The 56,650-nt window shown below is 74.0% G+C and carries 55 protein-coding genes and 1 riboswitch (1 of these 56 cut by a window edge); of the genes, 22 read left to right on the forward strand and 33 right to left on the reverse strand.

The features are described from left to right. Together CLT75_RS20320 and CLT75_RS33385 are read left to right on the forward strand one after the other, a co-directional pair. Positions 1-411 carry the 3' portion of a hypothetical protein gene (locus tag CLT75_RS20320; RefSeq protein ID WP_486485226.1) on the forward strand. The gene continues 9 nt to the left of window position 1, outside the view, so the window shows 411 of its 420 coding nt (coding positions 10-420); its start codon lies off the left edge, out of view; the stop codon is at positions 409-411. Between the two features lie 26 nt (positions 412-437). Further along, a complete protein-coding gene (locus CLT75_RS33385) occupies positions 438-608 on the forward strand; it encodes a hypothetical protein (protein WP_486485227.1) in 171 nt (56 codons plus the stop codon). Here the strand turns inward: CLT75_RS33385 and ung are convergent. Then, on the reverse strand, positions 597-1,295 hold the full coding sequence (ung, locus tag CLT75_RS20325; RefSeq protein WP_135242035.1) for a uracil-DNA glycosylase: 699 nt from the start codon (positions 1,293-1,295) through the stop codon (positions 597-599). The genes CLT75_RS33385 and ung overlap by 12 nt on opposite strands. Positions 1,296-1,476: 181 nt before the next feature. Between ung and CLT75_RS20330 the strand changes: the two genes are divergently transcribed. Then, positions 1,477-2,859: a lipase family protein gene (locus tag CLT75_RS20330; protein ID WP_209310359.1), complete on the forward strand. Its 1,383-nt coding sequence runs from the start codon at positions 1,477-1,479 to the stop codon at positions 2,857-2,859. Here CLT75_RS20330 and tsaE read toward each other — a convergent pair. From tsaE to CLT75_RS20350, 4 genes are all read right to left on the reverse strand, one after another. Next, a complete protein-coding gene (gene tsaE, locus CLT75_RS20335) occupies positions 2,856-3,338 on the reverse strand; it encodes a tRNA (adenosine(37)-N6)-threonylcarbamoyltransferase complex ATPase subunit type 1 TsaE (protein ID WP_135242036.1) in 483 nt (160 codons plus the stop codon). The genes CLT75_RS20330 and tsaE overlap by 4 nt on opposite strands. Continuing rightward, positions 3,335-4,420, reverse strand: coding sequence for an alpha/beta fold hydrolase (locus CLT75_RS20340; protein WP_135242037.1), 1,086 nt, complete (start codon positions 4,418-4,420; stop codon positions 3,335-3,337). Before CLT75_RS20340 ends, tsaE begins: the two co-directional genes overlap by 4 nt. Then, positions 4,417-5,535 (reverse strand): alanine racemase, encoded by a 1,119-nt coding sequence (gene alr, locus CLT75_RS20345; RefSeq protein WP_135242038.1) that lies wholly within the window; start codon positions 5,533-5,535, stop codon positions 4,417-4,419. The genes CLT75_RS20340 and alr overlap by 4 nt, the downstream gene beginning before the upstream one ends. Before the next feature lie 85 nt (positions 5,536-5,620). Next, positions 5,621-7,090, reverse strand: a complete 1,470-nt coding sequence (locus tag CLT75_RS20350; protein ID WP_135242039.1) for an NAD(P)H-hydrate dehydratase — start codon at positions 7,088-7,090, stop codon at positions 5,621-5,623. Between the two features lie 216 nt (positions 7,091-7,306). On the opposite strand from CLT75_RS20350, the gene CLT75_RS20355 reads away from it, so the two are divergent. Beyond that, positions 7,307-7,609 carry a type VII secretion target gene (locus CLT75_RS20355; RefSeq protein ID WP_135242040.1) on the forward strand — a complete coding sequence of 101 codons (303 nt, stop codon included), beginning with the start codon at positions 7,307-7,309 and terminating at the stop codon, positions 7,607-7,609. Continuing rightward, complete coding sequence (locus CLT75_RS20360) at positions 7,606-9,225, forward strand: alpha/beta hydrolase (protein ID WP_135242041.1); 1,620 nt, start codon at positions 7,606-7,608, stop codon at positions 9,223-9,225. Before CLT75_RS20355 ends, CLT75_RS20360 begins: the two co-directional genes overlap by 4 nt. 139 nt (positions 9,226-9,364) lie before the next feature. Here CLT75_RS20360 and glmS read toward each other — a convergent pair whose 3' ends face one another. Beyond that, on the reverse strand, positions 9,365-11,278 hold the full coding sequence (gene glmS / locus CLT75_RS20365) for a glutamine--fructose-6-phosphate transaminase (isomerizing) (RefSeq protein ID WP_135242042.1): 1,914 nt from the start codon (positions 11,276-11,278) through the stop codon (positions 9,365-9,367). Positions 11,279-11,550: 272 nt separating this feature from the next. Here glmS and CLT75_RS20370 point away from each other — a divergent pair, with 272 nt between their 5' ends. The 4 genes from CLT75_RS20370 (at position 11,551) to CLT75_RS33395 (ending at position 14,636) form a co-directional block, all read left to right on the forward strand. Further along, entirely contained in the window at positions 11,551-12,525 is a 975-nt protein-coding gene (locus CLT75_RS20370; RefSeq protein WP_135242043.1) for an MmpS family transport accessory protein, read from the forward strand. A gap of 31 nt (positions 12,526-12,556) precedes the next feature. Further along, positions 12,557-13,744 (forward strand): pyridoxal phosphate-dependent aminotransferase, encoded by a 1,188-nt coding sequence (locus CLT75_RS20375; protein WP_135242044.1) that lies wholly within the window; start codon positions 12,557-12,559, stop codon positions 13,742-13,744. Next, complete coding sequence (locus CLT75_RS33390) at positions 13,741-14,217, forward strand: PLP-dependent aminotransferase family protein (RefSeq protein ID WP_486485228.1); 477 nt, start codon at positions 13,741-13,743, stop codon at positions 14,215-14,217. The genes CLT75_RS20375 and CLT75_RS33390 overlap by 4 nt, the downstream gene beginning before the upstream one ends. A gap of 116 nt (positions 14,218-14,333) precedes the next feature. Then, on the forward strand, positions 14,334-14,636 hold the full coding sequence (locus CLT75_RS33395) for a hypothetical protein (RefSeq protein WP_486485229.1): 303 nt from the start codon (positions 14,334-14,336) through the stop codon (positions 14,634-14,636). A 35-nt stretch (positions 14,637-14,671) separates the two neighbouring features. Here CLT75_RS33395 and glmM read toward each other — a convergent pair whose 3' ends face one another. The 7 genes from glmM to CLT75_RS20415 form a co-directional block, all read right to left on the reverse strand. Further along, positions 14,672-16,027, reverse strand: coding sequence for a phosphoglucosamine mutase (gene glmM / locus CLT75_RS20385; protein ID WP_013473666.1), 1,356 nt, complete (start codon positions 16,025-16,027; stop codon positions 14,672-14,674). Between the two features lie 116 nt (positions 16,028-16,143). Beyond that, positions 16,144-16,608 (reverse strand): 30S ribosomal protein S9, encoded by a 465-nt coding sequence (rpsI, locus tag CLT75_RS20390; protein ID WP_018784602.1) that lies wholly within the window; start codon positions 16,606-16,608, stop codon positions 16,144-16,146. A 20-nt stretch (positions 16,609-16,628) separates the two neighbouring features. Beyond that, positions 16,629-17,072 carry a 50S ribosomal protein L13 gene (rplM, locus tag CLT75_RS20395; RefSeq protein ID WP_018784601.1) on the reverse strand — a complete coding sequence of 148 codons (444 nt, stop codon included), beginning with the start codon at positions 17,070-17,072 and terminating at the stop codon, positions 16,629-16,631. Between the two features lie 209 nt (positions 17,073-17,281). Then, entirely contained in the window at positions 17,282-18,649 is a 1,368-nt protein-coding gene (locus tag CLT75_RS20400; RefSeq protein WP_135242045.1) for an MFS transporter, read from the reverse strand. Positions 18,650-18,771: 122 nt separating this feature from the next. Next, positions 18,772-19,065, reverse strand: coding sequence for a type II toxin-antitoxin system PemK/MazF family toxin (locus tag CLT75_RS20405; RefSeq protein ID WP_135242046.1), 294 nt, complete (start codon positions 19,063-19,065; stop codon positions 18,772-18,774). Next, a complete protein-coding gene (locus CLT75_RS20410) occupies positions 19,055-19,312 on the reverse strand; it encodes a DUF6364 family protein (RefSeq protein WP_135242047.1) in 258 nt (85 codons plus the stop codon). The genes CLT75_RS20405 and CLT75_RS20410 overlap by 11 nt, the downstream gene beginning before the upstream one ends. Positions 19,313-19,385: 73 nt before the next feature. Next, positions 19,386-20,081 carry a class I SAM-dependent methyltransferase gene (locus CLT75_RS20415; protein WP_135242048.1) on the reverse strand — a complete coding sequence of 232 codons (696 nt, stop codon included), beginning with the start codon at positions 20,079-20,081 and terminating at the stop codon, positions 19,386-19,388. A 146-nt stretch (positions 20,082-20,227) separates the two neighbouring features. Here CLT75_RS20415 and CLT75_RS20420 point away from each other — a divergent pair, with 146 nt between their 5' ends. From CLT75_RS20420 to CLT75_RS20440, 5 genes are read left to right on the forward strand one after another with little or no spacing between them, the layout of a single operon-like run. Continuing rightward, positions 20,228-22,339 (forward strand): molybdopterin oxidoreductase family protein, encoded by a 2,112-nt coding sequence (locus tag CLT75_RS20420; RefSeq protein WP_135242049.1) that lies wholly within the window; start codon positions 20,228-20,230, stop codon positions 22,337-22,339. Beyond that, complete coding sequence (locus tag CLT75_RS20425; RefSeq protein WP_135242050.1) at positions 22,336-23,808, forward strand: FAD-dependent oxidoreductase; 1,473 nt, start codon at positions 22,336-22,338, stop codon at positions 23,806-23,808. The genes CLT75_RS20420 and CLT75_RS20425 overlap by 4 nt, the downstream gene beginning before the upstream one ends. Continuing rightward, complete coding sequence (gene nirB, locus CLT75_RS20430) at positions 23,805-26,336, forward strand: nitrite reductase large subunit NirB (RefSeq protein WP_135242051.1); 2,532 nt, start codon at positions 23,805-23,807, stop codon at positions 26,334-26,336. Before CLT75_RS20425 ends, nirB begins: the two co-directional genes overlap by 4 nt. Beyond that, a complete protein-coding gene (gene nirD / locus CLT75_RS20435; RefSeq protein WP_135242052.1) occupies positions 26,333-26,680 on the forward strand; it encodes a nitrite reductase small subunit NirD in 348 nt (115 codons plus the stop codon). Before nirB ends, nirD begins: the two co-directional genes overlap by 4 nt. Then, on the forward strand, positions 26,680-27,768 hold the full coding sequence (locus CLT75_RS20440) for a uroporphyrinogen-III synthase (RefSeq protein ID WP_135242053.1): 1,089 nt from the start codon (positions 26,680-26,682) through the stop codon (positions 27,766-27,768). Before nirD ends, CLT75_RS20440 begins: the two co-directional genes overlap by 1 nt. A gap of 11 nt (positions 27,769-27,779) precedes the next feature. On the opposite strand, the gene CLT75_RS20445 is transcribed toward CLT75_RS20440, so the two are convergent. The 4 genes from CLT75_RS20445 to CLT75_RS20460 form a co-directional block, all read right to left on the reverse strand. Beyond that, positions 27,780-28,397, reverse strand: a complete 618-nt coding sequence (locus tag CLT75_RS20445) for a GTP-binding protein (RefSeq protein WP_013288586.1) — start codon at positions 28,395-28,397, stop codon at positions 27,780-27,782. Then, complete coding sequence (locus tag CLT75_RS20450) at positions 28,378-28,740, reverse strand: DUF742 domain-containing protein (protein ID WP_013288587.1); 363 nt, start codon at positions 28,738-28,740, stop codon at positions 28,378-28,380. Before CLT75_RS20450 ends, CLT75_RS20445 begins: the two co-directional genes overlap by 20 nt. A gap of 62 nt (positions 28,741-28,802) precedes the next feature. Continuing rightward, positions 28,803-29,210, reverse strand: a complete 408-nt coding sequence (locus tag CLT75_RS20455; protein WP_013288588.1) for a roadblock/LC7 domain-containing protein — start codon at positions 29,208-29,210, stop codon at positions 28,803-28,805. Then, positions 29,207-32,260 (reverse strand): nitrate- and nitrite sensing domain-containing protein, encoded by a 3,054-nt coding sequence (locus CLT75_RS20460; RefSeq protein WP_135242054.1) that lies wholly within the window; start codon positions 32,258-32,260, stop codon positions 29,207-29,209. Before CLT75_RS20460 ends, CLT75_RS20455 begins: the two co-directional genes overlap by 4 nt. 447 nt (positions 32,261-32,707) lie before the next feature. Between CLT75_RS20460 and CLT75_RS20465 the strand changes: the two genes are divergently transcribed. Continuing rightward, positions 32,708-33,889, forward strand: a complete 1,182-nt coding sequence (locus tag CLT75_RS20465) for an ABC transporter substrate-binding protein (RefSeq protein ID WP_135242055.1) — start codon at positions 32,708-32,710, stop codon at positions 33,887-33,889. 152 nt (positions 33,890-34,041) lie between these two features. Here the strand turns inward: CLT75_RS20465 and CLT75_RS20470 are convergent, their stop codons facing one another. Continuing rightward, positions 34,042-34,839, reverse strand: coding sequence for an ABC transporter permease (locus CLT75_RS20470; protein WP_486485357.1), 798 nt, complete (start codon positions 34,837-34,839; stop codon positions 34,042-34,044). A gap of 136 nt (positions 34,840-34,975) precedes the next feature. Further along, a complete protein-coding gene (locus tag CLT75_RS20475) occupies positions 34,976-36,004 on the reverse strand; it encodes an ABC transporter substrate-binding protein (protein ID WP_135242057.1) in 1,029 nt (342 codons plus the stop codon). Between the two features lie 284 nt (positions 36,005-36,288). Between CLT75_RS20475 and CLT75_RS20480 the strand changes: the two genes are divergently transcribed. From CLT75_RS20480 to CLT75_RS20495, 4 genes are all read left to right on the forward strand, one after another. Continuing rightward, positions 36,289-37,071 (forward strand): ABC transporter ATP-binding protein, encoded by a 783-nt coding sequence (locus CLT75_RS20480; protein WP_013288593.1) that lies wholly within the window; start codon positions 36,289-36,291, stop codon positions 37,069-37,071. 2 nt (positions 37,072-37,073) lie between these two features. After that, on the forward strand, positions 37,074-38,024 hold the full coding sequence (locus tag CLT75_RS20485) for an LLM class F420-dependent oxidoreductase (RefSeq protein ID WP_135242058.1): 951 nt from the start codon (positions 37,074-37,076) through the stop codon (positions 38,022-38,024). Then, positions 38,021-38,329, forward strand: a complete 309-nt coding sequence (locus CLT75_RS20490; RefSeq protein ID WP_013288595.1) for a cupin domain-containing protein — start codon at positions 38,021-38,023, stop codon at positions 38,327-38,329. Before CLT75_RS20485 ends, CLT75_RS20490 begins: the two co-directional genes overlap by 4 nt. Before the next feature lie 74 nt (positions 38,330-38,403). Then, the gene (locus tag CLT75_RS20495) at positions 38,404-41,160 is read left to right on the forward strand and encodes a hypothetical protein (protein ID WP_135242059.1); all 2,757 of its coding nucleotides are present in this window, start codon (positions 38,404-38,406) and stop codon (positions 41,158-41,160) included. A 47-nt stretch (positions 41,161-41,207) separates the two neighbouring features. On the opposite strand, the gene thiC is transcribed toward CLT75_RS20495, so the two are convergent. The 7 genes from thiC to thiE all read right to left on the reverse strand — a co-directional run bounded on the left by thiC (position 41,208) and on the right by thiE (position 47,088). Then, entirely contained in the window at positions 41,208-42,800 is a 1,593-nt protein-coding gene (gene thiC, locus CLT75_RS20500; protein ID WP_135242060.1) for a phosphomethylpyrimidine synthase ThiC, read from the reverse strand. Between the two features lie 17 nt (positions 42,801-42,817). Then, entirely contained in the window at positions 42,818-43,606 is a 789-nt protein-coding gene (gene thiD / locus CLT75_RS20505) for a bifunctional hydroxymethylpyrimidine kinase/phosphomethylpyrimidine kinase (RefSeq protein WP_135242061.1), read from the reverse strand. A gap of 79 nt (positions 43,607-43,685) precedes the next feature. After that, positions 43,686-44,351 carry a thiamine phosphate synthase gene (locus CLT75_RS20510; protein WP_135244074.1) on the reverse strand — a complete coding sequence of 222 codons (666 nt, stop codon included), beginning with the start codon at positions 44,349-44,351 and terminating at the stop codon, positions 43,686-43,688. Positions 44,352-44,413: 62 nt separating this feature from the next. After that, on the reverse strand, positions 44,414-45,187 hold the full coding sequence (locus CLT75_RS20515) for a thiazole synthase (RefSeq protein WP_135242062.1): 774 nt from the start codon (positions 45,185-45,187) through the stop codon (positions 44,414-44,416). A 4-nt stretch (positions 45,188-45,191) separates the two neighbouring features. Next, entirely contained in the window at positions 45,192-45,392 is a 201-nt protein-coding gene (gene thiS / locus CLT75_RS20520) for a sulfur carrier protein ThiS (RefSeq protein ID WP_013288601.1), read from the reverse strand. Beyond that, positions 45,383-46,468, reverse strand: coding sequence for a glycine oxidase ThiO (gene thiO, locus CLT75_RS20525; protein WP_135242063.1), 1,086 nt, complete (start codon positions 46,466-46,468; stop codon positions 45,383-45,385). The genes thiS and thiO overlap by 10 nt, the downstream gene beginning before the upstream one ends. Then, a complete protein-coding gene (thiE, locus tag CLT75_RS20530; RefSeq protein WP_486485358.1) occupies positions 46,465-47,088 on the reverse strand; it encodes a thiamine phosphate synthase in 624 nt (207 codons plus the stop codon). The genes thiO and thiE overlap by 4 nt, the downstream gene beginning before the upstream one ends. After that, a riboswitch (TPP riboswitch) is annotated at positions 47,086-47,197 on the reverse strand. Its footprint overlaps the gene before it by 3 nt. A 118-nt stretch (positions 47,198-47,315) precedes the next feature. Here thiE and CLT75_RS20535 point away from each other — a divergent pair. Beyond that, complete coding sequence (locus CLT75_RS20535; protein WP_486485230.1) at positions 47,316-48,095, forward strand: DUF559 domain-containing protein; 780 nt, start codon at positions 47,316-47,318, stop codon at positions 48,093-48,095. Then, entirely contained in the window at positions 47,999-48,226 is a 228-nt protein-coding gene (locus CLT75_RS33400) for an endonuclease domain-containing protein (protein WP_486485231.1), read from the forward strand. Before CLT75_RS20535 ends, CLT75_RS33400 begins: the two co-directional genes overlap by 97 nt. A gap of 428 nt (positions 48,227-48,654) precedes the next feature. Here the strand turns inward: CLT75_RS33400 and CLT75_RS20540 are convergent, their stop codons facing one another. Genes CLT75_RS20540 through CLT75_RS20555 form a run of 4 tightly spaced genes read right to left on the reverse strand, consistent with a single transcriptional unit; the run spans position 48,655 to position 52,768 of the window. Further along, the gene (locus tag CLT75_RS20540) at positions 48,655-49,617 is read right to left on the reverse strand and encodes an aldo/keto reductase (RefSeq protein ID WP_209310360.1); all 963 of its coding nucleotides are present in this window, start codon (positions 49,615-49,617) and stop codon (positions 48,655-48,657) included. A gap of 21 nt (positions 49,618-49,638) precedes the next feature. Further along, on the reverse strand, positions 49,639-50,445 hold the full coding sequence (locus CLT75_RS20545) for a nucleotidyltransferase domain-containing protein (RefSeq protein ID WP_135242065.1): 807 nt from the start codon (positions 50,443-50,445) through the stop codon (positions 49,639-49,641). Continuing rightward, positions 50,442-52,121 (reverse strand): ATP-binding cassette domain-containing protein, encoded by a 1,680-nt coding sequence (locus CLT75_RS20550; protein ID WP_135242066.1) that lies wholly within the window; start codon positions 52,119-52,121, stop codon positions 50,442-50,444. Before CLT75_RS20550 ends, CLT75_RS20545 begins: the two co-directional genes overlap by 4 nt. A 41-nt stretch (positions 52,122-52,162) precedes the next feature. After that, positions 52,163-52,768 carry a methyltransferase gene (locus CLT75_RS20555; protein ID WP_135242067.1) on the reverse strand — a complete coding sequence of 202 codons (606 nt, stop codon included), beginning with the start codon at positions 52,766-52,768 and terminating at the stop codon, positions 52,163-52,165. A 125-nt stretch (positions 52,769-52,893) separates the two neighbouring features. Between CLT75_RS20555 and CLT75_RS20560 the strand changes: the two genes are divergently transcribed. Next, a complete protein-coding gene (locus CLT75_RS20560) occupies positions 52,894-54,099 on the forward strand; it encodes a hypothetical protein (RefSeq protein WP_486485232.1) in 1,206 nt (401 codons plus the stop codon). Between the two features lie 7 nt (positions 54,100-54,106). On the opposite strand, the gene truA is transcribed toward CLT75_RS20560, so the two are convergent. The 3 genes from truA to CLT75_RS20575 form a co-directional block, all read right to left on the reverse strand. Beyond that, on the reverse strand, positions 54,107-54,940 hold the full coding sequence (gene truA, locus CLT75_RS20565; protein WP_135242068.1) for a tRNA pseudouridine(38-40) synthase TruA: 834 nt from the start codon (positions 54,938-54,940) through the stop codon (positions 54,107-54,109). A 70-nt stretch (positions 54,941-55,010) separates the two neighbouring features. Next, positions 55,011-55,571 carry a 50S ribosomal protein L17 gene (rplQ, locus tag CLT75_RS20570; protein WP_013288611.1) on the reverse strand — a complete coding sequence of 187 codons (561 nt, stop codon included), beginning with the start codon at positions 55,569-55,571 and terminating at the stop codon, positions 55,011-55,013. Positions 55,572-55,605: 34 nt separating this feature from the next. Continuing rightward, positions 55,606-56,628: a DNA-directed RNA polymerase subunit alpha gene (locus CLT75_RS20575; RefSeq protein WP_007073009.1), complete on the reverse strand. Its 1,023-nt coding sequence runs from the start codon at positions 56,626-56,628 to the stop codon at positions 55,606-55,608. Positions 56,629-56,650 lie beyond the last annotated feature (22 nt).

Raw genomic sequence — 56,650 nt, forward strand, 5'->3', positions numbered from 1 at the left:
GCCCGGATCGAACGCGGCGACCGGCTGCCGAGCCTGACCTCCGCGGAACGCCTGCTCGCCGCGCTCGGCCGGCAACTGCGGATCGAGGTCGAGCCGCTGGACAGCCACCTCGACGCCGCACTGGACGAGATGGCCGGGACGGTGCTTGCCGAGCGGATCGAAGTCCTCCGGCTGGACCGGATCATGGATTCCCTGGGCGACCTGCCGTACGTGCTGTCGGGCGGCACGGCGGCACTGTTGCAGGGCGCGCCGCTGCCGGTGGACGCGGTCGAGATCGCGGTGCGCTGGCGGGACTCGCCGCAGTTCAGCGCGCTCCTCGATCGGATCTACGCGCAACGCCGGGACGCCCGATGGCAGGTGTGGGGCGGCATCCACACGGAGCCCGAGGAGCCGGCGAGCACCGTTGGCTGACCCGCTACGGCGAGCTGCGGGCCCGGATGTGCGAGGAACTGCCCGAGCCCGTCGAGGTCCGCCTCGGTGAACGTACGTACCCGGTCGAGCCGCCGGTCGAGGTGGAGGTGACCGACCGGCGCACGGCCGAACTGCTCTCCCGGTACCGCCGGCGCCTCGCCGGGGCGGGCGAGGCGCCGGGCGGGTCAGCCGGCTGAACGCTCCCAGTCGACGGTGGGCAGCCCCGCGTCGGCAAGCGCCTTGTTGGCCGCGCTGAACGGGCGGCTGCCGAGGAAGCCGCGCGGGTTCATCGGGCTCGGGTGCCCGGCCTCCAGCACGACGTGCTGCGGGTTGGTCACGAGCGCCGCCTTCTTGCGCGCGTAGCCGCCCCAGAGCAGGAAGACCACGCGCTGGTCGAGCGCGTCGAGCGCCCGGATGGTGGCGTCGGTGAACTCCTCCCAGCCCTTGTTGGCGTGCGAACCGGGGGTGGCCTGCCGGACCGTCAGCACCGAGTTGAGCAGCAGGACACCCTGCGCGGCCCAGCCGTCGAGGTTGCCGCTGCGCGGCTTCGGCACGCCCAGGTCCTCGCCCAGCTCCTTGAAGACGTTGCGCAGCGACGGTGGCACCGCCACCCCCTCGCGCACGCTGAAGCTCAGCCCGTGCGCCTGGCCCGCCTTGTGGTACGGGTCCTGCCCGAGGATCAGCACCCGGGTGTCGGCCGGCCCGCACAGCCGGTAGGCGGAGAAGAGGTCCTCCAGCGGCGGGAAGACCGTGGCGGTCGCGTACTCCCGGGTGACGAACTCGGCCAGCGCCGCGGTGCGGGCCGGGTCCAGGTGGGGGGTGAGCACGGCACGCCAGGCCTCCGGCAGCAGCGCCGGCAGGTCCAGGGTGGGGGCGTCGGGCATCGGCAACCTCTCCTCGTCGGTCGCCACCTTCTTACCAGCCGCGACCGACACTCCCGGTCGGCGGCGGGGCCGGGTACTGGACGAGAAAAGTTACCGGAGCGTAACCTACTGGCAAGTTACTTACGCCACACCGCCACTGCTAGCTTGCATCCACCATCATCGATGCTCGCTAGGAGTGCCCGTGAGCAGGAGAAACACCCGTCCCCGCACGCCCTCCGCCGCCGTCTCCCCCCGCCGCGCGCTCGGCCTCCGGATGCTGGCCGTCGCCGCGGCGGCAGCCACCTACCTGGCCGGATCCGGCCCAGCCGCAGCCGCCGACGGCACCACGCCGGTGGTCTCCCGCGGCGTGACGATCCCCGCCTTCTACCACCCGCCCGCCGACCTGCCCGCCACCAACGGCACGCTGATCCGCACCGAGCCGCTGCCGCTCGGGCTCAGCATCCCCGGGCTCGACGGCCGCCCGATGCCCGGCACCGCCACCCGCCTGATGTACCGGTCCACCGACTCCAACGGCCGGGCCGTCGGCGTGACCGGCGCCTACATCGAACCGTCGGCGGCGTGGCGGGGCACCGGCCCGCGCCCGCTGGTCGCCGTCGCCTCCGGCACCATGGGGCAGGGCGACCAGTGCGCGCCCTCGTTCGCCCTGCAACACCCGCTCACCCTCACCGGCGACACCCTGTCCGTCGGCTACGAGGCCCTGGCGATCTACCGCCTCCTCGCCACCGGCGCCGCGGTCGTCGTCACCGACTACGTCGGGCTGGGCGCGACCGACCGGCTGCACACGTACGTCAACCGCCTCGACGAGGGGCGCGCCCTGCTCGACGCGGCCCGCGCCGCCCGCGCGGTGCCGGGAGCATCGGTGACCGCACAGTCCCGAGTCGGCCTGTACGGCTACAGCCAGGGTGGCGGCGCCAGCGCCGCGGCAGCCGAACTCCAGCCCACCTACGCGCCGGACGTGCCGCTCGCCGGCACCTACGTCGGCGCGCCGCCGGCCGACCTGACCGCCGTGATCGGCGGCATCGACGGCAGCGCGCTGGCCGGGGCGCTGGGCTGGTCGCTCAACGGCTTCGCCCAGTCCGACCCGGCGGTGCGGGACGTCATCGAGGCGAACATCAACGACGCCGGACGGGCGGCGCTCGCCGACACGTCGACCATGTGCGTCGGTGACGCGATCCTCCGGTACGCGTTCACCAAGAGCAGCAGGTGGATCACCGGCGGCCGGTCCCTCACCACTGTCATCGCCGCCTCGCCCGAGGCGGCCGCCGTCCTCGACCGGCAGCGCATCGGCACGCTCAAGCCCGCCGGCCCGGTACGCGTGGCGACCGGCGTCCAGGACGACATCGTCCCGCACCGGCAGGCCCGTCAACTGGCGGTCGACTGGTGCCGCAAAGGCGCCAATGTGACCTACCAGGCCGTCAGCCTGCCCAACCTCGGTGACAAGCTCCTCACCAACCACCTGGCGCCGCTCATCACCGATCAGGGCGACGCGGTGGCCTGGCTGACCGACCGGCTCGCCGGGCGCACCGCCTACTCCAACTGCTGGACGATGCCCCTTCAGCCCTAGGACAGTTCGGCGACCCGGGCGGCCCAGTCGCCGCCGACCGGCTCCAGCGTGACCGCCCGGGTGTCGTCGTCGCGGCGGTCGATGCGTACCCGCAGGTGCGCGTCGACCAGCTGCTCGACCATCCCCTCACCCCACTCCACCACGGTGACCGCCTCGTCCACCGAGGCGTCCAGGTCGAGGTCGTCGATCTCCGCGCGCGGGTCGGCGGCCTCACCCAGGCGGTACGCGTCGGCGTGCACGAGCGTCACCCGGCCGCCCCGCGCCGGGTCGGGCCGGTGCACCCGGGCGATGACGAAGGTGGGCGAGGTGATCTCCCCGCGTACGCCGAGGCCGGCGCCGATGCCCTGGGTCAGAGCGGTCTTGCCGGCGCCGAGCGGGCCGCTGAGCAGCAGCAGGTCACCGGCGCGCAGCACACCTGCCAGCCGCCGCCCGAACTCGTGGGTGTCGTCGACGGTCTTCAGTTCCACGACCACTGTCATAGCGAATCCAGGAACCTCTCCAGCGCCGCGTTCACCTCGTCGGCGTGCTCCAGCATCACCACGTGCCCGCTGTCGTCGATCTTCACGAACTCGGCGTGCGGCAGCCGCCGGACGATCTCCTCGGAGTGCGTCACCGGCGTGATCATGTCCTTGTCCCCCACGATCACCAGCACCGGCGTGCCGGCCAGCGCCGCCAGCGCCGGGAACCGGGAGTGGGTGGCGATCGTGCGCAGGTAGCGGGTGACCGTGTCGGCCGAGGTACGCGAGTTCATCATCTCGACGTACGACACCAGGGCCGGGCTCGGCTTCGACGTGCCGAAGCCGTACTTGCGGGTGAGCAGCCAGGCCACGTTCGCTGTCGACCGGCGTGCCCGGTCGATCACCGTCCCGCCGTACCGGGTGGCGTTGCTCATCATGTAGAGCACCGGCGAGCCGACGCGGCCGAGCAGCGCGGGCGCCACCAGCTTGGTCTCCGCCGCCAGGCCGCCCGACGTAGCCATCAGCACGGTGCCGACCACCCGGTCACCGAACATCTCCGGGTACAGCTCGGCCAGCGCCATGATTGTCATGCCGCCCATCGAGTGCCCGACCAGCACCAGCGGGCCCTCCGGGGCCACCTCGTCGAGCACCCGGCGCAGCGTGTGGCCCAGCGCGGTCAGGTCGTACTCGCCGCTCTCCAGCCGGCCGGAACGGCCGTGCCCCGGCTGGTCGTACGCGACCACCCGGTAGTCGCCGCGCTCGGCGAGCCGCTTGCGCTGGAAGTGGAACGTGCCCATGTCCAGGCAGAACCCGTGCACCAGCACCACCGTCGGGTGCCCGGCGACCGGGCGGGTCGGCTCGACCACCTCCACGTGGATGTCGGTGCCGTCCGGCATCTCCAGCCGGTACGCCTCGTCGTAACGCTGCTCGCCGAAGACCTCGTCGGCGTACCTGTCGGTGGGGTCGTTCTTGAGCCGGCGGACCAGTACCCGCTCGCTGACCACGCCCGCCGCGAGCCCGGCGGCGGCCACACCGACGGCGGCGCCGACCAGCCCGGCGACCTTGCCGGCGGCGGTACGCGGTCGCGGCAACCGGACACTCATGCGCGCTCGCCGTCGTAGACGCGGGGCACGCGCACGCCGCCGAAGCGGGTCACGATCTCGTAGTTGATGGTGCCGACCGCCTCGGCCCAGTCGTCGGCGGTGGGCTCGCCGTCCGCGCCGCTGCCGAACAACGTCACCACGTCACCGGCGGCCACCTCGTCGTCGCCGCAGTCGACCACGAACTGGTCCATGCAGACCCGCCCGGAGATGGTCCGGCGCTTGCCGGCGAGGTGCACCGGGCCGGTGCTGGAGGCGTGCCGGGGCACCCCGTCGGCGTAGCCGAGCGGCACCACAGCGAGGTTGGCCTCCTGCTCGGTCAGGTAGGTGTGCCCGTACGAGACACCGGTGCCGGCCGCGACGCGCTTGGTGAGCATCACCCGGGCGCGGGCGGTCATGGCGGGACGCAGGCCGAACTGCTCGCCCGCGACCGGCGACAGCCCGTAGACGGCGATGCCGGGCCGGACCAGGTCGAAGTGGGTGTCCGGCCGGGTCAGCGTGGCGGCCGAGTTGGCCAGGTGCCGGTAGCGCGGACGCAGCCCGGCGCGCGTCACCATCTCCAGCCCTTCGTGGAACACGGCGAGCTGACGATCGGTGGTCGGGTGGCCGGGCGAGTCCGCGTACACGAAGTGGCTCCACACGCCGACCACCTCGACCAGTCCGTCGGCCTGGGCCTTCGCGGCGGCCTCCAGCAGCGCCGGCCAGTCGGCGACGGTGGCGCCGCCCCGGGCCAGCCCGGTATCGATCTTGAGGTGCAGCCGGGCCGCGCGGTCCGCCCGCCGGCTCGCCTCGATCATCTCGTCGAGCTGGGTGAGACTGGCGCAGCCGAGGTCGACGCCGACGGTGATCCCGTCGTGCAGCGGCAGGCCGGGGTCGAGCAGCCAGGCCAGCACCGGCGCGGTGATGCCCGCCTCACGCAGCCGCAACGCCTCGTCCAGCGTGCAGACGCCGAGCTGGTCCGCCCCCGCGTCGAGCGCCGCCCGGGCCGCGGGCACCATGCCGTGGCCGTAGCCGTCGCCCTTGACCACCGCCATCAGCTCGGCGCTGGTACCGGCCTTGAGCCGGGTCACGTTCTCCCGGATCGCGTCCAGGTCGACGCGCACCTCCGACTGCCACATGTCCTCAGCCTACTTCCGTCAGTGATCATCAGCGCCGTGAGCCGTGCGGGCGGTGCCCGTCGCCACCCGGACGTCGCCGCCCGGATCAGCCCAGCCGGGCCAGTACCGGACGCAACGCCGCCGCCACGTCGGGCGCGGTCACCGGACCGCCGCGCGCCGCCTCCCGGCCGGCCAGCCCGTGCAGGTACGCTGCCGCGGCCGCCGCCCGCTCCGGCGCGAGCCCGGCGGCGAGCAGCGAGCCGAGCAGCCCGGCCAGCACGTCGCCGGTGCCACCGGTGGCGAGCACCGGGGTGCCGGTCGGGTTCACGTACGCGCGGCCGTCCGGCGTGCCGACGACCGTGCGGTCCCCCTTGAGCAGCACCACCGCGTTCATCCAGGCGGCCAGCCGCAGCGCGGCGGCGACCCGGTCCTCCCCCGGCATCTCGCCGCAGAGCCGGGCGTACTCCCGGTCGTGCGGCGTCACCACGATCGGCGCGTCCCGGCCGCGCAGCCGGTCGGCCAGCTTGCCGTCCACGAGCAGCGTCAGCGCGTCCGCGTCGAGCACCACCGGCACCGGCGCGGCCAGCACCGCGCGCAGCTCGGCGGCGGAGTCCTCGCCGGTGCCGAGCCCGGAGCCGCAGACCCACGCCTGCACCCGGCCCGCATCGGCGACCCGGCCGGTGGCGATCACCGACGGGTGCTGGTGCAGCACCTCACCCTTGGCGCTCCCGGCGTAGCGGACCAGGCCGGTGGGGCCGGCGAGCGCCCCGGCCACAGAGAGCACCGCGGCGCCGGGGTACGTGGCCGAACCGGTGGCCACGCCTACCACGCCCCTGGTGTACTTCTCCGACGACGCGCCCAGCGCCGGCCACCAGTCGGCCACGTCCGACTGCTCGATCACCTGGAGCGCCGGTGTGCCGCGCAGCCACGGCGTCAGCCCGATGTCGACCAGCTCGACCTCGCCGGCCAGCTCGGCGGCCGGGCCGACGACCAGTGCGGGCTTGAGCGCGCCGAAGGCCACGGTCACGTCGGCGCGGACCGCCCGGGGCCGCCCGGCGTCGGTGAGCGGGACGTGACCGGTGTCGACAGCGACGCCGCTCGGCACGTCGACCGCGACCACGGTGGCGGGCGTGCCGTCGCGCCCGCGCTGCCCGGTCAGGCTCGCGGCCAGCTGCTCGGCCGTCTCGCGGAGCCCGCCGGTGCCGCCGATGCCCACGATGCCGTCGAGCACCAGGTCGACCACCGCGGGCGGCCGGTCGGCCACGCGCCCGCCGGCGGCGCGCAGGGCGGACAGGCCCTCGGCGTGCGCCCGGCCCGGCGTGAGGAGCAGCGCTGTCACCGCCGCGCCCCGGCGGGCCAGGTGCGCGCCCGCGAAGAGGGCGTCGCCGCCGTTGTCGCCGGACCCGGCGAGCACCAGCACCCGGGCGCCGTAGACGCCGCCCCGGTCGGCGAGCAGCAACGCGCAGCGGCGGGCCAGCCCGGCCGCGGCCCGCTGCATCAGCGCACCGGGCGGGAGGGTGCCCATCAGGCCCGCCTCCGCCGCGCGAACGTCCGCGACCCGCCACACCTGTCTCATGCCACCCCGCCCCGCTCGTCGCGCCGGCTCAGCTTCCGCTCGCGGCTCCCCCGATCACGGCCTCACCCTACCGGCGGTACGCGCCCCGGACCGGCCGGCGGACAAGCCCTGTGGATAACCCGGACCGTTGTCCACAGGGGTCGGCGACCACTTCCTGGTGCCGCCTAGCGTCCCGGTGTCCGGAGCCGGCCGGTGGCGCCGGGCGAGGGAGGGCACGTGGTGGAGAAACCGTTCGACGTCGATCCGGAGCTGCTGCGATCGGTGGCGCGCGAGCTGGCCGACGACGCGTACCGGCTGGCCCGCGGGCCGGGCGCGGCACCGGAGTCGTTGCTGGTGGCGGCGCCGGACGGCTGGCGATCCGCGGTGGCGCTGACCGAATTGGAGTCGGCCGTGCGGCGCTGGTCCGGCGCGCTCGGCGCCCGGGTGGCCGACACCGCTCAGGCGTTGCGCCACGGCGCGGACGGCTACGAGGCGGTCGACGAACGCGCCGCCCGCCGCCTCACCGGGGTGCTCCGGTGAGCGGCGGATCCGCCGACGCCGCCGCGCCGGTCGGCTACGCGCAGCTCTGGCGGGCCGACCCGGGCGCCTGGTCCACCGCCGGGGCGGCGTGGCGGGGCCTCACCACGCCGGTACGGCAGCGCGCCGACGCGCTGACCGCCCGGATCGGCACGCTCCGCCCCGGGTGGTCGGGTGCCGCCGCGACGGCGGCGCAACGGCGGATCGGGGACCTGCGCACCGACCTCACCGACGTGCTGCCCGCCCTGGTCGAGGTCGACCAGGTGCTCGCCGAGTTCGGCGCCCGGCTGGGCGCGGCGAAGGCCCGGCTCGGCGCCGAGGTGGCCCGCGCCGAGTCGGGTGGCCTGCTCGTCGACCGCACCGGCGCGGTCCGGCCCGACCCGGCGCGGCCGGTGGCGCAGGCCGGACCGGCGGTGGTCCACGCGCGGGCCGGGATCCGGGGCGCGCTGGCACTCGCCGGTGCCGCCGACCGGGAGGCGGCCGGCCGGCTGGCGGACCTGACCACCGCCGCGGTACGCGGCTGGGTCAGCGTCCCGCCCGCGTGGCGACCCGGGCCCGGTGCCGGGCCGGCCGAGGTGAGCCGCTGGTGGGCCGGTCTGAGCGCGGCCGAGCGGCGCTGGCTGGTGGGGCGGGAACCGGGCCGGATCGGGCGCCTCGACGGCGTACCGGCAGCCGCCCGGGACCAGGCCAACCGGCTGCTGCTCGATGACCGGCGGGAGCGGTTGCTCGTACGGCGGCTCGCGCTGCTGCACCCGCTTCCGGCCGGGCCGTTGGATGCGTCCCGCCGGGTCCGGCTCGCCGCTGTCGAGGCGGCGCTGCGCGGGCTGGACGGGCTCACCGAGCGGCTGGCCGCGGGCGGGGCGCCCCGGGCGTACCTGCTGGGGCTCGACCCGGCCGGCGACGGCCGCGCGGTGGTGGCGCTCGGCAACCCGGACCGCGCCGCCTCGGTGCTCACGTACGTCCCGGGCATGACCTCGGATCTCGCCGACGCGCCGGCCGAGCTGGGCCGCGCGGCCCGGGTGTTGCAGCGATGCGCGGCGCTCGGGCCGGGCGAGGAGGCGGCGGCGGTGCTCTGGCTGGACTACGACGCGCCGGACTTCCTCACCGAGGCGGCGGGCACCCGGCAGGCCGAGGACGCCGGCCCGGCGCTGCACCGGTTCCAGGACGGGCTGCGGGCCGCGCACGAGGGCCCGCCGGCCCGGCAGACGGTGCTCGGGCACAGCTACGGCTCGCTCGTGGTCGGCGCCGCCGCCCGCGACCACGGGTTGAGCGCCGACGCGCTGGTCTTCGTCGGTTCGCCGGGGGTCGGCGTGGACCACGCCGCCGACCTGCGGATGCCCGCCGGTCAGGTCTGGTCGTCGACCGCGCCGGACGACGTGATCCGGCTGGCCCGCCCGCCGGACGAGCTGGCCCGCCGCGCGCTGCTCGCGGGTACGCCACTCGGCCCGGCGCTCGCCGTGCTCGACGGGCCCGGCGAGCGGCTCTGGTTCGGCGCCGACCCGAGCGCGCCGGGCTTCGGCGGCCGGCGCTTCCCGAGCGCCCCGCGCGGCCACACCGGCTACTGGGACCCGGACAACCCGGCGCTGGACGGGATGGCCCGGATCGTGCTGGGCCGATGACCACCCGCGGCCCCTCGGGCGACCGCCTGCGGCCCTCCGGCGGCCGTCCCCGCCCTTCGGCGACCGCCCGCGAGGCTGGCCGGAGACGATGCGGTCCCTCCACCCGTGGTGCGGGCGGAGGGACCGTGGACGAGATCGGCTACTCGACAGTGACCGACTTGGCCAGGTTCCGGGGCTGGTCGACGTCGTGCCCGCGGGCGGCGGCGATCTCGGCGGCCAGCACCTGCAACGGCACCGTGGTCACCAGCGGCGCCAGCAGCGTCGGCGTACGCGGCACGTAGATCAGGTGGTCGGCGTAGCGGACCACCGCCTGGTCGCCCTCCTCCGCGATCACGATGGTGCGGGCGCCGCGCGCGCGTACCTCCTGGATGTTGGAGACGACCTTGTCGTGCAGCATGCCCCGGCCCACCGGCGACGGCACGATGCAGATCACCGGCGTGCCCTGGTCGATCAGCGAGATCGGGCCGTGCTTCAGCTCGCCGGCGGCGAAGCCCTCGGCGTGCATGTACGCCAGCTCCTTGAGCTTCAGCGCGCCCTCCAGCGCCACCGGGTAGCCCACGTGCCGGCCGATGAACAGCACCGTCGGCTCGGACTTCAACTCGCGCCCCAGCTCGCGGACCGGCTCGATCCGGTCCAGCAGCTCCCGCAGCTTGCCCGGCATCTCCTGGAGCTGGGCCACCACCGCGCCCACCTCGTCGGCGAACTTGATGCCGCGCACCTGGGCCAGGTGCAGGCCGATCAGGTAGCAGGCGACGACCTGGGTGAGGAACGCCTTGGTGGAGGCGACAGCGATCTCCGGACCGCCGTGGGTGTAGAGCACCGCGTCGGACTCGCGCGGGATGGTCGAGCCGTTGGTGTTGCAGATCGCCAGCACGCGGGCCTTCTGCTCCTTGGCGTGGCGCAGCGCCATCAGCGTGTCCATCGTCTCGCCGGACTGCGAGATCACCACGATCAGCGTGGAGCGGTCCAGCACCGGGTCGCGGTAGCGGAACTCGCTGGCCAGCTCCACCTCGCAGGGGATGCGGGTCCAGTGCTCGATGGCGTACTTGGCGACCAGGCCGGCGTGGTATGAGGTGCCGCACGCGACGATGAAGATCTTGTCGACGTCGCGCAGGTCCTGCTCGCTGAGGCGGACCTCGTCGAGGGCGATCTCGCCGGTCTCGGTGAGCCGGCCCAGCAGCGTGTCGGCGATGGCCTGCGGCTGCTCCTCGATCTCCTTGAGCATGAACCAGTCGTAGCCGCCCTTCTCGGCGGCCGACGAGTCCCAGTCGATGTGGAAGTCGGTGCCGCTGGCCGGCTGGCCGTGGAAGTCGGTGATGTCGATGCTGTCCGGGGTGATCAGGACGATCTGGTCCTGGCCCAGCTCGACCGCGTCCCGGGTGTGCTCGATGAACGCGGCGACGTCGCTGGCCAGGTAGTTCTCGCCGTCGCCCCGGCCGACCACGAGCGGCGAGTTGCGCCGGGCGCCGACCACCGCGCCGGGGATCCCGGCGTCGACGGCGAGCAGCGTGAACGCGCCCTCCAGGCGCCCGCAGACCACGCGCATGGCGGCGGCGAGGAGCTGCGGGCTGTCTGTCTCACCGGCCGAGCGCAGGTCGGCCAGCGCGCGGGCGATCAGGTGCGCGGCGCACTCGGTGTCGGTGTCGCTGGCGAACTCGACACCCTCGTCCTCCAGCTCGGCGCGGAGCTTCGCGAAGTTCTCGATGATGCCGTTGTGGATCACCGCGACGCGGCCGTCCGGGGAGAGGTGCGGGTGGGCGTTGCGGTCGGTCGGGCCGCCGTGTGTGGCCCAGCGGGTGTGGCCGATGCCGGTGGTGCCGTCGCCGATGCCGATCGGGCTGGCGGCGCAGTCCTCGGGGTTGTCGGCCGCGCGCTCGGAGAGGACCTTCTCCAGGTTCGCGAGCTTGCCGGCCTTCTTCTCGGTCAGCAGCTCGTCCTCGCAGACCACGGCGACACCGGCCGAGTCGTAGCCGCGGTATTCGAGACGCCGCAGTCCGTCAAGCACGATGCCGAGCGCCGGGCGCGCACCGGCGTAACCCACGATTCCACACATGGTCCGCAGCCTAACCGAGTTTCGCTCATCGTGCGTGCTCGGAAAGGCGGTTAACGATCACTGAATTTGAGCGAACCGAGCGTCGAGGATGCGATTACCGGACAAAGCACCATGCAGGTCGTTCCGCCCGTCCGGACCGGTTCGGTACGCGGGGCGCGGACCGCCGGCCGGGACCGCACGCCTGGTCGCCACCGCCTACATTGAGGCCGGGCGCCGTCCCCCGGCCCCACCGTTCCGCGGTCGTCCGCGCCGTACCCCTGTGAGCTGAGCCCATGTCCGAGACGACCCCCTCCCCCGAACCGGCCCCCGGACCGGCCGACCCGACCGCCGCGCCGGCCACGCCGCAGCCCTCCTCCTGGACGCCGCCGGACCCGCTGGCCGCCCCGCAGCCGTGGACGCCGCCCGAGCCCTGGTCGCCGCCGCCGGCTCCGAGCCCCTGGGCGGCCACCGGCCCGGAAAGCGCGTCCGCCGGAACCGGCCCGGCCATGCCACCGAGCGGTACGGGACGGCCGGTGGGCGAACCGGGGTGGGCGGCTCCGGCCGACCCGGCCGCCACGCCGCGCCCGCCGGTCCCACCGGCCTCCGGCGACCCGCACGTCCCCGGTACGCCCGGGTGGCCGTCCCAGCCCGGCGTCCCGGACTTCCCGGCACAGCCGGCCTGGACACCGGCCGCCTACCCGCCCAGCCCCTACAAAGCCGGGTCCTACCCACCCGGCCCCTACCCGCCGCCGTACGCGTATCCGGGCATGCCGCCGCGCCGCGGTGGCGGCGGTGGCTGGGTGGCCGGCCTGGTGATCGGCCTCGTCACCGTCCTGGCGATCATCGTCTGCGGCTGCGTCGGGCTGTCCTTCCTCGGCCGGGGCCTGGACGACGGAACGGCCTCCGGCGACCGGTACGACGGGCCGCTGTACGGCGAGCCCGACGGGTGGGCCGACGAGCCCACCGGTCCCCCGGCCCGGCCGGCCACCACCCCGTCCGGCGGGCCCGGCAGGTTCACGGTGCTGTACGAGGTGACAGCCACCGACGGCGAGGCCGAGGTGCAGTTCTACGACGCGGACGCGAACTTCCACCAGCCCGGTGCCGTGGACACGCCCTGGCGGCTGAGCTTCACGGCGAACGACCGCGAGCGGGTGCAGATCATCGCCAGCCCGGTCGCGTCCGGCGACGTGACCTGCCGGATCACCGTCAACGGCAAGGTCGTCTCCAAGGACTCGGGCGAGTACGGCGCGACCTGCTTCGGCTGGTGAGCACTCGGCGGCGGGCCGTAGGCTGGCCGCCGTGACGACGACCGATCCCCTGGTGGCCCGGATGCGGCCGTTCGGCACCACCGTCTTCGCCGAGATGTCCGCGCTCGCAGTGCGTACCGGCGCGGTCAACCTCGGGCAGGGCTTCCCGGACACCGACGGCCCGCCGGAGATGCTCGCCGCCGCGGCCGAGGCGCTGCGTACCGGCCACAACCAGTACCCGCCCGGCCCGGGCATCCCCGCGCTGCGCGCCGCCGTCGCCGAGCACCAGCGCCGGTTCTGGGGCCTGGAGTACGACCCGGACGGCGAGATCGTGGTGACCGCCGGGGCGACCGAGGCGATCGCGGCGAGCATCCTCGCGTTGTGCGAGCCGGGTGACGAGGTGATCTGCTTCGAGCCGTACTACGACTCGTACGCCGCCTCGATCGCGCTGGCCGGGGCGGTCCGCCGCCCGGTGACGCTACGGCCCGGCCCCGACGGCAGGTACGCGTTCGACCCGGACGAGCTGCGCGCCGCGTTCGGGCCGCGTACCCGGCTGGTGCTGCTGAACTCGCCGCACAACCCGACCGGCAAGGTCTTCACCGCCGACGAGCTGACGACGGTGGCCGAGCTGTGCCGGGAACACGACGTGTACGCGGTCACCGACGAGGTCTACGAGCACCTGGTGTTCACCGACGCCGCCGCGCCGCACGTACCGCTGGCCACGCTGCCGGGCATGCGGGAGCGGACGCTGCGCATCTCGTCGGCCGGCAAGACGTTCTCCTGCACCGGCTGGAAGGTCGGCTGGGTGAGCGGGCCCGCGCCGCTGGTGGCCGCCGTGCTGCGGGTGAAGCAGTTCCTGACGTTCGTCAACGCCGGGCCGCTGCAACCGGCGGTGGCGGTGGCGCTCGGGCTGCCGGACGCGTACTTCACCGGGTTCCGGGACGACATGCAACGCCGCCGGGACCAGCTCGCCGCCGGGCTGGCCGACGCCGGGTTCGGCGTGCTCGCGCCGGAGGGCACCTACTTCGTGACCGCCGACGTCACGCCGCTGCGCGGCCGGGACGGGGTGGAGTTCTGCCGGGCGCTGCCGGAGCGCTGCGGCGTGGTGGCGGTGCCCACGCAGGTGTTCTACGACGACGTGGAGGCCGGCCGCCGGCTGATCCGGTTCGCGTTCTGCAAACGGCCGGAGGTGCTGGCCGAGGCGGTGACCCGGCTGCGCCGGCTCCGGGCGGACGGATGAGCGACGAGCAGGCCACGCGGCTGCGCCGGTTCACCGCCCAGCGCGGCTGCGACACGATGCTCTCCGGCGTACGCCCGGCCTCCGTACGGGAACAGCTCGCCGCGCTCGATCAGGTGGCCGGGGACGACCCGCCCGACCTGTACGGCGAGGGCGGGCCGGTGGCGGAGCTGGAGCTGCGGGTCGCCGAGCTGCTCGGCGCGGAGGCCGCCGCGTTCTTCCCGTCGGGCACGATGGCGCAGCAGGTGGCCATGCGGCACGGGGCGGAGCTGACCGGCCGCGCCGGTGTCGGCCTGCACCCGCTCAGCCACCCGCTGACGCACGAGCGGGACGCGTACGCGCTGCTCGCCGGCGTACGCGCGGTACGCACCACGAACGCGCCGCGCAACCCGACCGCCGACGAGGTGGCTACGTCTCGTTCTACAAGTCGCTGGGCGGCATCTCCGGTGCCGCGCTGGCCGGCGACGCGGAGCTGATCCGGTATGCCCGTGCCTGGCGGCACCGCTACGGCGGCACGCTGTTCCAGCAGTGGCCGGCGGCGCTCGCAGCGCTCGCCGGGCTGACCCGGGAGTTGCCCCGCCTCCCCGGGTACGTGGCGCACGCGAGGGTGGTGGCCGAGGCGCTGGCCGCCCTGCCCGGCGCCCGGGTGTACCCGGCGCCGCCGCACACCCACCAGTTCCGGTTCTGGCTGCCGTATCCGGCGGCCGCGCTGGACGCGGCGAACCTGGCGCTGGCCGAGGAGGAAGGCGCGTGGTTCGTCGGCGGCTGGCGGGACACCGAGGTGCCCGGGCTGGCGCTGGCCGAGGTGACCGTGGCCGGGCCGGCCCAGGAGCTGGACGCCGACGCGATCGCCGACCTGGCCGCCCGCTTCCTGCGCCGGGTCCGGACGAGCTGACCGGCGGGTCGTAGGAGCAGGCGGCCCCGGGTCGGTCAGGCGACCGGGCTGGCGGTGCGGACCTGCTCGGCGATGCGCTCGGCGACCTCGCGCGCGGTGTCCTCGGTGGCCGCCTCGACCATGACCCGCACCAGCGGCTCGGTGCCGGACGGGCGCAGCAGCACCCGGCCGGTCTCGCCCAGCTCCGCCTCGGCGCGCTCGACCTCGGCCCGGACGGCCGGTGCGGCGGCGCCGACGGTACGGTCGCCGACCGGCACGTTGATCAGCACCTGGGGCAGCTTGGTGACCACGGCGGCCAGCTCGGCCAGCGAGGTGCCGGTGGCGGCCATCCGCGCCATCAGGTGCAGGCCGGTCAGCACGCCGTCGCCGGTGGTCGCGTACGCGGGCAGCACGATGTGGCCGCTCTGCTCGCCGCCGAGCGCCAGGCCGGAGGCGCGCAGCTCCTCCAGCACGTACCGGTCACCGACCTTGGTCTCGACCAGCCGGATGCCGTGCTCGGACATGGCCAGCCGGAGACCGAGGTTGCTCATCACGGTGGCGACCAGAGTGTCCTGGGTCAGCTCGCCGGCGTCCCGCATGGCCAGCGCGAGGATCGCCATGACCTGGTCGCCGTCGACCTCGTTCCCGTCGGCGGTGACCGCGACGCAGCGGTCGGCGTCGCCGTCGTGGGCGATGCCGAGGTGGGCGCCGTGCTCGACCACGGCGGCGCGCAGCGCCTCGATGTGGTTCGAGCCGCACTCGTCGTTGATGTTGAGCCCGTCCGGCTCGGCGTGGATGGCGATCACCTCGGCGCCGGCCTCCCGGTAGGCGACCGGGGCGACGTCGGCGGCCGCGCCGTTGGCGCAGTCGACCACGACCTTGATCCCGTCGAGGCGGTGCGGCACGGTGCCGACCAGGTGCTGCACGTAGTGGTCGGCGCCGTCGAGCAGGTCGTGCACGCGGCCGACACCGGCGCCGACGGGACGCTTCCAGGCGGTGGTGGCGTTCGCCTTCACCGCCTCCTCGATCCGCATCTCGATCTCGTCGGGCAGCTTGTGCCCGCCGGCGGCGAACAGCTTGATCCCGTTGTCCGGCATCGGGTTGTGCGAGGCGGAGAGCATCACGCCCAGGTCGGCCTTTGCCTCGGCGGTGAGGAACGCCACCGCCGGGGTGGGCAGCACGCCGACCCGGACCACGTTGGCGCCGGCGCTGGTGAGCCCGGCGACCACCGCCGCCTCCAGCATCTCGCCGCTGGCCCGGGTGTCCCGGCCGACCACCGCGAGCGGCGGATGGCTCTTGTCGGTCTCGGCCAGCGTGTGGGCCGCGGCCACCGCGACCGCAAGCGCCAACTCCGGGGTGAGATCCGCGTTCGCCCGCCCGCGTACGCCGTCCGTGCCGAACAACCGGCCCATACCCGCCAACCTCCGTGGAACTGCCGATGAGAGGAGAAACGCGGAACGGCCGGTCCGCCTCCCGGAAGGGGGAGGCGAACCGGCCGTCCGTCAGAAGTACAAGACGCTTGTGGTGATCAGCGCTTCGAGTACTGGGGAGCCTTGCGGGCCTTCTTGAGGCCGTACTTCTTGCTCTCCTTGACCCGGGCGTCACGGGTCAGGAAGCCGGCCTTCTTCAGGGCCGGGCGGTCGTCGGGCTCGCTGACGATCAGCGCCCGGGCGATGGCGAGCCGCAGCGCGCCGGCCTGGCCGGTGGTGCCGCCGCCACGCAGGTTGGCGATCACGTCGAACGCCTCGGGCTTCTCGGCGGTGACCAGCGGGTCCTTGATGAGCTGCTGGTGCACCTTGCTCGGGAAGTAGGCCTCGAGGTCGCGGCCGTTGCAGGTGATCTTGCCGGTGCCCGGCACGATCCGGACCCGGACGATGGCTTCCTTGCGCCGACCCACGGTCTGGATCGGGCGGTCACCACGGGGCGCGCGCGCGACGGGCGCCGGCGCCTCGGTGGCCTCGGGGGCGACCTCGGTGGCGGTGATGTCGGTCATGCTGCTTCCTTCGCCCGCGCTCACTGCGCGATCTGCTTGATCTCGAACGGCACCGGCTGCTGCGCGGTGTGCGGGTGCTCGGCACCGGCGTAGACCTTCAGCTTCTTGAGAATCTGACGGCCCAGCTTGTTGTGCGGGAGCATGCCCTTCACGGCCAGCTCGATGGCCCGCTCGGGCCGCTTGGTCAGCAGCTCGTCGTAGCCGACCCGCTTCAGGCCACCCGGGTAACCGGAGTGGCGGTAAGCGACCTTCGTCTGACGCTTGTTGCCGGTCAGCGCGACCTTGCCCGCGTTCACGATGACGACGAAGTCGCCCGTGTCGACGTGCGGCGCGAAAGTCGGCTTGTGCTTGCCACGCAGGAGCGTGGCGGCGTGGGTCGCCAGGCGGCCCAGCACGACATCAGAGGCGTCGATGACGTGCCACTGACGCTCGATCTCACCCGGCTTCGGGCTGTACGTACGCACAGGTCTACCTTGTCTCGTCGTCGGTCTGGGGTCGCGCGCCGAGGTGACCAGGAGTACCCAGCCGGACCAGCGCGCACGAACGACCAAGCGTACCTGATGCGGCACGCCTAAGAATGTCGTACAACAGCAGGCAACGATACCCGGCCGCCCGGCGGCAGGTCAAAACGGGGTCGCGCCGCGCGTGGCCTGCGGGTTCGTCATGGCACAGGTCACACGCCGGCCAGCGTACGCGGCCCGGGACGCAGGTAGACCATCCAGGTCACCAGGAAGCAGAGCGCGTACCAGGCGATGAAGGCCAGGTAGGCGGCGTCGGCGGTGCCGGAGGTCAGGAACGACTGCCGGAACGCCACGTTCACCAGCACCCCGCCGGAGGCGCCGACCGCCCCGGCGATGCCGATCACCGCGCCGGACAGACGCCGGGCCCGCCGCTGCGCCGCCTCCGGGTCGCCGGTCAGCTCGCCCTCCGCGACGGCCCGGGCCCGGAAGATCGCCGGGATCATCTTGTACGTCGAGCCGTTGCCGATGCCGGAGAAGACGAACAGCGCCAGGAACCCGGCCAGGTAGAGCGGGAACGAGCGCTCCCGGGCCGCGTACAGCACCAGCCCGGCGCCGGCGGCCATCGCCACGAAGTTCCAGAACGTGACCCGCGCCCCGCCCAGCCGGTCGGCGAGCTGACCGCCGACAGGCCGGATCAGCGACCCGATCAGCGGGCCGAGGAAGGTCAGCCAGGCGGCGTCCACGGGCGTCGGGAACCGGTCGTGGAACTGGAGCTGGAGCACCTGGCCGAAGGCGAACCCGAAGCCGATGAACGAGCCGAACGTGCCCACGTAGAGCAGCGACATCACCCAGGTGTGCGGGTCGCGGGCCGCCGCGCGCAGCGCGCCGGGCTCGTTGCGCGCCCCCGGCACGTTGTCCAGCCACCGGGCCGCGGCCAGCGCGGCCAGCACGATCAGCGGCAGGTAGACCGCCGGCACGAGCCGGGGGTACGCGGCGCCCGCGGTCGCCAGCACCGCCAGCCCCACCAGTTGCACAGCCGGCACGCCCAGGTTGCCGCCGCCGGCGTTGAGCCCCAGCGCCCGGCCCTTGAGCCGCTCCGGGAAGAACAGGTTGATGTTCGCCATCGACGAGGCGAAGTTGCCGCCGCCGACGCCGGACAGGCAGGCCAGCACCATCAGCGTGGCGTACGACACCCCGGGCTCGATCAGCACGGCCATCGGCACCGCCGGCACGAGCAGCAGCAGGGCGCTCACGATGGTCCAGTTCCGGCCGCCGAACCGGGCGACGGCAAGCGTGTACGGCAGCCGCAGCACCGCCCCCAGCGCGGCCGGCACGGCGGTGAGCAGGAACTTCCCGGCCGGGTCGATGCCGTACTCGGGGCCCAGGAACAGCACCGTCACCGACCAGAGGCTCCACACGGAGAAGCCGACGTGCTCGGCGAAGATCGAGACGTACAGGTTGCGCCGGGCCACCCGGGAGCCGCCGGCCGCCCAGAACGCCGGGTCCTCCGGCCGCCATTCGGTGAGCCGGCCGGCGGTGGTGGCCGGCGGCGGCGTGGGTGCGGAAACGAGCGTGCTCACGGGCGACTCCTCCTCGTCGATGACGAGGCGACGCTCTCAGCCGGTGGTTTCCCCGGCGTGCCCCGCGCGCGTCGGCCCGGCAACGGAGACCGCACGTCCGCCGGACGGCGCCGGTGAGGAGGTCACAGCTCCTGGAGGATCCGCAGCGCTCGACCGACCCGCTGCATGGTCTCGGTGTCGGCCACGTCCACGCACTCGGTGAACCACTTCTTCATCGGTGCGGAGATCCGGTCGGGCATCACCACGTACGCGCCCATCCGCACGGCGAGCGGCGAGTCGCGCAGCAGCGACTCCTCGACCACCTCGGCCACGATCACGATGGGTACCGCAGTGGCGTTGTAGACGTCGGAGCTGATGACAAGACCGAACCGTTCCCGGGCGCCGGAGATGCGCCAGACCTCGCCCCTACGCAGCACGCGGACGTCCGCCGAACAGGGCGTCGTCGACGAGCGCGGCCTCCTGGGCGTCGGCCAGGGCGGCGGCTTCCAGGTCCAGGCCGGCACGGCTGACCGCGTCGGCGTGCGCGGTGAAGACCTCGCGCAGCGCCTTCTCCCGGGCGGCCTGGTCCATCCAGGCGGAGAGGGAGAGCCCTTCCCGCTTGGCGAACCGGCGCGCCTCCTCAATCGTCTCGTCGGAGAACGACAGCGTCACCTTGGCGGTCATGCCGGGAAGACTACCCAGCGGTATGACCGGTAGTCATCCCCGTCGTCACCGATCGTGGAAACGGACAGCGGCCTCAGGGACGCCGGCCGCCGAAGACCGCGAAACGCCACTCCTTGAAGAAGCAGTCCACGTCCACCAGTCCCGCCTCGGCCAGCCACCGGCACTGCTCGGCCACCGGGGCCGGCCGGTCGTGCCGCATCCGCTCCCGGGCGGCGGCGATCTCCTCGGCGTCGGAGCCCAGCTCGGCGATCCGCGCCGTCCACACCTCGTCGTAGCGGTGGTCCAGCGCCGGGGTGGGCCCGGCGACCTGCTCGGCGTTGACGAACACCCCGCCGGGGACGAGCGCGTCGGCGGCCCGCTCGTACAGCGCCCGCTTGCCCTCGTCGTCGAGGTGGTGGATGGCCAGCGCGGACACCACCGCGTCGTACCGCCCGGCGGGCAGCGGGTCGGCGAGGTCGGCGTGGACCGTGCGGTGCGCCACGCCGCGTTTCTCCAGGTGCCCGGCGGCCACCGCGAGCATGCCGGGGGCGCCGTCCACGAGCGTCAGGCGGGCGCCGGGGACGGCCGCGGTCAGCAGCAGGGACAGCAGGCCGGTGCCCGCGCCCAGGTCCAGCACCTCGGGGGTACGCCCGGCGGCGAGCGCGGCGCGCAGCGGGGGCGCGGCCACCTCGACAGCGGTGCCGTAGAAGGCGTCGAAGCAGGGCACCAGGCGGCGTCGGGCCTGGTCGTAGCTGCCGGCCACCGCGTCGAACGCGTCCGCCACGCTCATCATGCCTCCCGTTATATGAGATTGTTGTCCCACATTCTAAGCCCTGCGGAGCGTCTCGTCACCCGCGTGCGGTGTGAAGCGCTCGTGACAGGACCGAAACAGAGCAGACCCGGACCGGAAACCGCCCGACGGCACGCTTTTCCGACATGACAGACGGTGCACGCACGGCGACGCGAACGGGGTCACGCCCCGCCGAGGCCGCCACGCACTGCCCGTACTGCGCCTTGCAGTGCGGCATGGTGCTGCGCGCCACCGGCGACGGTGTCGAGGTCGGCGCCCGCGACTTCCCCACCAACCGGGGCGGGCTGTGCCAGAAGGGCTGGACCGCCGCCGACCTGCTCGACCATCCGGACCGGCTCACCACCCCACTGCTGCGCGACCGGCCCGGCGGCGAGCTGCGCCCGGCGACCTGGGACGAGGCGCTCGATCAGGTCGCCGCCGGGGTCCGGGACGTGCGGCACCGGCACGGGCCGGACGCGGTGGCGGTCTTCGGCGGCGGCGGCCTCACCAACGAGAAGGCGTACGCGCTGGGCCGCTTCGCCCGGGTGACGCTGCGGACCCGGCACATCGACTACAACGGGCGCTGGTGCATGTCGTCGGCCGCCGCGGCCGGGAACCGGGCGTTCGGGATCGACCGGGGACTGCCGTTCCCGCTCGCGGACCTCGGCCACGCGGACACGCTGCTGCTGGTCGGCGCGAACCCGGCCGAGACCATGCCGCCGCTGATGAGGCACGTCGCCGACCTGCGGGAACGCGGCGGCCGGCTGATCGTGATCGACCCGCGCGCCACCGCCACGGCCCGCCAGGCCGACCTGCACCTGCAACCCCTGCCCGGCACCGACCTCGCGGTGGCGAACGCGCTGCTGCACATCGCGCTCACCGAGGGCTGGCTGGACCGGTCGTACGTGGCGGAGCGGACCACCGGCTTCGACGACGTCCGGCGGACGGTGGCCGGCTACTGGCCGGCGGAGGTGGAACGGCTCTCCGGCGTGCCCGTGGCCGACCTGTACGCCACCGCCCGCGCGCTGGCCACTGTGGACCGCGCGGTCGTCCTCACCGCCCGGGGCGCCGAGCAGCACGCCAAGGGCGTCGACACGGTCACCGCTTTCATCAACCTGGCGCTGGCCCTGGGGCTGCCCGGCCGCCCCGGCTCGGGTTACGGCTGCCTGACCGGGCAGGGCAACGGGCAGGGTGGCCGGGAACACGGGCAGAAGGCCGATCAGCTCCCCGGCTACCGGCGCATCGACGACCCGGCGGCCCGCGAGCACGTCGCCGGGGTGTGGGGCGTCGAACCGGACTCGCTACCAGGGCCGGGGGTGCCGGCGTACCAGCTCCTGGACGCGCTCGGCACGCCGTCCGGCGCGCGGGCGCTGCTGGTGTTCGGTTCCAACCCGGTCGTGTCCGCGCCCCGCGCCGCGCGGGTCGAGTCCCGGCTGCGCGCCCTGGACCTGCTCGTGGTGGCGGACTTCGTCCGCTCCGAGACGGCCGAGCTGGCCGACGTGGTGCTGCCGGTCGCCCAGTGGGCCGAGGAGGACGGCACGATGACCAATCTGGAGGGCCGGGTGCTGCGCCGCCGGGCGCTTCGTGAGCCACCCGCCGGGGTCCGTACCGAGCTGGAGATCCTCGCCGCGCTCGCCGCACGGCTGAGCGGGGGCGGGACGCCGCTGCCGGCCGACCCGCGCGAGGTGTTCGCGGAGCTGGGCCGGGCCTCGGCCGGCGGGCCGGCCGACTACGCCGGGATCACCTGGGACCGGATCGACGCCGACACCGGCGTGTTCTGGCCCTGCCCGGACCAGGACGGCCCGGACACGCCCCGGCTGTTCGCCGACCGCTTCCCCACCCCGGACGGCCGGGCCCGGTTCCATCCGGTGACCCACCGGCCGGCCGCCGAGCCGGTGTGCGCCGACTACCCGCTGCACTTCACCACCGGCAGGGTGCTCGCGCAGTACCAGTCCGGCGCGCAGACCCGGCGGGTGGCCGCGTTGCGCCGCGCCGCACCGAGCGGCTTCGTCGAGCTGCACCCGGATCTGGCGGCACGGATCGGCGTGGCCGAGGGCACACCGGTACGTGTGGTGTCCCGCCGGGGTGAGTTGTGCGCACCGGCCCGGCTCAGCACCGCGATCCGGCCGGACACCGTCTTCGCGCCGTTCCACTGGCCGGGCGCCCAACGCGCCAACTCGGTCACCAACGACGCGCTCGACCCGGTCTCCGGGATGCCCGAGTTCAAGATCTGCGCGGTCCGAGTGGAGCCGGCATGAACGAGCGGATCGTCGTCGTCGGCTACGGCATGGCCGGCGCCCGGCTCGCCGCCGAGCTGCACGCGCGCGGCGGAAACCGGCGGATCACCGTGCTCGGGGCGGAGCCGCACCGCGCGTACAACCGGATCATGCTCTCCACGCTGCTCGCCGGACGCATCGGCGAGCCGGACGTGGAACTGGTCGAAGCCGTCGGGCCGGGCGTCAAGGTCCGCACCGGCGCGGCGGTCACCGCCGTGGACCGGGCCGCCGGCGAGGTGGTCACCGACGAAGGCGAGCGACACGGGTACGACCACCTGGTGCTCGCCACCGGCAGCCGGGCCGTGGTGCCGCCGCTGCCGGGCCTCGCCCCGCTGCCCGAGCGGGTCGTCCCGTTCCGCACGCTCGGTGACTGCCGGCGGATCCTCGCCGCCGCCGAGGGCGCGCGGCGCGTGATCGTGCTCGGCGGCGGGCTGCTGGGTCTGGAGGCGGCCCGTGGCCTGGCCGCCCGAGGGCTCGACGTGACTGTGGTCCACCCGGTCGGGCACCTGATGGAGCGCCAGCTCGACCCACCGGCCGGCGCGGTCCTCGCGGGCACACTCGCCGGCCTGGGCGTCCGGTCCCGGCTCGGGGTGCCGGCCACCGCCGTGAGCGCCGGCGCCGACGGCGTCCGCCTGCACCTGGGCGACGCCGGGACGCTCGACGCCGACCTGCTGGTGCTCTGCTGCGGGGTACGCCCCGACACCGCGCTCGCCGCGGCGGCCGGGCTCGCCGTCGAGCGGGGCGTGGTGGTGGACGATCGGATGCGGACGAGCGACCGGCGGATCTCCGCGATCGGCGACTGCGCCCAGCACGACGGGACGCTGACCGGGCTGGTGGCACCGGCCTGGGCGCAGGCCCGGGTGGTGGCCGACGTGCTGACCGGCGCGGACCCGCTGGCCCGGTACCGGCCCCGGCCGGCGGTGACCCGGCTCAAGGCGGCCGGGATCGACCTGGCCGCGATGGGCGACGTGGACGGGACCGGCGACGTGGACGGGCCGGTCGAGGAGCTGACCTTCGCCGACCCGGCCCGGGGCACCTACGCCCGGCTGCGCATCCGGGACGAGCGGCTGACCGGCGCGATCCTGCTCGGTGACAACCCGGCGGTCGGCACTGTGGTGCAGCTGTTCGACAGGGGCGCGCCGGTGCCGGCGGACCGGCGTTCGCTGCTGCTCGGCCGGACGTTCGGCGAGGCGCCGGCCGGTCCGGCCGCGTCACCGGCGCTGATGCCGGACGCCGCGACAGTGTGCCGGTGCAACGACGTGAGCAAGGGCGCGCTGGTGGCGTGCTGGCGGGCGGGCGCCCGGACCGCGGCGGAGCTGTCCGCGGCGACCCGGGCCGCCACCGGCTGCGGCAGTTGCCGGGACGCGGTGGCCGGCATCGCCGCCTGGCTCGCCGAGGCGGATCCGTCCACAACCGACGAGGTACGCGAGACGGTGGAGGTGGCGTCATGACCGAGCGAATCAGCAGGCTGGTCGTCGTCGGCAACGGCATGGTGGGGCAACGGTTCGTCGAGGCGCTGCGGGCCCGGGACACCGACGGGCGGTGGCGGGTCACGGTGCTCGCCGAGGAGCGGCGCCCGGCGTACGACAGGGTGCGGCTCTCGGCCGTCTTCGACGGGGTGGACGCCGGCGACCTGAACCTGCACACCCCCGACGCCGGAGTGGACCTGCGACTCGGTGAACCGGTCACCGGCGTCGACCGGGCGCGGCGGGTGGTGACCACTGCGGCCGGCGAGTACCCGTACGACGCGCTGGTGCTGGCCACCGGCTCGTACGCGTTCGTGCCGCCGGTCGACGGCACCGATCTGCCAGGCGTCTTCGTCTACCGGACGCTCGACGACCTGGCCGCGATCCGCGAGCACGCCCGGGGCCGCCGTACCGGCGCGGTGATCGGTGGCGGGCTGCTCGGGCTGGAGGCGGCGAACGCGCTGCGGCTGCTCGGGCTCGCCACCAGCGTGGTCGAGTTCGCGCCCCGGCTGATGCCGGTGCAGGTGGACGAGGCTGGCGGCGCGATGCTCCGCCGGTACGTCGAGGAGCTGGGCGTCACGCCGTACCTCGGGGTGGCCACCACGGCGCTGCGGCCCGGGCCGGACGGCACGGTGGCCGCGCTCGACCTGGCCGACGGCCGTGCGGTCGACGCGGAGCTGGTGGTGGTGGCCGCCGGGATCCGGCCGCGCGACGAGCTGGCCCGCGCGGCCGGGCTGCCGCTGGGCCCGCGCGGCGGCGTGCTGGTGGACGCGGCCTGCCGGACCGCCGACGAGCGGATCTGGGCGGTCGGCGAGTGCGCGGCAGTGGACGGCGTCTGCCACGGACTCGTCGCGCCCGGGTACGCCACCGCCGAGGTGGTCGCGGACCGGCTGCTCGGCGGCGCGGCCACGTTCCCCGGCGCGGACACCGCCACGAAACTCAAGCTGCTCGGCGTGGACGTGGCCTCGTTCGGTGACGCGCACGGTGTCACCCCCGGCTGCCTCGACGTGACGTACACCGATCCGGCCACCCGCTCGTACGCGAAGCTGGTCCTCTCCGACGACGCGCGGACGCTGCTGGGCGGCGTGCTGGTCGGGGACGCGAGCGCGTACCCGGCGTTGCGCGCCAGTGTCGGCGGACCGCTGCCCGCTCCCCCGCTGGCGTTGCTGGCACCGGCCGGCGGCGCGGGCGCCGGTGCGGGCGCGTTGCCCGCCACCGCGCAGGTCTGCTCCTGCAACGCGGTGACCCGGGCCGACCTGGACGCGGCGATCGCCGGCGGGGCGACCGACGTGCCGGCGCTGAAGGCGTGCACCCGGGCCGGTACGAGCTGCGGCTCCTGCGTGCCGATGCTGAAGCAGTTGCTGGACGCCGCCGGGGTACGCCAGTCGACGGCGCTGTGCGAGCACTTCGACCACAGCCGGCAGGAGCTGTTCGACCTGATCCGGGTGCGGGGCATCAGCACGTTCTCCCGGCTCGTCGCCGAGCACGGGCGCGGCAGCGGATGCGACATCTGCAAGCCGGTGGTGGCCTCGATCCTGGCCTCGCTCGGCACCGGGCACGTGCTCGACGGCGAGCAGGCGTCGCTGCAGGACACCAACGACCACTTCCTGGCGAACCTGCAACGCGACGGCAGCTACTCGGTGGTGCCCCGGATCCCCGGCGGGGAGATCACCCCGGAGAAGCTGATCGCGATCGGTGAGGTGGCGCGCGACTTCCGGCTCTACACGAAGATCACCGGCGGGCAGCGGATCGACCTGTTCGGCGCGCGCGTCGACCAACTGCCGCAGATCTGGCGCCGGCTCGTCGACGCGGGCTTCGAGTCGGGCCACGCCTACGGCAAGGCGCTGCGCACCGTGAAGTCGTGCGTGGGCGACACCTGGTGCCGCTACGGCGTGCAGGACTCGGTCGGGCTCGCGGTCGCGCTGGAGCTGCGCTACCGGGGCCTGCGCGCGCCGCACAAGCTCAAGTCGGCCGTCTCCGGCTGCGCCCGCGAGTGCGCCGAGGCGCGGAGCAAGGACTTCGGCGTCATCGCCACCGAGACCGGCTGGAATCTGTACGTCGGCGGCAACGGCGGTTTCCGGCCCCGGCACGCCGACCTGTTCGCCACCGACCTGAGCACCGCGGAGCTGGTGGCCCTGATCGACAGGTTCCTCATGTACTACATCCGCACCGCCGACCGGTTGCAGCGCACCGCCGCCTGGATCGAGACCATGGACGGCGGCCTGGACCACCTCCGGTCGGTGCTCGTGGACGACTCGCTCGGGCTCTGCGCCGACCTCGACGCGGCGATGGCCCGGCACGTCGCGAGCTACTCCGACGAGTGGCGCGACGTCCTGGAGGACCCGGACCGGCTGCGCCGCTTCACCTCCTTCGTCAACGCGCCGGACGTACCCGACCCGTCCATCACGTTCACCCAGGAGCGGGGCCAGCCGGTGCCGGCCCGGGGCGCGCCCCCGGACGGCGGACACCGCCGCCAGCCCGTCGTGCTGGGCCTGCCGGAGGTACGCCGATGAGCCCCGTCGTCACGCTGGACTGGACCGCGGTCTGCCCGCTGGACCGGCTCGACCCCGGCCGGGGGGTGGCCGCGCTCGTCGACGGCGTCCAGGTGGCGGTCTTCCGCACCGGGGACGGGCTGTACGCGGTGGACAACCTCGACCCGGTCGGCGGCGCGTACGTCATGTCCCGGGGCCTGGTCGGCAGCCGGGGCGGGGTGCCCACGCTCGCCTCGCCGCTGCACAAGCAGGTCTACGACCTCACCACGGGGCGGTGCCTGGACCTACCGGGCGTGACGCTGCGCCGGCATCCGGTGCGCTGCCGGGACGGCCTGGTCGAGGTGCGGTTACGGCAGGAGGAATGATGCGGGACGAGCTGGCCGGCTTCACCATCGGGGTCACCGCCGACCGGCGGCGCGACGAACTGGCCGCGCTGCTCCAGCGGCGTGGGGCGCGGGTGGTGCTCGCCCCGGCACTGCGGATCGTCCCGCTGGCCGACGACACCGACCTGCGTGAGGCCACCCGGGCCTGCCTGGAACAGCCGCCGGACGTGCTGATGGCGAACACCGGCATCGGCATGCGCGGCTGGCTGGAGGCGGCCGAGGGCTGGGGGCTGGCCGAGCCGCTGCGCAGCACGCTCGCCCGCGCGTACGTGGTGTCCCGCGGCCCGAAGGCGACCGGCGCGATCCGCGCCGCCGGGCTGCGCGAGCACTGGTCCCCGGATTCGGAGAGCTGCGACGAGGTGGTCGAACACCTCGTCCGGCGCGGGGTGGCCGGCCAGGTCGTGGCGATGCAACTGCACGGCGAGCGGCAGCCCGAGTGCGCCGACGCGCTGGTGGCGGCCGGCGCCACGGTGATCGAGGTGCCGGTGTACCGATGGGCGCCGCCGGCCGACCCGGCGCCGCTGCACCGGCTCATCGACCTGGTGGCCGGGCGTCTCGTCGACGCGGTCACGTTCACCTCGGCCCCGGCGGCCGAGGCGCTGCTGCGGGCGGCCGGGGACCGTACCGAGACGGTGCTGGAGGCGCTGCGCGGCGACGTGCTGGCCGGGTGCGTCGGCACCGTCACCGCCGAGCCGCTGGTCCGGCGCGGGGTACCGGTGAGCGCGCCGAGCCGGGCCCGGCTGGGCGCGCTGGTCCGCACCATCGTCGAGGAACTGCCCCGGCGCACCGTCTCGGTGAAGGCGGCCGGGCACGTGCTGACGCTGCGCGGGCACGCCGCGGTGGTGGACGGCGAGCTGCGTCAGCTGGCGCCGGCGCCGATGACGGTGCTGCGGGCGCTGGCCGCGTCACCGGGGAAGGTGCTCTCCCGCACCGCGCTGCTGCGGACGCTGCCGCGCGGCGCCGACGAGCACGCGGTGGAGATGGCGGTCGCCCGCCTGCGGGCCGGGCTGAAGGCGCCCCGCGTGGTGCAGACGGTGGTCAAGCGGGGGTACCGCCTGCGGGTCGACTGACCCGCAGGCGGTCAGCCCACGGAGGCCGGGTAGCCGTGCTCGGCCTGGAGGCGGAGCATGGCGTGCTCCACCACCGTGACCAGCACCTGCTTGACCGAGTCCCGCTGACGGGCGTCGCACAGGACCATCGGCACGTCCGGGGAGATGGCGAGCGCCTCCCGGACCTCCTCCAGCTCGTAGTGCGGCGCGTCGCCGAAGCGGTTCAACGCCACGACGTACGGCAGCTTGCGGTTCTCGAAGTAGTCCAGCGGGGCGAAGGCGTCGGTGATCCGGCGGGTGTCCACGAGCACCGCCGCGCCCACCGCGCCCCTGATGATCTCGTCCCACATGAACCAGAAGCGGGTCTGGCCCGGTGTGCCGAACAGGTAGAGGATCAGGTCCTCGGCCATGGTGATACGGCCGAAGTCCATGGCGACCGTGGTGGTCTCCTTGCCCGGCACCTTCGACGCGTCGTCGATGCCCACGCCCGCCGCGGTCATCAGCGCCTCGGTGGTCAGCGGCTGGATCTCGGAGATCGCCCCGACGAGCGTGGTCTTACCCACGCCGAAGCCACCCGCGATCACGATCTTCGCGGAGATGATCTCCCGGCCGCGGTTCACCCCGTCGGGGTCATAGTTCGCGAAGTCCACTTAGCACCCTTCCAAGCAGGTTCATCCGCGCCGCGAAACCCGTCGCGGGAGCGGCAGTGTGTAGCGTCAGCAGGCCCTCGGCCACCATGTCGGCGACCAGCACCCGGGTGACGCCCAGCGGCATCCGGGTGTAAGCGGCGATTTCCGCAAGCGACTGCGCCCGGCCCTCACAGACCGAGGAGATGCGGTACTTGTCGTGCCCGGCGAACCGCGCCTCGGCCGACTGCGTCGGCGTGCTCGACAGCACCGCTTCGAGCGCGATGTTCTGCAACGGCTCGGTGCGGCCCCGGGTGACCGCGTACGGCCTCACCAGCGCGCCACGTGGATCACGTCGCGGGTCCATCTCGCGATCACCTCCCCTCGTTCGGAGCCGCACCGGCTCCGGTCGTCAGCTCCCCGGTCCGATCAGGACCGGACCGCGTCCCTCGGCAGCGGGACCAGTGCCTGGCCGACCCGTTCCACCAGCAGCGCCATCTCGTAACCCACCTGGCCGACGTCGCAGCTGCGCGCCGCGAGCACGGCCATCGACGAACCGTCGCTGATGGACATCAGGAACAGGTAGCCGCTGTCCATCTCGATCACGGTCTGCAACACCCCGCCGGCGCTGAACATCCGCGCCGCGCCCTCGGTCAGACTCACCACGCCGGAGGTGATCGCGGCGAGCTGGTCGGCCCGGTCGCCGGGCAGATCCCGGGAGGAGGCGAGCAGCAGCCCGTCCGCGGACACCGCCACCACGTGCGCGATGCCCGCAACGCTGTCGGCGAAGTTGGTGAGAAGCCACCCCATGTCCTGCATGGCCGCCGGCCTGTTCATCGGTTCGTCTCCTTGGTCGAGGTGCTGTTCAGGTCGGCGCCGGCCGTACGGCCCCGCTGGACGCCACGGTGGTAGGCGGAGAGCAGACCGCGTACCTCGTCCGGCGTGCGCCGGCTGCGGTCCCGGCCGCTCTTCGGCTCTATTCCGCCGGGCACGAGCTGGGCCTGCGGCACCCGCTTGGGCAGGCCGGAGCGGGTGGTGCCGCCGGTGGTGGGCTCCGCGGCACGGCTGGCCCGCGACCAGCCCTCGTCGGCCGCCGTACGCCAGGCCTCCGGGTCGATCGACGGCGCGGGCGCGGGTTCGGCGGCGGGTGGCGCCGGGGGCGGCGTCGCGGCCGCCGGCGGCGTGGACGGGACCTCGGGCGGGCTGTACGCGGACGGCGTGGTCGACGTGGTCAGCCCCGACGCCTGGGCCCCCGGGGTACGGGTGGGCAGCTTCGGACGCGCCGACGCCGCGGGGGGCGCCACCGGCGGCTGTGCCGGCGCGGGCGGCTCGTCGAACGTAGGACGGGTGAAGATGGTGGTCTCGTCCTCTCCGTGCGAACGGAACCAGACCGCCTCCATCTCACGGAATATCGGCGCCTCGGCCCGCTGCTCGGGCCGGGCCACCACCGGCGTCGCCGGGGTGCTCTCCACCGCCGGCGCCGCGGCGAGCGGCTGGTAGGCCGGAGGTGCGGCCTGGGTCGCGGGTTGCGCCGACTCGACACCCGGCGTCCGCTTGGGCAGCGGGTCCAGCGCGGGGTACGCCACTGTCGGCCCGCCGGCCGACCAGCCCGCTCCGGAGACCGGAGCCGGCGCGGCGGGCGCCGCGGCCACCGGGGCGGGCGCCGCCACGGTGGGCAGCGCGCCGGTCGCCCCACCCAGCTGTACGGCGGGAGTCGTGTCGCGCGTCTCGGCGGGCGTCTGCCACCGGGACGGCGGGGTGGTGGTCGCCCCGCGCCACTGGTCGGCGAGCGTCGCGGTAGCAGCGCCCCGCCCGGCTCCGGCCAGCGCGTCGCCGGCGCCGACCTGGCTGAGCGGGGACTGCTCGACGGCGAGCGGCTGACGCGGCCGGGTGAGCGGGGCCTGGCCCCGGTTGGCCGGCAGCACCACTGTCGAGTTCGGCAGCGTGACCTGGGCGACGGTGCCGCCCTCGACGTTGCGGCGCAGCTCGACGCGGATCCCGTAGCGGGAGGCGAGCCGGCTGACCACGGCCAGACCCATCAGCCGGAACGCGGCCACGTCGACGGTCGGCGGCGCGGCCAGTCGCCGGTTGAGCGAGTCGAGCTGGTCGTCGCTGAGGCCCAGACCGCGGTCCTCGATCTGGATCAGCACGTAGTCGCGGATCCGGCGGCCGTCGGCCACCACTGTGGTGTTCGGCGGCGAGAACCGGGTGGCGTTGTCGAGCAGCTCGGCGACCAGCCGGACGACGTCGTTGACGGCGTGCGCGGCCACCGAGATGTCGGTGTCGACGGTGCCGAACTCGATCCGGTTGTAGAGCTCGACCTCGGACTGCGCGGCGCGCAGCACGTCGACCAGGAGCGCGTCGTCGCGGCGCGGCACGGCCGAGTCGGCGCCGGCGAGCACCAGCAGGTTCTCGTCGTTGCGGCGCATCCGGGTGGCGAGGTGGTCCAGCTCGAACAGCTGCGCCAGCCGCTTCGGGTCCTCCTCGGACCGCTCGATCGCGTCCAGCTCGCCGATCATGCGGTCGACCAGGCTCTGCGAGCGGCGGGCCAGGTTGAGGAACATCGCCGAGACGCTCGTCCGCAGCGCGGCCTGCTCGGCCGCGACCCGGACCGCCTCACGGTGGACCACGTTGAAGGCCACCGCCACCTGACCGACCTCGTCGCGGTTGCTCAGCTTGATCGGGTCCCGGACCTGCTGGACGATCTCGTCCACGCCGCCGTCACCGATGGCGTTGACGTTCTGCAGCCGGCTCACCGCGTCCGGCAGGTCGTGGTTGGCCACGGCGAGCGCGCCCTCGCGCAGCCGGCGCAGCGAGTCGTTGAGCGAGCGGGCCAGCACCACGGCGAGCGTCACCGCGACCGCGAGCGTGAGCAGCACGAGCAGGCTCTCCACGATCGCCTGCCGGATCACGTCGGCGCGTGCCTCGTCGGCGTCGGCCAGCATGTCGTCCAGGAGCTGGATCTCGGCCCACCGCATCAGGTCGTCGACCGCGCCGATGGCGGCTGACGCCTCGTCGCGGGTGACCAGCGCCTGACGCCCGATGGACCGGGAGACGTCGCCGGCGACCCGGTCGGCGAGCTGGACGGCGTCACCGGAGACGGTGCGGTCCACCAGGGCCCGCTGGCCCGGCGTCGCGGACCGGGAGAAGGTGAGCAGCGCCTCCTGCTGACCGGTGAGCGTGGCCACGAAGGACGAGAACTGCTCCTCGTCGATCTGGCCGCCGTCGAGGGCGGTGAAGGCCACCGCCTGCTCCTCGGCCACCTCGGACTTGGCGTGGGCGAACGCGGCCACCGCGCGGCGGGCGTCGGCCAGGCTGTCCGCGCCCGGCTGCTGGGCCAGCGCGTCGCTGTACGCGACCAGGTCGTCCAGCACGATGCCGTAGCGCAGGCTCGCCTCGGCCACCGGCATCTGCAGCCGGTCCAGCACCTCCTGGCGGGTGCCGTTCAACGTGGACAGGTGGGCGTCGATCACCTTGAGCTGGTTGCTGATCGCGCCGGACACGTCGCCGAGCTTGCCGCGCTCGTCCTGGTACGCCGCGATGCGCTCGTCGGTCTGGCGCACCCGCAGGTTGTACGCGTCCGGCTTCTGGTTCGGGTCGGCCAGGAAGACCGCCGCCGCCATCCGCTCCTTGTGCAGGTCCTGGGTGAGCGCCGCGATGTCGACCGACACCGCGCTCAGCGACCGGACCCGGTCCGCCTCGTACGCGCCCTGACCGACCGAGACGAGTCGGATAGTTGCCAGTGCGATGACAGCTGCGACCGGAACGACCAGGATGAGGGCGAGCTTGGAGCGGATCCGCGCGTCGCGCAGCCTGGGCAGGCGCCGGCGCCGGTTCCGCTGTTCGGCGTTGGGGCTCCCGGGCAGGGTCGTAGGTCCGGTGCTCACGACATCGCCTCCGTCGTTTCTTCCACGCGCGACCCGCTGACCCGTGCCTGGTGCAGCGGCCAGCGCCACGCGCGGCACGGCCGCGATTTCATCAGACGAGATCCTGTTTGGGAAGCCGCAGTGAGGCAGGAAACGGTCGCGGCCGACGCAACCCGGGATCCGATCACCTAATACCTTCTTTTCTCCAACCCCCTGAACAGGGGATGTCACTCCAGAGTGGTCACACGCTTCTGTGCAGTAATTGTCGGTTAATGTTCGGTGTCCCCAGCATGTGGGATGACCGTCCCGAAACAGCACTCGACATCCCCGCTTGACCACAGGCCCCGGCATTGGCAAGGTTTTGCAGGCTTCGCGCACACCGTACGGCAAACCAATCCCGTTCCTCCACTGAGGACGGACGAGCGGCGGTGATCGGGCGTCGGCCCGCGCCGCACCTGGAGGACTGAGTTGAGCCCCATCCGCTCCGCGAGCATCGCGGCGCTCGCATCGGCCGTGTTGGCCACCACGCTCACCGGCTGCGGGATCGGCGGGGAACCGCAGGACACCAGCCCGATCGTGATCGCCGCCGACCTGGAACTCTCCGGCGCGTCGGCGCCGGTCGGCAAGGTCTACCAACGGGCTCTGCAACTGAAGGTCGAGCAGTTGAACGCCTCCGGCGCACTGGGCGGCCGGAAGATCGATCTGCGGGTCAAGGACAACCGCTCGGATGCCTCGGAATCCTTGCGGAACATCAATGATTTCAGCGGTGACTCGCGCGTGAGCGCGGTCATCATGGGCGGCTGCAACGAATGCGCCGTCGGCGCGGCCCGAACGATCGGCGAGAAGCGCATTCCGACGATCGCACTGGGGTCGTCCAGCGACATCACCGAGCCGGTGGCCGAGCGTCGATATGTCTTCAAGCTCGCCCCGAACGCCACCGACAGCGCCGCCGCGCTCGCCGCGGAACTGGAGCGGCGCGAGATCCGCAAGGTGGCGCTGCTGCACAGCGCCGAGGGTTACGGCCAGGAAGGGCTCGCCGCCCTGCGCCGCGAGCTGAGCAAGACCTCCGTGAAGCTGGTCGCCAACGAGTCGGTGCGGGTCACCGACACCGAGGTCGGCACGCAGATCAACCAGCTGGTCGCCCGCAAGCCGCAGGCACTGGTCCTGTGGACCACGCCGGAGCAGGCGTTGCTCGCCGCCACCACGGCACGGCAGAGCAAGTTCCGCGGGTCGCTGTTCTTCGACGCCACGGCCGCCGGTGACCTCTTCCTGGGCCCCTCGGCCCGCTCCACGGACGAGGCCACGCTGATCTTCACCCAGACCATGGTGATCGACGACGTGATCGCCACCACCCCGGCCAAGGCCGCGCGGCGGCAGTGGTTCCAGGACTACACCGCCCGGTTCGGCGGCTACAACGGCTTCTCCTCGTTCGCGGCGGACGCGGTCCAGCTGATCGCCGACGCCGAACTGCAGGCCGGCGGCGAGCCGGGCAAGGTCGACCGGGACGCGCTGCGCGACGTGCTGGAGACGTCGCAGCTCGACGGGCTGTCCGGGCCGATCCGGATGACGCCGGACAACCACTCCGGGTTGATGCCGCAGGCGTTGACGACGCTCGTGGCTCGTGGTGGTCGTTGGCGGCTGGCTGGCTGATTGCTTGGTTGCGGTGGGGGTGTGGCCCCACCGCAACCGGCTCCGGGCGGTCAAGCTTGATCCCTGCGCCGGTTGCGGTGGGGCCACACCTGTCGTGGGCGGCCGCCAGCCGTGGGTTGATGTCTTCTTCTGGGTGCTCGGATCGGGGTGGGTCAGCGGGCCGAGGTGGTGGCCCGCACCCAGGGCAGGGCCAGGCGCTCGACCAGGCTCAGGGCGGCGTAGAGCACGATGCTCATCAGCGCCACCAGCACGATCGCCGCCCACGCGGTAGCGGTGTCGCCGACGCCGTTGTACTGGAGGATCTGATAACCCAGTCCCGGGCGGTCCGAGTAGAACTCCCCGATCACCGCGCCGATCGCGGCGAGCGGCATGGCCACCTTGAGGCCGACGAAGATCTGCGGCAGCGCCGCCGGGAAGCGCACCTTGCGGAACGACTGCCACCACGAGGCGTTGAGCGACCGGCCCAGCTCCGCCAGATCCGCCGGGGTGGTGGTCAGGCCGGTCGCGGTGGAGAGCACGATCGGGAAGAAGCAGAGCAGGAACACCATCGTCAGGATGGGTTTCTGGCCCCAGCCCACCGCCACCACGAGCAGCGGCCCGAACGCGATCTTCGGGACCGCGTTCACCGCCACCAGCAGCGGCGCGAACATCCGCTCCACCCGGCGGGAGGCGGCCAGCGCCATCCCGATCAGCACCCCGGCCACCGACGAGAGCAGGAAGCCGAGCACTGTCATCCAGGTGGTGATGCCCAGCGCGGGCAGCAGCACCTCGGTGGTGCCGGCGAGAGACTTCCCCACCGCCTGCGGCGGGGGCAGCGCGGCCGGGTGCACCAGGTCCAGGCCCGAGGTGACCAGCCACCAGGCCGCCACCGCGATCACCAGGCCGAGCGCCGGCAGCCCGACCGCCGCCGGGCGTACGGCGATCCCGCGCCGGACCGCCGGGCGCGGCAACGCCTCCGGCCGGGCCTCGGTCGACTGTGTCAACGTGTCCTCCTCTCTGCGCCGGTCGGTGTGACCGGCACGCGAAGGGGGTGCGCCCCACCGGGGTGTCCGGCGGGTCGCACCCCCGTTGGCCCGAGCGGGCCGGTCAGGCCTTCGGCGCGAGGTTGAAGTCGATGATCTGGTCCGGGGTGAGGTTCTGCTTCAGCGCACCCGCGCCCTGGAGCAGCGCGATGCTCTTGGCCACCCGGCCACTGTCCAGCGTGCCGATCGCGGTGCCGGAGTTGCTCGACCGCACGTACGCGGCCATCAGCTGAAGCTCGGCGGACGCCGCGGCCGGGACGGCGGCCGGCACGTTCTTCTTCAGGATCTCGGCCGCCTCGTCCGGGTTGGCCAGCGAGTACTCCAGGCCCTTGAGCAGCGCGGCGGTGAACTTCTTCACCATCTCCGGCTTCTCCTTGGCGATCTTCGACGAGGTGATCAGCGCGTTGCCGTAGAGGTCCTGCATCACGTTGCTGTACGGCAGGACGACCGGCTTCTTCTTGGTCACCGTCTCCACCGTCGGCTGGCCGACGACGAACTGGCCGATGCCGTCCACCGAGCCCGAGCCGAGCATGCCGATCAGGCCCTGCGCCTCACCGTTGACCCAGGTCACCTTGCTGCCGTCGATGCCGGCGAGCCGCGCGTACGTCGGGAAGAGGTTGCGCACGACGGACGTCGGGGTGTCGGCGAGCTTCTTGCCCTCGAGGTCCTTCGGGGTGGCGATGTTCTTGCCCTCGACCGTGACGATCGCGGCCATGGTGCGCTGCTGGATCGCGGCCACCGCCACGAAGTCCTTCGCCTGGCCGTTGCCGAGCTGGAGGATGCCACCGGTCAGGTCGATCGGGCCGAAGTCGGCCTGGCCGCCGGTGATGGTCTGGATCACGGAGCCGGTGCCCTGACCGGGCTTGATGTCGACGTCGAAACCGGCCTCCTTGAAGAAGCCCTTGTCCTTCGCCACCCAGGCGTAGGAGTCACGCCCGAAGTTGCCGAACGAGGTGAGGTACGTCACCTTCTCCAGCGCCGCGCCGTTGCCGCCGCCGCTCTCGGACTTGTCCGAGTCGCTGCTGCAGCCGCCCACCAGGGCGAGGGCGGTGGCCAGAGCCGCGGCGGCGACCGTACGGGTCAGCCTTCTCATCAGTGCACCATGTCCTTTCCGACCAGGACTTCTTCGCCGGTCGGGTCGTGGGTCCGACGGGGTCGGCAAGTGGGTTCGGCCGACTGGACCGTCGTGAGGGGACTCTTCGCGCGCAACAGCGTACGAGAAGCCAGATGACCTGCCGCCGCCGTCCCGGTTGCGGAACGGAAACGAAGTTGCCTGACGGAAAGCGGACTGACGTCCACCCCGGACGGTGCTATAAGCACGGTCCGCTACGCTAGCCCGGCTCGCATTCGGACGACGTGGAAGGGAGCCGGCGGAAGATGATCCGACTGTCCGGGGTGTCCCGCACCTTCGACGGCCGTTCGGGGCGGGTGGAGGCGTTGCGCGGCATCGACCTCGACGTCGCCGAAGGCGAGTTCGTCGCCGTCCTCGGCCGGTCCGGCTGCGGCAAGTCCACGCTGCTGCGCATGATCGCCGGCCTGCTCCCGGTCACCGGCGGTGAGATCACCGTGGGCGGTACGCCGATCACGAAGCCCCGCCGCGACGTGGCGATGCTGTTCCAGCGGCCCGCGCTGCTGCCCTGGCGCTCGGTGCTGGACAACGTGCTGCTGCCGGTGGAGATCTTCGGCTGGCGCCGCGCCGAGCACCGCGACCGGGCCCGCCAGCTGCTGGAGATGGCCGGGCTGGGCGGCTTCGAGAAGCGCCTCCCGCACGAGCTGTCCGGCGGCATGCAGCAGCGCGTGTCGCTGTGCCGTTCGCTGATCGGCTCGCCCCGGGTGATGCTCATGGACGAGCCGTTCTCCGCGCTCGACGCGCTCACCCGCGAGGAACTGTCCGGCGAACTCCAGCGGGTGCACATGGAGACGAAGGCGACGATCGTCTTCGTCACCCACTCGATCGACGAGGCGGTGCTGCTCGCCGACCGGGTCGTCGTGCTCAGCCCGCGCCCCGGGCGCATCCGCGAGGTGGTCGAGGTGAACGTCCCCCGGCCCCGGACGCTGGGCCGCCACGAACACCTGGAAGACGTCGCGCGGATCAGCGCCGAGCTGCACGAACTGCTGATGGAGCGGGACGCGCCGGGCGTACCCGTGGGAGGCCGCTGACCATGCGGGTCTCGGTGTTCACCGAACCCCACCGCGGTGCGGACTACGACGACCAGCTCCGGTTCGCCCGGCTGGTCGAGGAGACCGGCTTCGAGGGCTTCTTCCGGGCCGACCACTACCGGGCCATGGGGGACGAGCCGGCGCTGCCCGGCCCCACCGACGCCTGGCTGACGCTCGCCGCGCTGGCCCGGGAGACCTCCCGGATCCGGCTCGGCACGCTGGTCACGTCCGCCACGTTCCGGCTCCCCGGGCCGCTGGCGGTCATGGTCGCCCAGGTCGACCGGATGAGCGGCGGCCGGGTCGAGCTGGGCATCGGCGCCGGATGGTACGAGCGCGAGCACACCGCGTACGGCATCCCGTTCCCGCCGGTGAGCGAGCGCTTCGACCGGCTCGCCGAGCAGCTGGAGATCGTCACCGGGCTGTGGCGCACCCCGTCCGACGAGACGTACAGCTTCACCGGTCAGCACTACCGGCTGGTCGACGCGCCCGCGCTGCCCAAGCCGGTGCAGCAGCCCGGCCCGCCGGTGATCGTCGGCGGCCGGGGACCGAAGCGCACCCCCGAGCTGGCCGCCCGCTACGCCGACGAGTTCAACATGCCGTTCAAGAGCGTGGCCGAGACCGCCGCCGCGTACGAGCGGGTACGCGAGGCGTGCGACCGCGCCGGGCGGGACGCCTCCGGCCGCGCGCCGCTGACGCTCTCCGCCGGCATCGTGGTGGCGATCGGGCGCACCGACGCCGAGGCGCAGCGCCGGGCCGCACCGCTGCACGTCACGAGCGCGCTGCCGCCGGAGGACCCGGTGGTCGGCTCCCCCGCCCAGCTGGTCGACCGGATCGGCGAGTTCGCCGCGATCGGGGCCACCCGGGTGCACCTGCGCCTGATCGACTTCGACGACCTCGACCACGTGGAGCTCATCGCCGCCGAGGTGCTCCCCCGACTGGACGGACCGCGATGACCGAACTCTCCGCCGACCTCGAACTCGGCCCGGTGGGCCAGGAGATCGTGTACGAGAACGACCGCGTACGCGTCTGGCACATCCGGCTGGAGCCGGGTGAGCGCCAGCCACTGCACCGCCACGACCACCCGTACCTGGTGGTGGCGATCCAGGGCGCGAAGAACGTGGTGCAGACGATCGACGGCACCACCATCGACGCCGACGAGCCGACCGGCGGCGTGGTCTACCGCGACCCGGGCGCGGTGCACATGCTCACCAACGTCGGCGACACCACCTACCTCGCGCGCCTGGTCGAGCTGAAGTAGCCACACCGGCGGGTTCGCCGCGCCGCGCGGCGGCAAGGTGGCGATCGGGGGCACCGGGCCGTAACGTGCCCGACATGGCCTTTCGGACGTGGGGCAGGCTGCTGCTCACGGCGCTCGGGGTGAGCGTACTGGCCGGGGCCGGCCAGTTGGGGATCGCGTACGGCTTCGGAGTCGTACGCCTCGACGGCGCGTTCGTGGACGTCTCGGTCAACCGGTGGCCCGCCCAGCTCGTCTGGGTGGGCTGGTTCGCCGCTGTCGCCACGGTCGCCGGAGCCGTCCTCACCGAGCGCTTCGCCCGCCGCGACGACAGTCCCGGCGGCACCACCGAACTGCTCTCCATCGCCGGCGTCAGCGCGCTAGGCGCGATGGTGGTCGCCCCGCTCTGCATGCAACCGGCCCGCGCGGCCGAGCTGGGCGGATCCGTCGACCCGGTCTGGGCCGCCGGCATCTGCGCCGCCCTCGGCGCGGTGGTCGGAGCGGGCGCGGCGATCGCCGTCCTGCTCAAACCGCCGTTCGGCTGGGGCGTGGCGGTCACCGCCGGCATCGTCTGGCTGCTGGCGCTGCTCTCCGTCGCACCCACGATCGTCTCCAACCGCCCGCTGGCCACGGTACGGCTCGGCGTCCTCGAACCGTCCTGGCTCGACCCGGAGGCGGCGCAACGCCTGTCCATGCTGCTGCTGCCGGTGCTCGCCCTGCTGGCCGGCGGGGCGGTCGGCGTACTCGCGCGCCGGGCCGAATGGCCGCCGCTCGTCGGCGGCGCGGCCGGTGCGGCCGGTCCGGTGCTCGTCGCGTTCGCCTACCTGACCGCCGGTCCCGGCTCGGCGACCGACCGCTACCAGGTCGCGCCCTACTACGGCGCGCTGATCGCCGTGATCGCCGGCGCGCTCGGCTCGACCGCCACCACCGTGCTGCCCCGCCCGGTCACCGCCACCGGGGACCCCGACGCGGTCGAGGCCACCGACATTCTCGCGCCGCTGCCGCACTCGTCCGCGCCGGGCGTCCCGGCCGCCCCGCCCGCGCCTCCGGTGACGAGCGGCGCCGCCGCGCCCGCGCACTGGAACTGGCCGGAGCCCGGCGGCTCGGCCACGGCGACGGCCGGCACCGATCTTCCCGCCGCCGGCCGGCCGGCCCTCACGGATCTGCCCGCCGTCGATCAGCCGACCGTTGCGGAACGGCCGGCGGGTGAGCGCTCGGCCGTCGCCGACACGAGCCACGGCCAGCCCATGCCGGGTCTGCTGCCCCCGGGGCGCCGGACCTCGGCCATCGACGTCCTCGCCGCGGGCCGCCCCGACCCGGTCCCGGTAGCGGGTCCAGACACGGGCACGGTCGAGGGTCCGGGCACGGGCACGGGCCACGCGGGCAGCACCGGCGAGTCGGCCACCACGGACCGTGCGACCACTCTCGACCCGGCCGTTGCCGGTTCCGAACCCGCCGCTGGAGCGTCCGGGCAGGCGACCGGCATCCCGGCGGCCGGCGAGCCCGTCTCCGCCACCGCCTCAGCAGCCGGCACGGACGACGCCACACCGGAGCCGGAGCCGGCGGCGACCACGCCACGGGTGACCCGGCCACGCCGTACCCGCGCCGGCCGGTCCAGCGGGACGACCGACGGGCCGGTGTCACCCGCCGACGGCACAGCACCCCGTTCGGGGGACGACACCTCCCCGAGCGCCGGCGCGGGCGCGTCACCGGCCACCGGCGGCACCACCGACAGCCACGTTCCCGGCCCGCGTACGGACAGCGGCGCCCTCGCCGGACCGGTCACGGCCGACGCGGACAGCGACACCCCCGCCGCGCCCCCGGTCGAAGCCACCGGCGCGACGGGCCGTACCACCCGCCCCCGGCGTACCCGCACTCCGAAGGCCCCGCGCGCCACCGCCCCGGCCTCCCCCGACCCCACCCCGGCCTCCCCCGAGTCCGGGCCGGCCGACACCGCGCCGACGACACCGAGCGGCCACACCGACGCCGCGCCGACGACGCCGAGCGGGCGAGCCGACGCCGCGCCGACAAGCACCAGCGCCGAGGCCGCGACGACGGCGACCGGCGGGCGGACCCGACCCGCCCCGGGCACCACGAACACCGCCCCGATTCCCCAGGCCACGAACCCGCACCGGGACGACACAGGCACCGACTCGAACGAGGTCGCACCGGCCGGGCGTACCGGGCGCAACTTCTTCTTCGACGACCCGGCGCCCGCCCCGTCGACCCGGCCCCGGTTCCCGATGTTCGAGGACGTGACAGGGGCGCCCGGCGAGGTGCGCCCGGCCTGGCCGATCACCCCGGCGGGCCGCCCGCACCGCGCGACCACCGAACCGGACGCACCGGCCCGGGACGGCGCGGAGGCGGCCGTCCCGGCCGAGCCGACGCCGCGTCCCCGGCACCGGGGCCTGCCCGAGCCGGGCGCGAGCACCGGATGGGACGCGCTCGCCACGAACGCCCGCCCGGCGGGGCCGCTCGCCCGGCCCGAGGCGAGGAGGCCTGTCGCCCGACCCGAAGCGGCGACCGCCGTACCGGGCGAGGCGGGTGCCGCGCTGCCGGACACCACCGCCGCGCTGCCGGAGGTCACCGCCACAGAGCCGGAGACGGAGGCGGACTCCCGGCGCGGACGGCACGCCGGACCGGACGACGCCGACGCGTCCGGCGGGAAGTCGAAGCCCCGGCGCGGCCTGTTCCGGCGCAACCGGGCCAAGGACGAGCCGGAGCCGGCCGAGCGTACGGCCGAGCCGACCACCGCTGCCGACGACGAGTACGTGGACTGGGTGGCCGGTCTCGCCTCGGACGACAACGCCGACGACGCCCGCTCGCTGCGGACCGGACGGCACCACCGCGACTGAACGACGGCCGGGGCGGACCGGGTCGAAACGGCCCGCCCCGGCCTCGCTCACGCCAGCGGCAGGTAGACCCGCGATCCGGAGGCGACGAACTCCTCGGACTTGCCGCGCATGCCCCGCGCCGCGTAGTCCTTCAGCTCCTGGGTGATCTTCATGGAGCAGAACTTCGGCCCGCACATCGAACAGAAGTGCGCGGTCTTGGCGGGCTCGGCGGGCAGCGTCGCGTCGTGGTACGCCCGCGCGGTCTCCGGGTCGAGCGCCAGGTTGAACTGGTCCTCCCAGCGGAACTCGAACCGGGCCTTGGACAGCGCGTCGTCCCACGCCTGCGCGCCGGGGTGCCCCTTGGCCAGGTCGGCCGCGTGCGCGGCGATCTTGTACGCGATCACGCCCGCCTTCACGTCGTCGCGGTCCGGCAGCCCGAGGTGCTCCTTCGGCGTGACGTAGCAGAGCATCGCGGTGCCGAACATGCCGATCATCGCCGCGCCGATCGCGGAGGTGATGTGGTCGTACGCGGGCGCGACGTCGGTGGTCAGCGGCCCGAGCGTGTAGAACGGCGCCTCGTGGCACCACTCCTGCTGGAGGTCCACGTTCTCCTTGATCTTGTGCATCGGCACGTGCCCGGGGCCCTCGATCATCACCTGCACGTCGTACTCCCAGGCGATCTCCGTCAGCTCACCGAGCGTGCGCAGCTCGGCGAACTGCGCCTCGTCGTTGGCGTCCGCGATGGAACCGGGGCGCAGGCCGTCGCCGAGGGAGAACGTGACGTCGTACTTCGCGAGCAGCGAACACAGCTCCCGGAAGTTCGTGTAGAGGAAGTTCTCCTCGTGGTGCGCCAGGCACCAGGCCGCCATGATCGAGCCACCCCGCGACACGATCCCGGTGACCCGGTCCACCGCCAGCGGCACGTACGGCAGCAGCACCCCGGCGTGCACGGTCATGTAGTCGACGCCCTGCTCCGCCTGCTCGATGACCGTCTCGCGGAACACCTCCCAGCTCAGCTTCACCGGGTCGCCGCCGACGGACTCCAGCGCCTGGTAGATCGGCACCGTGCCGATCGGCACCGGCGCGTTCCGCACGATCGCCTCGCGGGTCTCGTGGATGCGCTTGCCGGTGGACAGGTCCATCACGGTGTCCGCGCCCCACCGGGTGGCCCAGGTCAGCTTCTCCACCTCCTCGGCCACCGACGAGGTGACCGCCGAGGTGCCGATGTTGGCGTTGACCTTCACCAGGAACGCCTTGCCGATGATGGCCGGCTCGCACTCGGGGTGGTTGACGTTGAGCGGCAGCACGGCCCGCCCGGCCGCGATCTCGTCCCGGACGAACTCCGGCGCCACCGACTCCCGGACCGCCACGAACTCCATCTCCGGCGTGACGATCCCGGCGCGGGCGTACGCGAGCTGCGTCGGCCGCTTCCCGTCCACACCCGCCAGCGGCGTGCCGGCGCCGCGTACCGGTGCGACGTCGCCGCGCTCGGCGATCCACGGTCCGCGCAGCGCGGGCAGCCCCACCTCCGGGTCGGAGCCGGGACCGGAGGTGTCGTAGAGCCGTACCGGAGGGTTGTCCCCGGTCAGCGTCACCTCGGCGAACGGCACCCGGATGTCCGGGCGTGACCCTTCCACGTACACCTTGCGACGTGCCTGCATGACAGCCTCCCTGTCGCTCATGCGGACCAGCCGAAGTGGTCCAGCGGGCCGCGTCCCGCGCCCAGCTCCCAGGTCCGCGCGCCGGTCAGCGCGCGGGTGACGTACTCCTTGGCGGCCGCCACCGCGACCGGCACCGCGTCGCCCGCGGCGAGCCGGACCGCGACGGCGGCCGAGAACGAACAGCCGGTGCCGTGGTTGTGCCGGGTGTCCACCCGGGGCGCGCGCAGCAGCCGCGTGGTCCCGCCGCCGGCGAGCACGTCCACCGACTCGCCGTCGGCGTCCACGTCGCCGCCGGTCACCACCACGAACGCCGGTCCGCGCGCCGCCAGCGCCTCGGCCGCCGCGACCATCTCCTCGACGGTGCCCACCGGGCCTCCGGTGAGGGCCGCGGCCTCCGCGCAGTTCGGTGTCGCCACTTCCGCGTACGGCAGCAGCCGCTCGACCGCCTCCACCACGCCGAGCCGGTGCCCACTGGTGGCGACCAGGACCGGGTCGACGACCAGGTGTGGCAGCCGCCCGGCCCGGGCCGCCTCGGCCACCGCGTCGGCGACCGCGGGGGTGCCGAGCATCCCGGTCTTCACGGCGCGCACGTCGAAGTCGCCGAGGACGCTGTCCATCTGGTCGCGCACCGTCTGCGGGGGCAGCGGCAGGACGGCGTCCACGCCCCTGGTGCTCTGCGCGGTGACGGCGGTGAGCACTGTGGTGCCGTACGCCCCGAGCGCGGCGAACGTCTTGAGGTCGGCCTGGATGCCCGCTCCCGCTCCGGAGTCGGAGCCGGCGATGCTGAGAACTGATTTCGGCGTCACGTGTCTTCTCCGGTGGTTGCGGTTTGGGGCTGCGGCCGACCGTGCCCACTCCGGGCGGTCAGGCTTGATCCCTCCGTGGTCACGGTCGGCCGCAGCCCTTCTCGTGCAGGCCTTCGTCGGATCGCGCGGGGTGGGTGCGCGCCACACGGATGGCCGCCTCCTGGAAGGCGCTGCCCAGCGTGGTGGCGGTTTCGGTGGGGTCCGGGGCGCGCATGATGGCGCCCAGGACTGCTACTCCGGTGGCGCCCGCCTCTACGCATGCACTGACCTGAGCTGCTGTTTCGATGCCGCCTAGTGCCAGCACGGGCACCTTCGTTGCCGCGATCAGCTCGCGCAGTCCATCGGGGTGCAGGGGTGGGCCGTAGCCGGGCTTCGTCCTTGTCTCGTAGACCGGGGACAGCGTCGCGTAGTGCTCGGTGGTGAGCCGGGCCAGCTCGGCGGTGTCGTGGCAGGAGCGGCCGACGAGCCCGACGGCGGGCGGCGGGTACGGGCCGGCGGCGGGCAGGTGCACCGCATCCCCGTCGAGCGGATCGGGTCCGGCGACGATCAGCGTGCCGTCCACCTCGGCGAGGACGGCACGGAGGTCGGCGGCGAGCGCGAGACGTTCGGCGCGCGGCAGGTCCTTCTCCCGCAGCACCACCCAGCGCACTCCCCCGCCGACGGCACCCGCGACCACGTCGACGAGCGCCCCCCGAGCGACGCGCCGATCGGTCAACAGCACAACCCCGCTCGGCCCGCCCTGGATCTTGGTACGCGGCCGCCCTTCCACGGGCGCCTCCGTACCAAGATCCGCAACGCGTACGGCGGTCACAGGTCGGGCCGCCCCTCGTCGGGGGTGGACGGCAGGGCGTGGAAGCGGCGGGTGATGCGGCCCGCGCCGTACGCCAGGCGGCCGGCCTCGACCGCGTACCGCATCGCGGTGGCCATCGCCACCGGGTCGGCGGCCCGGGTCACGGCGCTCGCCAGCAGCACCGCGTCGCAGCCCAGCTCCATGGCGAGCGCCGCGTCGGAGGCGGTGCCGATGCCCGCGTCCAGCACCACCGGCACGTCGACGGCCGCCCGGATCAGCCGGATGTGGTGCGGGTTGCCGATGCCCAGCCCGGAGCCGATCGGCGACCCGGCCGGCATCACCGCCGCGCAGCCCACGTCGGCCAGCCGCCGGGCCAGCACCGGATCGTCCGAGGTGTACGGCAGCACGGTGAACCCGTCGGCCACCAGTTCCTCGGCGGCGCGCAGCAGCTCCACCCCGTCGGGCAGGAGCGTGCGCTCGTCGCCGATCACCTCCAGCTTCACCCAGTCGGTGTCGAACGCCTCCCGGGCCAGGTGCGCCGTCTTCACCGCCTCCACCGCGGTGCGGCAGCCGGCCGTGTTCGGCAGCAGCCGTACGCCGCACCGCTCCACCAGGTCGAGCAGGCCGCCCGACCCGCCGGGCGTGGTGTCCACCCGGCGCAGCGCCAACGTCACCAGTTCGGTGCCGGAGGCGCGGATCGCCTGCTCCAGTACGTGCAGGTTGGCCGCGCCGCCGGTGCCGAGGATGAGCCGGGAGCCGAACGTGACCCCACCGATCTCCAAGGTGGACATCCGGTCACCCGCCCTGGGTGGCGCTGAGTACCTCGACCCGGTCGCCGTCGCGCAGGACGCTCGCCGACCAGCCGCCGCGCGGCACCACCTCGCCGTTCACCGCGACCGCGAGCCCGCGCTCCCGGTCGGTGACGGTGCGGACCACCTCGGCGACGGTGACGCCCTCGGGCAGCGTCCGGCCGGTGCCGTTGACGATCAGTTCCACGTGCGCTCCTTCCCGAAGCGGTCCGGGGTGAAGGGGGCGAGCGCGGGATCCGGCTCGCCGGTGACGATCAGCTCGGTGACCAGATCGGCGGTGACCGGGGTGAGGACGATGCCGTGCCGGTGGTGACCGGTCGCCGCGAGCACGCCCGGCTGCCCGGGCAACGGCCCGATGATCGGCGCGTTGTCGGGCGTACCGGGGCGCAGCCCGGCGACGGCCTCCACCAGCTCGTACTCGACGAGTTCCGGTACCAGCTCGGCGGCGGCGCGCAGCAGTGTCAGCACGCCACCGGCGGTGACAGCGGTGTCCGCGCGCTCCTCCACAGTCGCCCCGACCACGACCTCCCCGCTGTCCCGGGGCACCAGGTAGACCGGCTCGCTGTCCGCGTACCCCCGGATCACGTGCCGGAAGCCCGGCGGACCGCCACCCGGCGCGCGCAGCCGCAGCACCTGGCCCTTGACCGGCCGGACCGGCAGGCCGGTCAGGCCCGCCGCGCCGCATCCGGCCGCGACCACAGTGACCCGCGCGTCCACCTCGGACAGCGCGCCGACGCGGGCCGGGCGCAGCTCCACGCCGGCGCGTTCCGCGGCAGTGCGCAACGCGGTGACCAGCCGCCGCGGGTCGACCTGGTGGTCGCCGGGCGCCGCAGCGCCGCGGCGCACGCGCGGCGCCAGCGCCGGCTCACGGTCGCGCAGCTCCGAGGGGCGCAGCGGCGTGATCGGCAGTCCCAGACCTCGTTGGTACGACCACAGCCGCCCCGCCTCGGCCAGGTCGTCGGCGGTGAGCCCGACGACGAGCGTGCCCTCGGTGCGGTAGCCGAGGTCGACGCCGCTCGCCTCGGTCAGCTCGGCCGCGAAGCCGGGCCAGCGGGCGGCGGACTCGACGAGCAGGGCGGTCAGCTCGTGCTCACCGAAGTACGCCTCGGCGACCGGCGACAGCATCCCGGCGGCCACCGACGAGGCACCCGACCCGGGCCGGTCGTCGTGCACCACCACGCGCAGTCCGCGCTGCGCGCACCGCCACGCGATCGCGAGTCCCACCGGCCCGGCGCCCACCACCGCCACGTCGGCCGGGCTCATCGCGTCAGCGCCCGCAGCAGCTCGGCGGTGGCGTGCGCGGGATCGGCGGCCAGGCTGAGCGCGCCGACCACCGCCACCCCGTACGCCCCGGCCGCTCGCAACGCCGGCACACTCGCGGCGGTCACCCCGCCGATCGCGATCACCGGCACGCTCACCGCCTCGGCGACCGCGCGTACCCCGTCGGGGCCGATCGGGTCCGGCAGGCCGGACTTGGTGGTGGTGGCGTGGCACGGGCCCACGCCCAGGTAGCTCGCGCCCGCCTCCACCGCCGCGCGGGCGCCCACCGGCTCCCGGGCGGTCGCGCCGAGCACCGCGTCCGGGCCGAGCACCCGGCGCGCGGCGGCGACCGGCAGGTCGTCCGTGCCGACGTGGCCCCCGGCGGCGTCCACCGCGAGCGCCACGTGCAGCCGGTCGTTGACCAGGCACTGTGCTCCGTACGGCCGGCACGCCTCGGCCACCCGGCACGCCAGCTCGTACGCCTCCCGGTCGGTGGCGTCGTCCTCCACGCGCACCTGCACGACGAGGTCGGCGCCCGCCACGGGCAGGGCGGCACGCAGCACGGCGAGCGGGTCACGCCCCGGCCGGGTGTCGGTGATGAGATGCAGTCGTCCCAGGGACAGCACGGCAACGCTCCTCCCTGCGCCGGCATTACCCGGATCAGGTTCGACGGTCGGGGGCTCCCAGCCCCCCTCTCAGCCCGGTCCGCACCGGGCTCCCGTGGGTCACTTGCGGCCTACCGTACGACGCCTTCCGCCCGTACGGAAGCCCGGGTGAGGTTTTTCCCAGGAACCAGCCGTCCGCCGGATCGGGACAGCGGGTGACCGTCCCGTCACGACACGCTGCCTGGATGTCCGTTCCCGCCCGCGTTCCGCGCCGCCTGGCGATCCTGCCGTTCCGGGGCAGCCGTGCCGTCTCCGAAGGGCTGCTCACCTGGACGATGCTGCGCGGGTCGACGTGGATCCGCCTGCTCCCGGACGTGTACGTGCACCGGGACGGACACCGCGCCGACGACCACCGGATGTGGTGCGAGGCGGTGGCGATGCGCCTGCCGCCGGGTGCCGCGCTGGCGGGACGCAGCGCCGCCTGGTTGTCCGGCGCGGACGTGCTCACCCGCGACGCGCCGGTGACGGTGCTGCTGCCGACTGCCGCTCGACTGCGATCGCACCCACGGTTGCGGGTGATCCGGTCGCCGTTGCCGGAGCGGGACCGCACCCTCGTCGGCGGTCTGCCGGTCACCACCCCACTGCGTACCGCGTTCGACCTGGGCCGACAGGGATCACTCGCCGAGGCGCTGGTCGCCGTCGACGCGCTGCTGCGTCGCCGGGTCGTGAAGCTGTCCGTCCTGCGGGCCTACGCCGCCGAGCGGCCGGGCTGGCCGGGCGCTCCGCTGCTGCGGGAGGTGCTGGCGATGGCCGAGCCGCTGAGTGAGTCCCCGATGGAGACACGCCTGCGGCTGCTCCTGCTCGACGCCGGCCTCGGCCCGCTCGTCGCCGAGCACGAGGTACGCGCCGGCGGACGCTTCGTGGCCCGGTGGACCTGGCCTGGCCGGCACTCCGTCTCGCGGTCGAGTACGACGGCGACCACCACCGGGAGCAGGCGCACTTCCGGCGGGACGTGGCGCGCCTGAACGCGCTGCGCGCAGCCGGCTGGTTGGTGCTGCGGTTCACCGCCGACGACGTGCTCCGCCGGCCCGACGCCACGGTCGCCCTGGTGCGCCAGGCCCTGGCCGAACGTCGCGCCACCGCGGCAGACCACTGATCCGCAGCCACCGCCACGAGCCTCACCTCGCCGCGCCCCGGCCCGCCACCCGCCGCCAGGCCGGTCCGGACCGCCCGAGCCGCCACGGGCGTCAGGCCGCCCGCAGACACCCATGGCGTTCCACTCGCGACTGGATCTGGCGACGAGTGGAACGCCATGGGTGTTTCAAGGCCCTTTTGACACCCACACCGTTCCACCCATCGTGAGCGCTGCCTCTGAGTGGAACGCCATGGGTGCCTCCGCGTGCGGGCGGCCACGGTGGGCGCACGCCCGCCGCGTGGGGCAAGCCCCCTCGCTCGCACGCCGACGAGCGGACGCACCTGCGACGCGCGGGCGGACCGAACACGGGTGGACCGGACGCGCGGGCGGACCGAACACGCGGACGGACCCAACGCGCGAGCGGGCGCGCCGGTGCCCGGCGGGGACGGTCAGAGGATGGCGTCCAGGGCGTCCAGGTCCTCGTCGCTGGGCTGCCAGGTGCCGGCCTCGGCGTTTGACTTCACCTGGGCCGGAGTCGTGGCGCCGGCGATCACGGACGTGACGGCGGGACGGGCGGCCAGGCCGCCGATGGCCACCTGGAGCATGGTGATGCCGCGCTCGGCCGCGTACGCCTCGATCGCCTCGATGACGTCCCAGCGCGCGGCGGCCAGCCGCTCGGCGTACCGGCCGCCACCGGCCAGGCGGCTGCCCGCCGGGGGCGCCTCGCCGCGCTTGTACTTGCCGGTGAGCAGCCCGTTGGCGAGCGGGAAGAACGGCAGCATGCCGAGGCCGAACCGCTCGCAGGCGGGGATCACCTCGTCCTCCACCCCGCGCTCCACCAGCGAGTAGTGGTTCTGCGCGGAGATGAACCGGGTACGCCCCTGCGACGACGCGGTCCAGTCGGCGTCGGCGATCTGCCAGCCGGCGAAGTTGGAGTTGCCCAGGTAGCGCACCTTGCCGGCGGTCACCAGGTCGTCCAGCGCGGCGAGCGTCTCGTCGATCGGGGTGCCCGGGTCGGGCTCGTGCATCTGGTACAGGTCGATGTGGTCGGTGCCGAGCCGGCGCAGCGACGCCTCGACCGCGCGGGCGATGTAGCGGCGGGCGCCCCGGGCGCCGTGGTCCGGCCCGTTCGCGCCGTGCATGTCCATGCCGAACTTGGTGGCCACCACCACGTCGTCGCGGCGGCCCTTGAGCGCCTGGCCGAGCAGTTCCTCGGAGGCGCCCTGCGGCTCGCCGTAGATGTCGGCGGTGTCGAAGAAGTTGATCCCGGCGTCGAGCGCGGCGTCCACCACCGCCCGGGTGCCGTCGCTGTCGAGTTTGCGGCCGAAGTTGTTGCAGCCGATACCGACCACTGACACCACGAGCCCGGAGTCGCCCAGCCGGCGATAGGTCATCTCACTCACGAGATCCACCCTATGCCCGCTGCCCGGGTGTCATCCGGGCAGCGGCAGCACCTGGTCGGCCAGCATCCGGGCGGCACCGATCGTCGCCGCCAGTTCCTCAGGGGTACGCCCCACCGCGCCCAGCAGTGCCTGCGCCCGCTCGGCGAAGTCCGGCGGCGCACCGGGCAGGCGCCCGGCGGACGCGATCATGCCCTTCTCGTTGACGAGCCACCGTCCGGCCCGGCCGTGCAGCGCGTGGACCAGCACGCCGACCACCCGGAACAGGCAGCCGGCCACGTAGCCGGCGTCGCCCCCTGCCGCGCCCTTCGCCGCGCCGTCGAGCAGCAGCCCGGTCTCCCAGCCGCCGGCGACCAGCGCGGCGCCGAGCGCGGGCGGGTAGTCGACGGTCTCGGCCCGCAGCGCGGTCAGTTCGCCGGTCGGGTCGCCGAGCACCCGCCCGAGCGCCACCTCCCCGGCGTACGCGTGCGAGTAGAAGCCGAGCGGATGCCCGGCCTGCGCCTCGACCGTGTAGCGGCCGGCCCGGCAGTCCGCCCAGACCCGGTGCACCCGGTCAAGGTCGCGGTAGATCCAGTCCACCGCGACGCCGCCGACGCGCAGCCAGCCGCCCCCGTCGACCCACGGACCCCAGCCGCCCGGGGCGGTGAGGTCCACCGGCCCGTCGGCGATCGAGGCGGCCACCGCGCGCAGCCCGGCCAGGTCCGGCGCGCCCCGGTAGTAGAGGCCCAGGTCCCAGTCGGAGTCGGGCCGATGGTCGCCGCGGGCCCGGCTGCCGCCGAGCGCCACCGCCACCACGCCGTCCACCGCGCACAGCCGGTCGGCCAGGTCCCTGTCGATCACCCCACGTCCCAGACCGGCTCCGGCGTCTCCACCACGTCGCCGTCGCCCCGGAACAGCACGAACCGGTCGAAGGTACGGGTGAACCACCTGTCGTGGGTCACCGCGACCACAGTCCCCTCGAACGCGGTCAGCCCGGCCTCCAGCGCCTCGGCCGAGGCCAGGTCGAGGTTGTCGGTGGGCTCGTCGAGCAGCAGCAGCGTGGCCCCGGACAGCTCCAGCAGCAGCACCAGGAACCGGGCCTGCTGCCCGCCGGAGAGCGTGCCGAACCGCTGGTCGCCCTGGCCGGCGAGCTCGTACCGGGACAGCGCCGCCATGGCCGCGTGCCGGTCCATGCCGGCGCGGTGGTCGTCGCCGCGCCACAGCACCTCGACGAGCGTCTTCGCCATCAATTCCGGCCGGTCGTGGGTCTGCGAGAAGTGCCCGGGCCGCACCCGCGCGCCGAGCCGCACCACGCCGCCGTGGGCGACGGGTGCGAGCGTGCCGGCGCCGTCGACGGGGGTGTTGCCCGGCTCGGGGTCGGTGCCGCCGCGGGCCAGCAGGCGCAGGAAGTGCGACTTGCCGGTGCCGTTCGCGCCGAGCACCGCGACCCGGTCGCCGTACCAGAGTTCCAGGTCGAACGGGTACGTCAGGCCGTCCAGCTCCAACTGCTCGGCGATCACCGCGCGCTTGCCGGTCCGCCCGCCGGTCAGGCGCATCCGGATGTCCTGGTCCTTCGGGGGTACGGGCGGCGGCCCGGCCTCCTCGAACTTGCGCAACCGGGTCTGCGCGGCCTGGTAGCGGGACGCCATCCCGTCGTTGTACGCGGCCTTCTGCTTGTACATCAGCATCAGCTCGCGCAGCTTCTGGTGTTCCTCGTCCCAGCGCTTGCGCAGCTCGTCGAGGCGGGCGTGCCGGGCCACCCGCGCGGAGTGCCAGCTCGCGAAGCCGCCCGGGTGCACCCAGGCGCTGCCGCCCTCCACCGCGACGACCCGGTCGGCGGTCTGCGCCAGCAGTTCCCGGTCGTGCGACACGTAGAGCACGGATTTGCCCGACTCGCGCAGCCGCGCCTCCAGCCAGCGTTTGCCGGGTACGTCGAGGAAGTTGTCCGGCTCGTCGAGCAGCAGCACCTCGTCGGGGCCGCGCAGCAGCAGTTCCAGCGCGAAGCGTTTCTGCTGGCCGCCGGAGAGCGTGCGGACCTGCCGGTCCCGGGCGCTGTCCCAGGACAGGTCCAGCACGATGGTGGCGACGGTGTCGAAGAGGACCTCCGCGTCGTACCCGCCGGTCTCGCCCCAGGCGGCGAGCGCCTCGGCGTACGCGAGCTGGGTCTTGGCGGCGGCGGAGCTGTACTTGCCGCGGACCTCGGCCGCCCGCATGGCCGCCTCGGTCTCGGCGAGCCGCCGCCCGGCGTCGCGCAGCGCCGGCGGCGCCAGCGACAAGGCGAGGTCGGCGAGCGTGGACTCGTCGCCGATCATGCCGATGAACTGCCGCATCACGCCCAGCCCACCGGAGCGCGCGATCGCGCCGGTCTTCAGCGGCAGGTCACCGGCGACCATCCGCAGCAGCGTGGTCTTGCCGGCGCCGTTCGGGCCGACCAGCGCCACCTTGGCACCCTCACCGACCCGGAACGACACGTCGCTGAACAGCTCACGCCCGTCCGGGAGGATGTGCCCCGCTCCTGCCACGTCCACGTATCCCACGCGGGCATCCTGCCCGAGCCGGGTCGGTGGACGACACCGGATTACCGGGTGACCCGCAGCACCCGGTAGCCCTTCTGGCTGGCGTGCCGCTCGACGGACCAGCCCTGCTCGACCAGCCAGCGGTGCAGCGAGTCGCCGCCGAGGTGCCGGGCGACGACCAGCCAGGCCACGCCGTCCGGGGCGAGGCGGGGCAGCCAGCGCAGCAGCAGGCCGTGCAGTTCCGGTTTGCCGATGTGGATCGGCGGGTTGGACCAGATCTGGGCGAACGTGACGTCGTCCGGCAGTTCGTCGGGCGCGACGGCGCGTACCCGGTCGGCGGCGCCGACCCTTGCCGCGTTGTCGGTGGTGAGGGCGCGGGCGCGCTCGTTGACGTCCACGGCCCAGACGGTGGCGTTCGGCGCGACAGTGGCGAGGACGCAGGTGATCGGGCCGAAGCCGCAGCCGATGTCGAGCAGCGCGCCGGTGACGTCGGCGGCCGGCAGGTCGGCCTTGCGCAGCAGGACGGCGGTGCCCGGGTCGAGCCGGTCGGCGGAGAAGACGCCACCGGCCGAGCCGAGTGTGTAGTCGCGCCCGGCGACGGTGAACTCGACCTCGCGCGGGCGGGCCGGGGTCGAGGGTTCAGCGGTGAAGTAGTGGTCGCCGGTCACGCAGGCATTCTCGCACCGGGCTAAGGCGGTTCCGGCGACGGTGTCACGGGCGGAGCCGGACGCCACTCCGCCAGAATTTCCCGATATTACCCCTGAAAGGGACAATCAGTCCTACTCTATGCCACATGGTGTACCGGTACGAGTCCGATGAGGACGCCTTCCTGGAGTACCCGAAGCCCGGGTCGGCCCCGAACGGGCCCGCAGCCACGCCTCCGCCCGCGGGTCCGTCACGCTCCCGCTTCCCCACGCCGTCGCTGCCCCCGCCGCCGCGCCCGCAACCGGCGCTGCCGGCGGCCGGCGCGGCCGAGCAGGCCGACCCCGACGGGCAGGCGGTGGCGGACGACGCCCGCGCACCCGTTCCGGCACCACCGGCCCCGGCGCCGACACCCGGACGGCCCGCGCCACCACGGGAACCCTCCCCGGTGCCGCAGCCCGCGCCGCCCATGCCCGCACCCGTGCCGGCGGCGGTGAACCGGCCGACGGTGCCGATCCCGGCCAGCCCCACCGCCCGCGCCGCCGACGTCTCCGAGCTGCCCCGGACCCGGCGCGCCGAGCGCCGCGGCGGCGGCCGGTTCTGGCAGACGCTCGTCGGCGGTGCCGCCGTCCTGCTGCTGCTCTCGCTCACCGGGCTGGCAGTCGCGGCCCTGCTCGACGAACGCACCGCCACGCCCCCGGCCGGCCGGCCGACCCCGCAGCCGACCGAGTCCAGCACCCCGTCCGGTGCCACCGACCTGGACTCCCGGGACACCGACCAGGCGTCGCTCACCGCCAAGGAGGTCTTCCCGACGAAGGATCTGGTGGTCACCGACGGGAAGCCCGCGTACCGGGTGCTGAAGACCCAGGCCAGCACGAAGTGCCAGGTCGCGGCCACCGGCGAGATCGCCGACCTGCTGGTCCGGCTCGGCTGCAACCAGGTCGTGCGGGGCACGCTCCGCTCCGCCGACGGCGACCACCTGATCACCGCCGGTCTGTTCAACCTCACCGACGTGGCCACCGCCCAGCGCGTACGCGACCGCATCCGGCCGCTGCTCGACGCGCGCCAGGGACGGTTCCGCGGCATGGCGGCCGGCGACGACACCGAGGCGGTGGAACGGGCCGCGGCCCGGGTCGCCTGGCAGGTACGCGGACACTACGTCGCCTACTGCCTGGTCACCCGCGCCGACGGGGAACGTATTGGGAGCGACGACGCGACCGCCCGCGAGATCATGTACGACATGGTCGAGCTGCACCTCAACCGGGGTGTGCTGGACCGTCGCGCGGCGGCCGGAACGGCCGGGCAGCCCGACGCCGAATCGGCCGGGGACAGCGCCGGTCAGCGGGGCACGGACTGAGCCGCGCTCAGCCCTCGGCCACCGGCACCCGCAACCGGCGGGTCTCCTCGGCACGGCGGGCGTACTCGGCCGGGTCGGCCGGGTAGCCCACAGCGACCAGGGCGAGCCCGTGCGCCGGCGCCACTGTCACCTCGCTGGAGCGCTCACGCCGGGTCAGCAGGCCGGCCGGCCACTCGACCGGACGCCGCCCGTCGCCCGCCACCAGCATCGCCCCGACCAGGCTGCGCACCATGTTCTGGCAGAACGCGTCGGCCTGCACGGTGGCGACCAGGATCCCGTCCGGGTCGCGCCGCCAGTCCAGCCGGGTCACCTCGCGCAGCGTGGTGGCGTTCTCCTTGCGCCGGCAGTACGCGGCGAAGTCGTGCTCGCCCACCAGGCCGGCGGCGGAGGCGTTGAGCGCCGCCAGATCCAGCGGCTTCGGCCAGGCCAGGGTGTCCCCGCGGCGCAGCGGCTCGGCGCCCCACGGGGCGTCGGTGACCCGGTACTCGTAGCGCCGGAACGTGGCCGAGAACCGGGCGTCGAAGTCGGCGGGCACCTCGGTCATCGCGCGTACCCGGGCGTCAGGCGGCAGGAGCCGGGCCAGCCGGCGCAGCAGCCGCCCCTCGTGCTCCCGCCACACGGGAGTCGGCAGGTCGAGGTGGCAGACCTGCCCGGTGGCGTGCACCCCGGCGTCGGTACGCCCGGCCACCGTCAGGCCGGTCACCGTGCCCGCGCCGAGCACCAGGTCCAGCGTCTGCATGAGCACACCCGCGACGGTGCGCCGGGTCGGCTGGGGCGCCCAGCCGGAGAAGTCGGTGCCGTCGTACGAGACGTCCAGCCGCAGCCGGGTCCGCTCGTCCACCTCGTACCTCCTGTCGACGGCGACGGGCCCGGCACCCCCGAGGGGATGCCGGGCCCGGTCGAGCCTGATCTCAGGCCTTGTCGTTCTCGGTGGCCTCGTCGCTGTCCTCACGGGCGGCGGCGGTGTCACCCGACGCGGAGACCGGCGCCTCGGCGTCCTGGTCACCGGCGCTGGAGCGCGGGGTCTCCTCGGCCGGGGCCAGGGCCTCGACCTTGTCCTGCTGGGCGGCCTTGCGGGCGGCGGTCTTCTTGTTCGCCTTCGGCTCGGCGACCTGAAGCTCCTCCACCAGCTCGATGATCGCCATCGGAGCGGCGTCACCCTTGCGCGGACCGGTCTTCACGATCCGGGTGTAGCCACCGTTGCGGTTGGCGTACCGGGGCGCGATCTGGTCGAACAGGGCGTAGACCACGTCCTTGTCCTTGACGACGCCCAGCACGCGGCGGCGCGAGGCGAGGTCGCCGCGCTTGGCCTTGGTGATGAGCTGCTCGGCCAGCGGACGCAGCCGCCGGGCCTTCGTCTCGGTGGTCTGGATCTTGCCGTGCTGGAACAGCGCAGTGGCCAGGTTGGCCAGCATCAGCCGCTCGTGCGCGGGGCTGCCGCCGAGGCGGGGGCCCTTGGTGGGCGTGGGCATGCTTGGTGCTCCTCAGGTGTGGCGGCAGCGCGGACTAGAGCTGCTCGGTCTCGCGGTAGTCGTCGGTGTCGTAGTCCGCCTCGCCGAAGGCGTCCACGACGTGCGCCGGGTCGAAGTTCGGAGCCGAGTCCTTCAGCCCCAGGCCCATCCCGGCGAGCTTCATCTTGACCTCGTCGATCGACTTCTGACCGAAGTTGCGGATGTCGAGGAGGTCGGCCTCGGTACGCCCGATGAGCTCACCAACGGAGTTGATGCCCTCGCGCTTGAGGCAGTTGTAGGAGCGGACGGTGAGGTCCAGCTCCTCGATCGGCAGGGCCAGGTCCGCCGCCAGCTGGGCGTCCTGCGGGGACGGCCCGATGTCGATGCCCTCGGCGGTCTCGTCCAGCTCCCGGGCCAGCCCGAACAGCTCCACCAGCGTCGAGCCGGCCGAGGCCAGCGCGGTACGCGGGCCCATCGACGGCTTGGTCTCGACGTCGATGATGAGCCGGTCGAAGTCGGTCCGCTGCTCGACACGGGTCGCCTCGACCCGGTACGTCACCTTGAGCACCGGCGAGTAGATCGAGTCGACCGGGATCCGGCCGATCTCGGCGCCCGCCTGCTTGTTCTGCGCCGCCGTGACGTAGCCGCGACCCCGCTCGACGGTCAGCTCCATGTCGAGCCGGCCCTTGCCGTTGAGGGTGGCGAGCTTCAGGTCCGGGTTGTGCACCGAGACACCGGCCGGGGGCTGGATGTCACCGGCGGTCACGTCGCCCGGGCCCTGCTTGCGCAGGTACATGCTGACCGGCTCGTCGTGCTCGGAGCTGACGCACAGCTCCTTGATGTTCATGACGAGCTCGACCACGTCCTCCTTGACACCGGGGATCGTGGTGAACTCGTGCAGCACACCGTCGATCTTGATCGAGGTGACCGCCGCGCCCGGGATCGAGGACAGCAGCGTACGCCGGAGCGAGTTGCCCAGCGTGTAGCCGAAGCCGGGCTCCAGCGGCTCGATGGTGAACCGGGAGCGGGTCTCGTTGATCGACTCTTCGGAGAGAGACGGTCGCTGGCTGATGAGCATCTTTTCTCTTCTCTTCCGGGGC

The organism is Micromonospora sp. CNZ285, assembly GCF_004637285.1.

Coding starts and splice junctions, on each gene's coding strand:
- CLT75_RS20340 (WP_135242037.1), bottom strand. CDS start 4,420: ATGAGTGTCCGGTTGCCGCGACCGCGTACCGCCGCCGGCAAGGTCGCC.
- CLT75_RS20515 (WP_135242062.1), bottom strand. CDS start 45,187: ATGTCCACCTTGGAGATCGGTGGGGTCACGTTCGGCTCCCGGCTCATC.
- CLT75_RS20485 (WP_135242058.1), top strand. CDS start 37,074: ATGCGGGTCTCGGTGTTCACCGAACCCCACCGCGGTGCGGACTACGAC.
- CLT75_RS20350 (WP_135242039.1), bottom strand. CDS start 7,090: ATGAGACAGGTGTGGCGGGTCGCGGACGTTCGCGCGGCGGAGGCGGGC.
- tsaE (WP_135242036.1), bottom strand. CDS start 3,338: ATGACAGTGGTCGTGGAACTGAAGACCGTCGACGACACCCACGAGTTC.
- alr (WP_135242038.1), bottom strand. CDS start 5,535: ATGTGGCAGTCGGAGGTGCGCGTCGACCTGGACGCGATCCGGGAGAAC.
- CLT75_RS20410 (WP_135242047.1), bottom strand. CDS start 19,312: ATGACCGCCAAGGTGACGCTGTCGTTCTCCGACGAGACGATTGAGGAG.
- thiO (WP_135242063.1), bottom strand. CDS start 46,468: ATGAGCCCGGCCGACGTGGCGGTGGTGGGCGCCGGGCCGGTGGGACTC.
- CLT75_RS20475 (WP_135242057.1), bottom strand. CDS start 36,004: ATGAGAAGGCTGACCCGTACGGTCGCCGCCGCGGCTCTGGCCACCGCC.
- CLT75_RS20415 (WP_135242048.1), bottom strand. CDS start 20,081: ATGAGCGTGGCGGACGCGTTCGACGCGGTGGCCGGCAGCTACGACCAG.
- CLT75_RS20370 (WP_135242043.1), top strand. CDS start 11,551: ATGTCCGAGACGACCCCCTCCCCCGAACCGGCCCCCGGACCGGCCGAC.
- thiC (WP_135242060.1), bottom strand. CDS start 42,800: ATGCAGGCACGTCGCAAGGTGTACGTGGAAGGGTCACGCCCGGACATC.
- CLT75_RS20575 (WP_007073009.1), bottom strand. CDS start 56,628: ATGCTCATCAGCCAGCGACCGTCTCTCTCCGAAGAGTCGATCAACGAG.
- rpsI (WP_018784602.1), bottom strand. CDS start 16,608: ATGACCGACATCACCGCCACCGAGGTCGCCCCCGAGGCCACCGAGGCG.
- CLT75_RS20490 (WP_013288595.1), top strand. CDS start 38,021: ATGACCGAACTCTCCGCCGACCTCGAACTCGGCCCGGTGGGCCAGGAG.
- CLT75_RS33385 (WP_486485227.1), top strand. CDS start 438: ATGTGCGAGGAACTGCCCGAGCCCGTCGAGGTCCGCCTCGGTGAACGT.
- CLT75_RS20440 (WP_135242053.1), top strand. CDS start 26,680: ATGCGGGACGAGCTGGCCGGCTTCACCATCGGGGTCACCGCCGACCGG.
- glmS (WP_135242042.1), bottom strand. CDS start 11,278: ATGTGTGGAATCGTGGGTTACGCCGGTGCGCGCCCGGCGCTCGGCATC.
- CLT75_RS20425 (WP_135242050.1), top strand. CDS start 22,336: ATGAACGAGCGGATCGTCGTCGTCGGCTACGGCATGGCCGGCGCCCGG.
- CLT75_RS20420 (WP_135242049.1), top strand. CDS start 20,228: ATGACAGACGGTGCACGCACGGCGACGCGAACGGGGTCACGCCCCGCC.
- glmM (WP_013473666.1), bottom strand. CDS start 16,027: ATGGGCCGGTTGTTCGGCACGGACGGCGTACGCGGGCGGGCGAACGCG.
- CLT75_RS33390 (WP_486485228.1), top strand. CDS start 13,741: ATGAGCGACGAGCAGGCCACGCGGCTGCGCCGGTTCACCGCCCAGCGC.
- CLT75_RS20560 (WP_486485232.1), top strand. CDS start 52,894: ATGGTGTACCGGTACGAGTCCGATGAGGACGCCTTCCTGGAGTACCCG.
- CLT75_RS20495 (WP_135242059.1), top strand. CDS start 38,404: ATGGCCTTTCGGACGTGGGGCAGGCTGCTGCTCACGGCGCTCGGGGTG.
- CLT75_RS20455 (WP_013288588.1), bottom strand. CDS start 29,210: ATGAACAGGCCGGCGGCCATGCAGGACATGGGGTGGCTTCTCACCAAC.
- CLT75_RS20450 (WP_013288587.1), bottom strand. CDS start 28,740: ATGGACCCGCGACGTGATCCACGTGGCGCGCTGGTGAGGCCGTACGCG.
- CLT75_RS20535 (WP_486485230.1), top strand. CDS start 47,316: ATGTCCGTTCCCGCCCGCGTTCCGCGCCGCCTGGCGATCCTGCCGTTC.
- ung (WP_135242035.1), bottom strand. CDS start 1,295: ATGCCCGACGCCCCCACCCTGGACCTGCCGGCGCTGCTGCCGGAGGCC.
- rplQ (WP_013288611.1), bottom strand. CDS start 55,571: ATGCCCACGCCCACCAAGGGCCCCCGCCTCGGCGGCAGCCCCGCGCAC.
- nirB (WP_135242051.1), top strand. CDS start 23,805: ATGACCGAGCGAATCAGCAGGCTGGTCGTCGTCGGCAACGGCATGGTG.
- CLT75_RS20480 (WP_013288593.1), top strand. CDS start 36,289: ATGATCCGACTGTCCGGGGTGTCCCGCACCTTCGACGGCCGTTCGGGG.
- nirD (WP_135242052.1), top strand. CDS start 26,333: ATGAGCCCCGTCGTCACGCTGGACTGGACCGCGGTCTGCCCGCTGGAC.